This is a genomic window from Rhizobium ruizarguesonis, from assembly GCF_017357285.1.
GTDB lineage: Bacteria > Pseudomonadota > Alphaproteobacteria > Rhizobiales > Rhizobiaceae > Rhizobium > Rhizobium ruizarguesonis.
This window is the reverse complement of record NZ_CP071678.1, coordinates 4,931,946-4,987,839: the sequence shown is the minus strand read 5'-3', so window position 1 is coordinate 4,987,839 and position 55,894 is coordinate 4,931,946. Positions and strand designations below refer to the sequence as shown.

At 59.8% G+C, this 55,894-nt stretch carries 60 protein-coding genes and 1 tRNA gene (2 of these 61 only partly in view); 27 read left to right on the top strand and 34 right to left on the bottom strand.

Annotation, left to right across the window (positions count from 1 at the left end):
• From J3P73_RS24320 to bfr, 3 genes are all read left to right on the top strand, one after another.
• A protein-coding gene (locus J3P73_RS24320) for an error-prone DNA polymerase (RefSeq protein ID WP_130693012.1) crosses the window boundary here: on the top strand, positions 1-2,839 show its 3' portion. It extends 626 nt beyond the left edge of the window; only the last 2,839 of its 3,465 coding nucleotides appear in the window; the start codon falls outside the window, past its left edge; the stop codon is at positions 2,837-2,839.
• Between the two features lie 138 nt (positions 2,840-2,977).
• Positions 2,978-3,376, top strand: coding sequence for a (2Fe-2S)-binding protein (locus J3P73_RS24315; protein WP_018071925.1), 399 nt, complete (start codon positions 2,978-2,980; stop codon positions 3,374-3,376).
• Entirely contained in the window at positions 3,342-3,827 is a 486-nt protein-coding gene (bfr, locus tag J3P73_RS24310) for a bacterioferritin (RefSeq protein ID WP_018071926.1), read from the top strand. Before J3P73_RS24315 ends, bfr begins: the two co-directional genes overlap by 35 nt.
• Before the next feature lie 86 nt (positions 3,828-3,913).
• On the opposite strand, the gene J3P73_RS24305 is transcribed toward bfr, so the two are convergent.
• From J3P73_RS24305 to rsfS, 6 genes are all read right to left on the bottom strand, one after another.
• Positions 3,914-4,447 (bottom strand): RNA pyrophosphohydrolase, encoded by a 534-nt coding sequence (locus tag J3P73_RS24305; protein WP_018071927.1) that lies wholly within the window; start codon positions 4,445-4,447, stop codon positions 3,914-3,916.
• A 38-nt stretch (positions 4,448-4,485) separates the two neighbouring features.
• Positions 4,486-5,682: a divergent polysaccharide deacetylase family protein gene (locus tag J3P73_RS24300; RefSeq protein ID WP_018071928.1), complete on the bottom strand. Its 1,197-nt coding sequence runs from the start codon at positions 5,680-5,682 to the stop codon at positions 4,486-4,488.
• Between the two features lie 77 nt (positions 5,683-5,759).
• Positions 5,760-7,082 carry a S41 family peptidase gene (locus tag J3P73_RS24295; protein WP_017995549.1) on the bottom strand — a complete coding sequence of 441 codons (1,323 nt, stop codon included), beginning with the start codon at positions 7,080-7,082 and terminating at the stop codon, positions 5,760-5,762.
• A complete protein-coding gene (locus tag J3P73_RS24290) occupies positions 7,072-8,472 on the bottom strand; it encodes a murein hydrolase activator EnvC family protein (RefSeq protein ID WP_130693011.1) in 1,401 nt (466 codons plus the stop codon). The genes J3P73_RS24295 and J3P73_RS24290 overlap by 11 nt, the downstream gene beginning before the upstream one ends.
• Before the next feature lie 163 nt (positions 8,473-8,635).
• Positions 8,636-9,118: a 23S rRNA (pseudouridine(1915)-N(3))-methyltransferase RlmH gene (rlmH, locus tag J3P73_RS24285; RefSeq protein WP_011654027.1), complete on the bottom strand. Its 483-nt coding sequence runs from the start codon at positions 9,116-9,118 to the stop codon at positions 8,636-8,638.
• Between the two features lie 118 nt (positions 9,119-9,236).
• A complete protein-coding gene (rsfS, locus tag J3P73_RS24280) occupies positions 9,237-9,680 on the bottom strand; it encodes a ribosome silencing factor (RefSeq protein WP_130676226.1) in 444 nt (147 codons plus the stop codon).
• 210 nt (positions 9,681-9,890) lie between these two features.
• Here rsfS and J3P73_RS24275 point away from each other — a divergent pair, with 210 nt between their 5' ends.
• Entirely contained in the window at positions 9,891-10,268 is a 378-nt protein-coding gene (locus J3P73_RS24275; RefSeq protein ID WP_024320529.1) for a winged helix-turn-helix domain-containing protein, read from the top strand.
• On the opposite strand, the gene modC is transcribed toward J3P73_RS24275, so the two are convergent.
• The 8 genes from modC to obgE form a co-directional block, all read right to left on the bottom strand.
• Positions 10,269-11,336 carry a molybdenum ABC transporter ATP-binding protein gene (gene modC / locus J3P73_RS24270; RefSeq protein ID WP_130693010.1) on the bottom strand — a complete coding sequence of 356 codons (1,068 nt, stop codon included), beginning with the start codon at positions 11,334-11,336 and terminating at the stop codon, positions 10,269-10,271. It lies immediately after the preceding gene.
• Entirely contained in the window at positions 11,333-12,034 is a 702-nt protein-coding gene (modB, locus tag J3P73_RS24265) for a molybdate ABC transporter permease subunit (RefSeq protein ID WP_018494196.1), read from the bottom strand. The genes modC and modB overlap by 4 nt, the downstream gene beginning before the upstream one ends.
• A 443-nt stretch (positions 12,035-12,477) precedes the next feature.
• Positions 12,478-13,269, bottom strand: coding sequence for a molybdate ABC transporter substrate-binding protein (gene modA / locus J3P73_RS24260; protein ID WP_130693009.1), 792 nt, complete (start codon positions 13,267-13,269; stop codon positions 12,478-12,480).
• 161 nt (positions 13,270-13,430) lie between these two features.
• On the bottom strand, positions 13,431-13,625 hold the full coding sequence (locus J3P73_RS24255) for a hypothetical protein (protein WP_130693008.1): 195 nt from the start codon (positions 13,623-13,625) through the stop codon (positions 13,431-13,433).
• Positions 13,626-13,798: 173 nt separating this feature from the next.
• Positions 13,799-14,398, bottom strand: a complete 600-nt coding sequence (locus J3P73_RS24250; protein WP_245002741.1) for a nicotinate-nucleotide adenylyltransferase — start codon at positions 14,396-14,398, stop codon at positions 13,799-13,801.
• 37 nt (positions 14,399-14,435) lie between these two features.
• A complete protein-coding gene (locus J3P73_RS24245; RefSeq protein WP_130693006.1) occupies positions 14,436-15,719 on the bottom strand; it encodes a glutamate-5-semialdehyde dehydrogenase in 1,284 nt (427 codons plus the stop codon).
• Positions 15,712-16,881: a glutamate 5-kinase gene (gene proB / locus J3P73_RS24240; protein ID WP_130693005.1), complete on the bottom strand. Its 1,170-nt coding sequence runs from the start codon at positions 16,879-16,881 to the stop codon at positions 15,712-15,714. The genes J3P73_RS24245 and proB overlap by 8 nt, the downstream gene beginning before the upstream one ends.
• Positions 16,868-17,944, bottom strand: a complete 1,077-nt coding sequence (gene obgE / locus J3P73_RS24235) for a GTPase ObgE (RefSeq protein WP_075225363.1) — start codon at positions 17,942-17,944, stop codon at positions 16,868-16,870. Before obgE ends, proB begins: the two co-directional genes overlap by 14 nt.
• An 84-nt stretch (positions 17,945-18,028) precedes the next feature.
• Here obgE and J3P73_RS24230 point away from each other — a divergent pair, with 84 nt between their 5' ends.
• Positions 18,029-18,895, top strand: a complete 867-nt coding sequence (locus tag J3P73_RS24230; RefSeq protein WP_130693004.1) for an endonuclease/exonuclease/phosphatase family protein — start codon at positions 18,029-18,031, stop codon at positions 18,893-18,895.
• Between the two features lie 92 nt (positions 18,896-18,987).
• Here J3P73_RS24230 and J3P73_RS24225 read toward each other — a convergent pair whose 3' ends face one another.
• The 4 genes from J3P73_RS24225 to rplU form a co-directional block, all read right to left on the bottom strand.
• The gene (locus tag J3P73_RS24225; protein ID WP_130693003.1) at positions 18,988-19,575 is read right to left on the bottom strand and encodes a GNAT family N-acetyltransferase; all 588 of its coding nucleotides are present in this window, start codon (positions 19,573-19,575) and stop codon (positions 18,988-18,990) included.
• Complete coding sequence (locus tag J3P73_RS24220) at positions 19,572-20,228, bottom strand: GNAT family N-acetyltransferase (RefSeq protein WP_130693002.1); 657 nt, start codon at positions 20,226-20,228, stop codon at positions 19,572-19,574. The genes J3P73_RS24225 and J3P73_RS24220 overlap by 4 nt, the downstream gene beginning before the upstream one ends.
• Before the next feature lie 126 nt (positions 20,229-20,354).
• Entirely contained in the window at positions 20,355-20,624 is a 270-nt protein-coding gene (rpmA, locus tag J3P73_RS24215) for a 50S ribosomal protein L27 (protein ID WP_003543909.1), read from the bottom strand.
• A 34-nt stretch (positions 20,625-20,658) separates the two neighbouring features.
• Positions 20,659-20,976, bottom strand: a complete 318-nt coding sequence (gene rplU, locus J3P73_RS24210) for a 50S ribosomal protein L21 (protein ID WP_003543907.1) — start codon at positions 20,974-20,976, stop codon at positions 20,659-20,661.
• A gap of 303 nt (positions 20,977-21,279) precedes the next feature.
• On the opposite strand from rplU, the gene J3P73_RS24205 reads away from it, so the two are divergent.
• The 3 genes from J3P73_RS24205 (at position 21,280) to J3P73_RS24195 (ending at position 25,041) form a co-directional block, all read left to right on the top strand.
• A tRNA-Ser gene (locus tag J3P73_RS24205) sits at positions 21,280-21,369 on the top strand.
• A gap of 86 nt (positions 21,370-21,455) precedes the next feature.
• A complete protein-coding gene (locus J3P73_RS24200) occupies positions 21,456-23,024 on the top strand; it encodes a DUF6538 domain-containing protein (RefSeq protein WP_207579730.1) in 1,569 nt (522 codons plus the stop codon).
• Between the two features lie 766 nt (positions 23,025-23,790).
• Complete coding sequence (locus tag J3P73_RS24195; protein ID WP_207579729.1) at positions 23,791-25,041, top strand: hypothetical protein; 1,251 nt, start codon at positions 23,791-23,793, stop codon at positions 25,039-25,041.
• A 62-nt stretch (positions 25,042-25,103) separates the two neighbouring features.
• Here J3P73_RS24195 and J3P73_RS24190 read toward each other — a convergent pair whose 3' ends face one another.
• Positions 25,104-25,253, bottom strand: a complete 150-nt coding sequence (locus J3P73_RS24190) for a hypothetical protein (protein ID WP_207579728.1) — start codon at positions 25,251-25,253, stop codon at positions 25,104-25,106.
• Positions 25,254-25,934: 681 nt separating this feature from the next.
• On the opposite strand from J3P73_RS24190, the gene J3P73_RS24185 reads away from it, so the two are divergent.
• From J3P73_RS24185 to J3P73_RS24150, 8 genes are all read left to right on the top strand, one after another.
• Complete coding sequence (locus tag J3P73_RS24185; RefSeq protein ID WP_207579727.1) at positions 25,935-26,180, top strand: hypothetical protein; 246 nt, start codon at positions 25,935-25,937, stop codon at positions 26,178-26,180.
• A 17-nt stretch (positions 26,181-26,197) separates the two neighbouring features.
• The gene (locus J3P73_RS24180) at positions 26,198-26,365 is read left to right on the top strand and encodes a hypothetical protein (protein ID WP_207579726.1); all 168 of its coding nucleotides are present in this window, start codon (positions 26,198-26,200) and stop codon (positions 26,363-26,365) included.
• A gap of 249 nt (positions 26,366-26,614) precedes the next feature.
• The gene (locus tag J3P73_RS24175) at positions 26,615-26,860 is read left to right on the top strand and encodes a hypothetical protein (RefSeq protein WP_207579725.1); all 246 of its coding nucleotides are present in this window, start codon (positions 26,615-26,617) and stop codon (positions 26,858-26,860) included.
• Positions 26,861-26,863: 3 nt separating this feature from the next.
• Positions 26,864-27,160 carry a hypothetical protein gene (locus J3P73_RS24170; RefSeq protein WP_207579724.1) on the top strand — a complete coding sequence of 99 codons (297 nt, stop codon included), beginning with the start codon at positions 26,864-26,866 and terminating at the stop codon, positions 27,158-27,160.
• A 34-nt stretch (positions 27,161-27,194) separates the two neighbouring features.
• Complete coding sequence (locus tag J3P73_RS24165; RefSeq protein ID WP_207579723.1) at positions 27,195-27,440, top strand: hypothetical protein; 246 nt, start codon at positions 27,195-27,197, stop codon at positions 27,438-27,440.
• Positions 27,441-27,527: 87 nt separating this feature from the next.
• Complete coding sequence (locus tag J3P73_RS24160; RefSeq protein ID WP_207579722.1) at positions 27,528-27,857, top strand: hypothetical protein; 330 nt, start codon at positions 27,528-27,530, stop codon at positions 27,855-27,857.
• A gap of 11 nt (positions 27,858-27,868) precedes the next feature.
• Entirely contained in the window at positions 27,869-28,114 is a 246-nt protein-coding gene (locus J3P73_RS24155; RefSeq protein ID WP_207579721.1) for a hypothetical protein, read from the top strand.
• Between the two features lie 23 nt (positions 28,115-28,137).
• A complete protein-coding gene (locus J3P73_RS24150) occupies positions 28,138-28,440 on the top strand; it encodes a hypothetical protein (RefSeq protein WP_207579720.1) in 303 nt (100 codons plus the stop codon).
• A gap of 272 nt (positions 28,441-28,712) precedes the next feature.
• On the opposite strand, the gene J3P73_RS24145 is transcribed toward J3P73_RS24150, so the two are convergent.
• From J3P73_RS24145 to J3P73_RS24110, 8 genes are read right to left on the bottom strand one after another with little or no spacing between them, the layout of a single operon-like run.
• Positions 28,713-29,078, bottom strand: a complete 366-nt coding sequence (locus tag J3P73_RS24145; RefSeq protein WP_207579719.1) for a hypothetical protein — start codon at positions 29,076-29,078, stop codon at positions 28,713-28,715.
• Positions 29,079-29,085: 7 nt separating this feature from the next.
• On the bottom strand, positions 29,086-29,682 hold the full coding sequence (locus J3P73_RS24140) for a hypothetical protein (protein ID WP_207579718.1): 597 nt from the start codon (positions 29,680-29,682) through the stop codon (positions 29,086-29,088).
• A complete protein-coding gene (locus J3P73_RS24135; RefSeq protein ID WP_207579717.1) occupies positions 29,679-29,852 on the bottom strand; it encodes a hypothetical protein in 174 nt (57 codons plus the stop codon). Before J3P73_RS24135 ends, J3P73_RS24140 begins: the two co-directional genes overlap by 4 nt.
• Positions 29,849-30,337 carry a hypothetical protein gene (locus J3P73_RS24130; RefSeq protein ID WP_207579716.1) on the bottom strand — a complete coding sequence of 163 codons (489 nt, stop codon included), beginning with the start codon at positions 30,335-30,337 and terminating at the stop codon, positions 29,849-29,851. Before J3P73_RS24130 ends, J3P73_RS24135 begins: the two co-directional genes overlap by 4 nt.
• On the bottom strand, positions 30,337-31,815 hold the full coding sequence (locus J3P73_RS24125; RefSeq protein WP_207579715.1) for a DotA/TraY family protein: 1,479 nt from the start codon (positions 31,813-31,815) through the stop codon (positions 30,337-30,339). The genes J3P73_RS24130 and J3P73_RS24125 overlap by 1 nt, the downstream gene beginning before the upstream one ends.
• A complete protein-coding gene (locus J3P73_RS24120; RefSeq protein ID WP_207579714.1) occupies positions 31,812-32,486 on the bottom strand; it encodes a hypothetical protein in 675 nt (224 codons plus the stop codon). The genes J3P73_RS24125 and J3P73_RS24120 overlap by 4 nt, the downstream gene beginning before the upstream one ends.
• Positions 32,483-33,646, bottom strand: coding sequence for a plasmid recombination protein (locus tag J3P73_RS24115; RefSeq protein ID WP_207579713.1), 1,164 nt, complete (start codon positions 33,644-33,646; stop codon positions 32,483-32,485). Before J3P73_RS24115 ends, J3P73_RS24120 begins: the two co-directional genes overlap by 4 nt.
• Before the next feature lie 6 nt (positions 33,647-33,652).
• On the bottom strand, positions 33,653-33,937 hold the full coding sequence (locus tag J3P73_RS24110) for a hypothetical protein (RefSeq protein ID WP_130762517.1): 285 nt from the start codon (positions 33,935-33,937) through the stop codon (positions 33,653-33,655).
• 424 nt (positions 33,938-34,361) lie between these two features.
• Between J3P73_RS24110 and J3P73_RS24105 the strand changes: the two genes are divergently transcribed.
• On the top strand, positions 34,362-35,666 hold the full coding sequence (locus J3P73_RS24105; RefSeq protein ID WP_207579712.1) for a DNA cytosine methyltransferase: 1,305 nt from the start codon (positions 34,362-34,364) through the stop codon (positions 35,664-35,666).
• Positions 35,667-36,480: 814 nt separating this feature from the next.
• Here the strand turns inward: J3P73_RS24105 and J3P73_RS24100 are convergent.
• Entirely contained in the window at positions 36,481-38,817 is a 2,337-nt protein-coding gene (locus J3P73_RS24100; protein WP_207579711.1) for a sensor histidine kinase, read from the bottom strand.
• Positions 38,818-39,054: 237 nt separating this feature from the next.
• Between J3P73_RS24100 and J3P73_RS24095 the strand changes: the two genes are divergently transcribed.
• A complete protein-coding gene (locus J3P73_RS24095) occupies positions 39,055-39,477 on the top strand; it encodes a very short patch repair endonuclease (protein ID WP_342357674.1) in 423 nt (140 codons plus the stop codon).
• A 233-nt stretch (positions 39,478-39,710) separates the two neighbouring features.
• Here J3P73_RS24095 and J3P73_RS24090 read toward each other — a convergent pair whose 3' ends face one another.
• The 3 genes from J3P73_RS24090 to J3P73_RS24080 form a co-directional block, all read right to left on the bottom strand.
• On the bottom strand, positions 39,711-41,159 hold the full coding sequence (locus J3P73_RS24090) for an adenylate/guanylate cyclase domain-containing protein (protein WP_130693001.1): 1,449 nt from the start codon (positions 41,157-41,159) through the stop codon (positions 39,711-39,713).
• Positions 41,160-41,596: 437 nt separating this feature from the next.
• Entirely contained in the window at positions 41,597-42,157 is a 561-nt protein-coding gene (locus J3P73_RS24085; protein WP_130693000.1) for a DsbA family protein, read from the bottom strand.
• Positions 42,158-42,191: 34 nt separating this feature from the next.
• Positions 42,192-43,628 carry a DUF6880 family protein gene (locus tag J3P73_RS24080; protein ID WP_130692999.1) on the bottom strand — a complete coding sequence of 479 codons (1,437 nt, stop codon included), beginning with the start codon at positions 43,626-43,628 and terminating at the stop codon, positions 42,192-42,194.
• A 198-nt stretch (positions 43,629-43,826) separates the two neighbouring features.
• Here J3P73_RS24080 and J3P73_RS24075 point away from each other — a divergent pair, with 198 nt between their 5' ends.
• The gene (locus tag J3P73_RS24075) at positions 43,827-44,081 is read left to right on the top strand and encodes a DUF2934 domain-containing protein (RefSeq protein WP_018448355.1); all 255 of its coding nucleotides are present in this window, start codon (positions 43,827-43,829) and stop codon (positions 44,079-44,081) included.
• Positions 44,082-44,115: 34 nt separating this feature from the next.
• On the opposite strand, the gene J3P73_RS24070 is transcribed toward J3P73_RS24075, so the two are convergent.
• Complete coding sequence (locus tag J3P73_RS24070) at positions 44,116-44,685, bottom strand: GNAT family N-acetyltransferase (protein WP_130692998.1); 570 nt, start codon at positions 44,683-44,685, stop codon at positions 44,116-44,118.
• Between the two features lie 156 nt (positions 44,686-44,841).
• Positions 44,842-45,486, bottom strand: coding sequence for a ThuA domain-containing protein (locus J3P73_RS24065; RefSeq protein ID WP_130692997.1), 645 nt, complete (start codon positions 45,484-45,486; stop codon positions 44,842-44,844).
• Between the two features lie 268 nt (positions 45,487-45,754).
• Between J3P73_RS24065 and galE the strand changes: the two genes are divergently transcribed.
• Entirely contained in the window at positions 45,755-46,738 is a 984-nt protein-coding gene (gene galE / locus J3P73_RS24060; protein WP_018071947.1) for a UDP-glucose 4-epimerase GalE, read from the top strand.
• Complete coding sequence (locus J3P73_RS24055; RefSeq protein WP_130692996.1) at positions 46,716-48,275, top strand: alkaline phosphatase family protein; 1,560 nt, start codon at positions 46,716-46,718, stop codon at positions 48,273-48,275. Before galE ends, J3P73_RS24055 begins: the two co-directional genes overlap by 23 nt.
• 130 nt (positions 48,276-48,405) lie before the next feature.
• Here the strand turns inward: J3P73_RS24055 and J3P73_RS24050 are convergent, their stop codons facing one another.
• Complete coding sequence (locus tag J3P73_RS24050) at positions 48,406-48,903, bottom strand: DUF1993 domain-containing protein (RefSeq protein WP_130692995.1); 498 nt, start codon at positions 48,901-48,903, stop codon at positions 48,406-48,408.
• A 373-nt stretch (positions 48,904-49,276) separates the two neighbouring features.
• On the opposite strand from J3P73_RS24050, the gene J3P73_RS24045 reads away from it, so the two are divergent.
• The 6 genes from J3P73_RS24045 to J3P73_RS24020 form a co-directional block, all read left to right on the top strand.
• Complete coding sequence (locus J3P73_RS24045) at positions 49,277-50,206, top strand: sugar ABC transporter substrate-binding protein (protein ID WP_018071949.1); 930 nt, start codon at positions 49,277-49,279, stop codon at positions 50,204-50,206.
• 69 nt (positions 50,207-50,275) lie between these two features.
• A complete protein-coding gene (locus J3P73_RS24040; protein WP_018071950.1) occupies positions 50,276-51,817 on the top strand; it encodes a sugar ABC transporter ATP-binding protein in 1,542 nt (513 codons plus the stop codon).
• A gap of 34 nt (positions 51,818-51,851) precedes the next feature.
• On the top strand, positions 51,852-52,877 hold the full coding sequence (locus tag J3P73_RS24035; RefSeq protein WP_012759467.1) for an ABC transporter permease: 1,026 nt from the start codon (positions 51,852-51,854) through the stop codon (positions 52,875-52,877).
• Between the two features lie 249 nt (positions 52,878-53,126).
• A complete protein-coding gene (locus tag J3P73_RS24030; RefSeq protein ID WP_018071952.1) occupies positions 53,127-54,185 on the top strand; it encodes a dipeptidase in 1,059 nt (352 codons plus the stop codon).
• Positions 54,186-54,222: 37 nt separating this feature from the next.
• On the top strand, positions 54,223-55,866 hold the full coding sequence (locus J3P73_RS24025) for an ABC transporter substrate-binding protein (protein WP_018448346.1): 1,644 nt from the start codon (positions 54,223-54,225) through the stop codon (positions 55,864-55,866).
• 19 nt (positions 55,867-55,885) lie between these two features.
• Positions 55,886-55,894 carry the 5' end (the start) of an ABC transporter permease gene (locus tag J3P73_RS24020; protein ID WP_018071954.1) on the top strand. The gene runs 1,059 nt beyond the window's last position, so 9 of the gene's 1,068 nt are visible here — the first part of the coding sequence; its start codon is at positions 55,886-55,888; its stop codon lies beyond the right edge, outside the window.

Sequence of the window (55,894 nt, the reverse complement as noted above, 5' to 3'; positions counted from 1 at the left end):
CCGAAATCGCGTGCCGTTGATTGCGACCAACCAACCACTTTACCATCATCCCGAACGCCGGCCGCTTTCGGATGTCGTGATCGCGATCCGGGAGCATGTGCAGATAGCGCAAGCCGGATTCCTGCTGGCGCCGAATGCCGAACGTTATCTCAAGGATTCACGTGAAATGGTCCGGATCTTCCGGGACTATCCTGGTGCGATCGAAAATGCGCAGGTATTTTTCGACAGCTTGACCTTTTCGCTGAAGGAACTGGAGCACAATTATCCGCCAGAAAACGATCCCGGCGAAACGCCGCAGGAGACACTCGAAAGGCTGACGAAAGCGGGAGCCGCAAGACGCTATCCCGAGGGTATCCCGCCCAAGGTGGCGCAACAGATCGATTATGAGTTGAAACTCATCGGAGATAAGAAATATGCCTCTTATTTCCTGACGGTGCACAGGATCATCCAGCACGCCCGCTATGAACTCAAGGTCTTGTGCCAGGGGCGCGGATCGGCGGCAAATTCGGTCATCTGCTATTGTCTCGAGATAACGGAAGTCGATCCTCAAAAGAGCACGCTTCTCTTCGACCGCTTTATTTCGATGGATCGCGACGAACCGCCGGATATCGATGTCGATTTCGAACATGACCGGCGCGAAGAGGTCATCCAGTTCATCTATAAAAGATACGGCATAGAACATGCTGGGCTGACGGCGGGGGTGACGACCTATCGTACGCGCTCGGCGGGCCGCGAGGTTTCCAAGGCCTTTGGGCTGTCGGAGGATGTCCAGTCGGCGATCAGCAGCCTCGTCTGGGGCTGGTCGGAGGATAATCTCTCGGAGCGGGACGCGAAGGCGGCGGGTCTCGACATCAAGGATCCGGTGACGCAGAACGTGCTGAAATATGCGTCCGAGCTCCTCGGCTTCCCACGCCATCTCACCCAGCATGTCGGCGGTTTCGTCATCACGCGGGACAGGCTCGACGAGGTGGTGCCGATCATGAAGACGGCGATGCCGGATCGCTACATGATCGAGTGGGACAAGGACGACCTCGACAACGTCAAGATCCTCAAAGTGGATGTGCTGGCGCTCGGCATGCTGACCTGCCTGCGGAAGGCCTTCTCGCTGCTTGAATTGCATTACGACGTGAAGAAGACGCTCGCAGACCTCGGCCACAAGGAGCATGGGGGTGAGGGCGAGCCGGTGTACGAGATGATGGGCCGGGCCGATACGCTCGGTGTCTTCCAGATCGAAAGCCGGGCGCAGATGAGCATGCTGCCACGTCTTAAGCCGAAGGTGTTCTACGATCTCGTCATCGAGGTGGCGATCGTGCGGCCAGGTCCGATCCAGGGCGACATGGTGCATCCCTATCTGAAACGCCGGGAGCAACGGGCCAAGAACATTCCGATCAAATATCCGAGCAAGGAGCTGGAAACGGTTCTGGAAAGAACCCTCGGCGTGCCCTTGTTCCAGGAACAGGCCATGCAGATCGCCATTACCGCCGCAGGCTTCAAACCGGCGGAAGCCGACAAGCTTCGCAGAGCGATGGCGACATTCAAGAGAACGGGTACGATCGGTAACTTCGAAAAGCGGTTCATCGAGGGAATGGTCTCAAAAGACTATGATCCGGAGTTCGCGAAGCAATGCTTCAACCAGATCAAAGGCTTCGGTGAATATGGTTTTCCGGAAAGCCATGCCGCCTCCTTTGCGCTGCTCGTCTATGCCTCCTCATGGCTTAAGGCCTATTATCCCGACGTCTTCTGCGCGGCGATGCTGAATTCCCAACCGATGGGCTTTTATGCGCCGGCGCAGCTGGTGCGGGATGCACGCGAGCACGGGGTAAAGATCCTGCCGGTCGATATCAATGAATCGAACTGGGATTGCGGTCTGGAGGAGGATGCCTTCGATCGGAATGCCATCGATTTTCGGCATCATGAGATGCGCGAGATCATCAAGACCCGCCATGCGGCGCGGCTCGGCTTCCGGCAGATTAAGGGCCTTTCGACGGACGATATGGAACGGCTCGTCGACAATCGAGGTGAAGGCTATAGTTCGGTGCGCGATCTCTGGCTGCGGTCCGGTCTGCAGAAATCCGTCATCGAGCGACTGGCGGATGCCGATGCGTTCCAGTCCCTCAAACTGTCACGACGCGACGCGCTCTGGGCGGTGCGGGCACTGGATGTGAAGAGCGCGGCCGAGGAACTGCCTCTTTTCGAGCAGGTCCGTCATGTCGACCTCCAGATCGAGCCTGTAGCGAAGCTGCCGGAAATGCTGCCGGGAGAGCAGGTTATCGAGGACTATCGTTATCTCTCACTGTCGCTGAAGGCGCACCCCGTCTCCTTCCTGCGCGAGGAATTGCGCAAGGCTGGCGTGACGCGCAATGTCGATCTGTTGAAGGTCGCGAACGGGCAGAGGGTGACGATCGCGGGCCTCGTGCTGGTGCGCCAGCGACCGGGTTCGGCCAAAGGTGTGATTTTCATGACGCTGGAAGACGAGACCGGCGTGGCCAATGCGATTGTCTGGTCGAAAATGTTCGACAAATACCGCTCGGTTGTGATGGGCGCCCGGCTGGTGAAAATCCGCGGCAGGCTGCAAAGCCAGAGCGGAGTGATCCATACCGTCGTCGAGCATATCGAGGACATGACGCCGGCGCTCGGTATCCTGCAACGCGAGGCCCGGCGTTTCGGCGTCTGCGAGCGATCGGACGAGGTGCTGAGGCCGGGTGTCGATCAGCGGCAGAGAAAGCTCGCGCAGGCACGAGAGAGGGCGGAGCTGGAAAAGCGGATGGTTGCCGCAAGCGGCCATGCGGTTGTGGCGGAAACAGCCCAAGTCATGCCGCGGGGGCGGAATTTCCATTAGAGAGTGATGCTAAAAAACGCCACGCGTCTTTCGGACGACGTTGTGCTGTACGCCTTTGATTTAGATAGAAATTCGGATTTCAGGCCAATTCTTCAAAAACTATCCGCCTCCGGAACGCCATTCGGCTGCCGCGACTGAATGACATGGGACTCGAATTTTTTCTTGACAGCCACCATCTTCTTTAGCAGAAAACACGATAGTCAGTGTCATGTTTGGAATGAAGACGTGCTCGTCTGCAGCTGCAATTATATAACCGATAAGGAAATCCGGGAGGTTATCACCAACCTTCTCGATGAAGACTGTTGGCAGCTTATCGTGCCTGCGAAGGTCTACCACGCTATGGAAAAACGCGGCCGCTGCTGCGGCTGTTTTCCCAACGTCGTCGACATCATTATCCAGACGACCGAGGAATATCACGCCCGTCGCCACTCGACGGACACCGAAATATTTGATTTCATGTCCCGCCTGAAACAATTCCATGAGGAAAACAGGAGAGCGGACATTGAAAGGCGACAAAAAGGTCATCGAGCGGCTTAACGAGGCGTTGTTCCTCGAACTCGGTGCGGTCAACCAATATTGGGTACACTATCGTCTTCTCGAGGACTGGGGCTACACCAAGCTCGCCAAGAAGGAACGCGCCGAATCCATCGAAGAGATGCACCATGCCGACCGGCTTGTTGCACGCATCATCTTCCTCGAAGGCCATCCCAATCTGCAGACCCTTGCACCTTTACGCATCGGCCAGAACGTCAAGGAAGTTCTGGAAGCCGATCTTGCCGGCGAGTACGACGCCCGCGCCGCCTACAAAAAGTCGCGTGATATCTGTCATGACGCCGGCGACTATGTTTCCATGAAGCTCTTCGAAGAGCTGCTGGCGGATGAGGAAGGTCATATCGACTTCCTCGAAACACAGCTTGAGCTGCTCGGGAAAATCGGCGAGAGCAAATACGGCCAGCTCAACGCCGATTCCGCCAACGAAGCCGAATAGAATTCGAACGACATGCCGGCCGCTCATGGCGGCCGGTGATCCTATTCCAGCCGCCGAGGCAAACGGAGGCGGTCATCCCGCCGTGATCAGTCTTCCGATTGAAGTGTTACCAAGTGCTGGAACTCGGCCACCACCTGGTCGTAGACGGCGCGCTTGAAGGGCACGATCAGCCCCGGCAGTTGCTGCATCGGCTTCCATTCCCAAGCATCGAATTCCGGTTCATGGCCGCCAGGCGGTGGGTTGATGGCGATCTCGCTGTCGTCGCCGTCGAAGCGGAAAGCGAACCAGCGCTGCGTCTGGCCGCGGAATTTTCCTTTTAGCCCGATGCCAATCAGTGCCGGCGGCAGATCATAGTTGATCCAGTCTCTCGCTTCGGCAAGCAGGGTCACCGTCTTCATGCCGGTCTCTTCGTAAAGCTCGCGGTAGGCGGCGTCCAATGGATCCTCGCCCTTGTCGATGCCCCCCTGCGGCATCTGCCAGAGCTGCGGCGAGCCGTCATATTCGGAATTGCCGTCAGAGATGCGCCGCCCGGCCCAGACGAGGCCATCGCGGTTCAGGATCATCACGCCGACGCAGGGGCGGTAGGGCAGATCCTCGGCTTTCACGGTCGCCTGGCTCATCTTCTTCTCCGTTCAGAAACTATTCTCAGGAATTCCTCTCAAGGATTCCTGGGGTCGTTGGAAAGGGCGGCAACGCCGACAATCTCGATGCCGCGCATCGCAGCCTCCTCGCTCCATTTGGCGATGGCGTCAACGCTCTCATCAAAAGCCGAGGCGACGCCGATCGCCTGCCCGTTCTTGCGGGCAATGCGCTCGAGTTCGTCGAGCTTCTTCAGGACGGCATTGATATCAAGCTGGCCGTCGAGCTGCAGGTCGGCGAAGGCATAGGGCAGTTCGGTTCCCTTGGCGATCGCCGCCGTCTTCGACTGCGCCGAGGTGCCATCGTCGAGAAACAGCAACCCGCGCTTGCCGATGTCGCGCATGACAGGCTCCATGGCGGCGGGATCAGACAGGAACCGGCCGCCGAGATAATTCATGACGCCGGTATAGTTGGTAATCTCACCCATCGCCTTGTGCAGGTTCTCGATGTTGCGGGCGGCCGACTTCGTGGTCAGCAGCGTTTCGGGGCCTGGATCGTTTGCCGGGTAATCAAAGGGTTCGAGCGGCACCTGGAGAAGGATCTCGTGACCGCCGCGGCGAGCTTCCTGCATCCAGCGCTGCAGGCTGTTGCCGCTTGCGGCGAAAGCGAAGGTAATTTCCTCCGGCAGTTGCGCGATAGCGCGCTGCGTTCCGGTCTGGCTGAGCCCGAGGCCACTGACGACGATGGCGATACGGACGCCACGCGCGCCGGACGAGGGACGCGCATATTGATCCATCGGCCGCCGGCCATCGGGGCCGACGATCGGCAGCCTGCCAAAAGGTGTCACTTCGAGCAGCGCGTCATTGGGCTGTGCTGCCATGCGCCGATCCTGGCCGATCTGCATGGCGTCGACCAGCACCGGCCCGCCGCCGTCGCGCGGGCGGGGGCTGTATTTGGTGACGACCGAGCCGTCGCCCGTGACCATCTGCTCGACATTGGCGCCCGAGCGCGGGTCGGCACGGGGCATACCGTCCGCCGCTTGGTCCGCGGTCGCTGTCGGCGGCTGAGGAGTATTGGAAGGGGGCGTTGCGGCTTGTTCGGCCGCTGGTGGTTTGGTGCGTTCGAGCTCGTCGCCGCGAAACGCCGTATAGAGGGAAAAGCCGCCTATCGCAAAAAGGCAAAGACTGGCGGCGATGCGGCCCAGGCGCAAGACACCCGGGCGCCGGCTGCCGGTTTTGCGGTTGCGGCCCAAAGGCGCATGCAGGTCCGTTCCCAATTTTTCGCCCGCTCCAAAACCGGGAAACAGCAGAAAAGGTCAAGGCCGGGCGCGATGCCCGGCCTTGAGCTGATCGATTACTTGGCGACGACGGCCTTGTCTGGGTTCGGCGGGAAGGCCGGATCGGTCTTCTTGCCGCGCAGAAGGTCGAGTGCGTAGTTCAGCTGAACGTCATCCTTGGGGTCCGGCGGGACATAGGCAACGGAGCCCGAACCTTCGTCGGTTTCGCTCTGGCCCTTGATGTGGCCGCGCAGGCTGGATTCGCCTTCGGTCACCATCTTGCCCTGCAGTTCCTGCGGCAGCGGCTCCTCGACCTTGATGTCGGGGGTGATGCCGGTACCCTGGATCGAGCGGCCCGACGGCGTGTAGTAGAGCGCCGTGGTCAGGCGCAGCGCGCCGTTTTCGCCGAGCGGGATGATCGTCTGGACGGAACCCTTGCCGAAGGAGCGCGTGCCGAGAACGGTGGCACGGCGCAGATCCTGAAGAGCGCCGGCGACGATTTCCGATGCGGAAGCCGAACCGCCGTTGATCAGCACGATCACCGGCTTGCCATCCGTCAGGTCGCCCGGGCCGGCATTGAAGCGGCGGGTTTCATCCGGATTGCGGCCGCGGGTCGAAACGACTTCGCCACGCTGCAGCAGGGCATCGGAGACGTTGATCGCCTGGTCGAGCAGACCGCCCGGATTGAGGCGCAGATCGAGAACATAACCCTTCAGCTTGTCGGCCGGAACGGTGTCCTTGATCTTCTTGATCGCCTTTTCCATGTCAGGATAGGTCTTCTCGGTGAAGGAGATGATGCGGAGATAACCGACATCGTCCTCGACACGCGACTTGACTGCCTGGACGGCGACGACGTCACGGACGATCGTCAGTTCGATCGGCTTGTCCGCACCCTTGCGGATCAGCGTCAGCTTGATCGGCGTGTTGACGGCGCCGCGCATCTTCTCGACGGCGTCTTCCAGCTTCAGGCCGCGCACGGACTGGCCGTCGATCTCGGAGATGTAATCGCCGGCGAGAACGCCGGCCTTGGCGGCGGGCGTATCGTCGATCGGGGTGATGACCTTGACCAGTTCGTCTTCCATCGTGACTTCGATGCCGAGGCCGCCGAACTCACCCTTGGTCTGGGTGCGCATGTCCTCGGCGTCCTTCGCATTCATGTAGCTCGAATGCGGATCGAGCGAGGAGAGCATGCCGTTGATGGCGTTCTCGATCAGCTTGTCTTCCGCAGGCGGCGTCACATATTGCGCACGCACACGCTCGAAGACATCTCCGAAAACCGAAAGTTCCTTGTAGGTCGAGGATCCGGCTGCTTCTGCCGGCACACCCGCCGAGTAAATGACGCTCATTGCGGTCGCACCCATCAATGCGCCGACCAGAACAAGAGAAGCCCTACGAATCATTGCGTGCCTTTCCAGTGTCTTTGGCGGTCCACCACGGCCGGGAATCGACCGGTTTACCGTCCTTTCGAAATTCAATGTAAAGCGTTGGCCGGTTCGTTTCCAGCGCCAATGCAGTTGCGCTTGCCACTCTTTTCGCGCCCATCACGGCAAGTGGCTCGCCGGAGAAAACGAATTTTCCCTGACGGGTATTGATCGTATCCATTCCCGAGAGAACCAGGTGGTATCCATCGCCCGCGTCGAGGATGATCATCTGGCCGTAACTGCGGAATGCGCCGGCGAAAACCACCAGACCATCCGCAGGCGCCGTCACCACCGTCTCTGGATTGGTGGCGACCGTCATTCCCATGGCTTCGTGCCCGGTGCCGTCGGCATCGCCGAACTGGCGCAGGATATCGCCCGTAACGGGCACCTCCAATTTCGCCTTCAATTCTCCGAAGGGATATGCGGGCGCAATGCGGTTTTTATCGGGCACGCCGCTGTCGGCGAGTGCCTTGGCCTGGGCGCGCTGCTCGTCCGTCAGCAGCTTGCGGTTCTCCTCCGCCAGGCGGGCGGCAGCGGCGGCATCCCGCACCGAAGCGATCTCGGATTCCATCGAGGCGACGAGGCCTTCGAGGCTGGTCGCCTTGCCTGCCAGTTCTTCGGAACGTTTCCTTTCGGCCCCGAGTTCGGCGGTGTTGCTGCGGCTGAGCTTGTCGTTTTCGGCAAGCAGCAGGTCCATGCGCCGCTCTTCCTCGATGCCGTTCGTCATCGTCCCGGTCAGGGAGGCCTTCTCGGCAGCGCTTGCGGTCTGCAATGCGGCAAGGCTTGCGAGGTCTGCGGCAAGCTTGTCGGTCTCCTTGCGGATGCCGGGTACGACGGCGCCGAGCAAAATGGCGCTGCGTACGGAGGCGAGCGCATCATCGGGGGTGACGAGCAAAGCGGGCGGCGGGTTGCGGCCCATGCGCTGGAGCGCCGCCAGCACCTCGGCCAACAGGCCGCGGCGCTCGTGCAGGGAACGGCGGATGCCATCCTCCTTGACACCGAGATCGGCAAGCTTCTTCTCGCTTTCGAGGATCTGCTTTTCGAGCGCCTTGCGGCGGCTGGCGGAATCGATCAGCGCCTGGCGGATGCTTTCGGTACTCTTTTCGAGATCGGCGATGCTCTGCTGAAGCGCGCTCACCTTGTCGGTGGAGAGGCTGATCGTCTTCGACAGGGTTTCGAGTTCGGCACGGGTCTGGTCACGCTTGGCGGCAAGTTCTGCGGCCGGATCGGGCGGCGGCGGCTCGGCTGCCGGCTGCGGGGCAGATTGTGCTGTCTCGGGCGCGGCATCCTGCGCCCGGACGATGAACGGATTTGCCGACACGACAATCACCGCCACACCGACGCCGGCGGCGATAGCCGGCAGGATCATGCGGTGTCGCCTGGTGGATGCTCTCGTCATGCGTGTTGGGGCACTTTCTCAAATCGCGCGGAGACTAAGCTGATTTGGTGCGCTTTGCCAGAAAGTTCGAAGGAGAACGGAGCGGCAGTCAAACACGGCTGCGTGACATTGCGACGCATTGGCCGACGCGGCATCAGACGCGGTGATAGGGGTGGCCGGACAGGATGGTGACGGCACGATAGAGCTGCTCGGCGATCAGGGTGCGCACGAGTTGGTGCGGCCAGGTCATCTTGCCCAGGCACAGCGTGGCGTCGGCACGATCATACAGGGAGGGATCGAGTCCGTCAGCGCCGCCGATCGCGATGGTCAGCTCGCGTTTGCCCTGGTCGCGGTAGGAGCCCAGCAGGTTTGCGAAGGCTTCGCTGTCGAGCGCCTTGCCGCGTTCATCGAGAAGAATGAGGATGCTGCCATCGGCAAGCGATTTCAAAAGCATCGCCGCCTCTTCGCGCTTGCGGGTCTCCGCATTTGAGGCACGGCTTTCGGCAACTTCGGCAACACGGGTAAGCTCGAGGCCGACGGCAGGGCCGGCCTTGGCGAAACGGTCGAAATAACGGGCGGCAAGATCCTTTTCGGGGCCGGACTTCAGCCGTCCCACCGCAAAAAGACCTATACGCATTCATCCGCTCCCGCTCATGCGGCACTTCGGGCGCACACTACGCCACCGGCCGGCTTGTGATGTTTTCCGGCCAGCCAATGCCACGTCTCAGGCGCCGGACAAGATGCCGGCACGCCTGTCAGTGCCGTGTTTCTTCTTCCATATCCGGAGCCGCCCACATCTTTTCGATGTTGTAGAACTCGCGGATTTCGGGACGGAACACGTGAACGATAATGTCACCGGTGTCGATCAGGACCCAATCGCCGCCTTCCTGACCTTCGACGCGGGCCGTACCGAGGCCGTCGTCCTTAAGATCGGTGAGCAGATGATCCGAGATCGCCATGACATGCCTGTTCGAACGGCCGGAGACGACGATCATGTAGTCTCCCAGCGCCGATTTTCCGGCAATGTCGATAGTGACGATATCTTCAGCTTTGGAGTCCTCGAGGCTGGCGAGGACGGTTTCTAGGGCACGGGCGGCGGCATCGGCGCCACGTTCCGCACTCTTCGGGATAACGGCGAACGTTTTTCCCTTGGCGTGTACTGTTGTCAGTGCTTTCCCTTTCCTGGAATGACAAACTATGCACAACACAGATCCGATCGAGACCGGATCATGGTTAAGATAGGCATCAAACCATTAATGTTTCAAGACATGCTAAGGTACGGAACGGCCGAAAATCCGATCTGCCGTTCGAATTGAAGTATTTGGCTGCCCGGGGCGGCCTCGTGCGGGCGGTGTACAGTTTCCATGCCGCAGCGTAAAGTGCGGCAAATTCCACGATCTCCAGATTCAATGACCGACTCAGCCGCAAAAACACTCGTGCCCGTCCTGCGAATCAGCTTCCCGGATGAAGATCGTCTCGGCCATGGCAAGATGGAACTGCTGGAGCATATCCGCCAAACCGGATCGATCTCGGCGGCGGGGCGGGCGATGGACATGTCCTATCGGCGGGCATGGCTGCTGGTCAGCGAGATGAACCGGATGTTTAACGAACAGGTGGTGGAATCGCAGCGCGGCGGACAGAAGGGCGGCGGCGCGGCGCTGACGCCGTTCGGCGAAGAATTGCTCGCGCGTTTCCGCCGGATGGAAAGGACGATGCGCACGAGCCTTGCCGACGATCTCGCCTGGCTCGAGGGCAAGCGCAACCTGCAGCAGGGCGAGCGCGGCTGATCAGGCCTCCAGGGCAACTGTCTTGATGACGGCGAAGACCGCCCTTCCCGGTCGAAGATCCAGACGCTCGCAGGACAATGTCGTGATCCGGGAAAGAATGATATCGCCGCCGCAATCGAGCCGGATTTCCACCGTTCCGTCCTCGGTCGACGACATCCCGTCTATCCTTGCTTCCAGGATATTCAGCGCGCTGAGCCCCTCGGGCCTTACGGTCGCCAGCATGACATCGCGGGAGGGGATGCGGATGCGGACCGTTTTGCCGGGCGCAAGGGCGGCTCCCGGGATGTGGAGCTGACAAGATTTCAGCGCGACCGTCGACAGGCGGTGCCGCACATCGAAGCTTTCCACCGTGCCTTCCAGCAGTGCGCCCGCCTCGCGCCGGTCGGAGGTGGTGGAGGGGCGGCTCAATATGTCGATGGCAGGGCCTGTCGCTTCCACCTTGCCGTCACGCATGACGACGACCTGGTTTGCCAGCTGCGCCACCTCGGCGATCGAATGGCTGACATAGACGATCGGTATGTCGGTTTCGTCGCGCAATCGCTGGAGATAAGGCAGAATCTCGGCCTTACGCGCCTCATCGAGGGCGGCGAGCGGCTCGTCCATCAACAGCAGGCGCGGCGAGGAGAGAAGTGCGCGGCCGATGGCAACGCGCTGCTTCTCGCCGCCGGAAAGTTTTGAGGGGCTGCGCTCCAGCAGCGTCTCGATGCCGAGCAGGTCGACGATGTGATCGAAGCTCTCGCTGTGTGCCGCTCTCGCCGCGAACCAGCGGCCATAGGAGAGATTGGCGCGAATGCTGAGATGCGGGAAAAGCCGCGCCTCCTGGAAGACATAACCGAAGCGGCGGCGATGTTTCGCGACGAAGATGCCGGTTGCGGTTTCGGTCAAGACCTCGCCGTCGAGGACGACGCGGCCTTCGTCCGGGTGGGCGAGGCCGGCGATGATGCGGATCATCGAGGTCTTGCCGGAGCCGGAGCGGCCGAACAGCGCGGTAACGCCGCGCTCGGAGGTGAAGGCGGCATCGAGCGAAAAGGCGCCGAGCCTCTGTTTTGCCTCGACGATCAGCGTCATTCCAGGTCGATCCTCCGGCCAGCGAGACGGGCGAGGAATTCGGAGGCGAGCAGGGCGGCCATGGAAATGACGACGGCGACGAGCGTCAGGCGGAGCGCACCGGCATCGCCGCCCGGCACCTGGGTGAAGGTGTAGATCGCCGACGACAGCGTCTGGGTTTCGCCGGGAATGTTGGAAACGAAGGTGATCGTCGCGCCGAATTCGCCCATCGCCTTGGCGAAGGAAAGGATCATGCCGGCGATGATGCCGGGCAGGGTCAGCGGCAGGGTGACCGTCAGGAAGACCCAGACAGGGCCGGCGCCGAGCGTTCCGGCCGCCTCTTCCAGCTTGCGGTCGACTGCCTCGATCGACAGGCGGATGCTACGCACCATCAGCGGAAAGGCCATGACGGCGCAGGCCAGCGCAGCACCCGTCCAGCGGAAGGAGAGAACAATGCCGAAATACTGGTCGAGCAGGTTGCCGATCGGACCACGGCGGCCGAACAGGATGAGGAGAAGAAAACCGGTGACGACGGGAGGCAGGATCAGCGGCAGATGAACGACGCCATTCAGCACCGATTTGCCCCAGAAGCGGCCGCGGGCAAGCACGAGGGCGACGAGGATGCCGAAGGGCAGGCTCGCCAGCATGGCGACGATCGAGACGCGCAGGCTGAGCAGGATCGCCGTCCATTCCTCATTGCTCAAGCCCAACATATCCAAATGCAGCGGTCTCCCTAGAAATCGAAGGCTTGCGAGCCGAGCCCAGTTTGATGACAAAGCTCGTTCTTTACCCGGCGTCATCCTCGACATCCGCCCACGTTATCGCCGACGGCCGCCCCTCATCCGCCTGCCGGCACCTTCTCCCCGCCTGCGGGGCGAAGGGGACATGCCGCGCCCTCTCCATTCCCCATCCGCTTTCGCATGGCACGTCCCCTCGCCCCGTGTACGGGGAGAGGGTTAGGGTGAGGGGCAGCCATCGGCGCTAACCGGGCAGCTGTGGCCTTGTGACTGACATCTGCTAATTATCGATCGATGCAGATGCTTAGGGCACAAGCCCGAGCCTGACGAAGGAGTAATTGGCCGACTTTGTCAGCTGAAGCTCACCTAAGTGAGCCCTCACGCTAAGCTGTCGCTGTTGATTCCGCAATCATTTCAGGCCTCGATCATTTCAGGATGGTGAAACCCTGCGCCGTGAAGAAGGCGGCTGCCTTGTCGGATTTCAGAAAATCGAGATAGGCTGATGCATCCGGGTTCTTGCTCTCGGCAAGGATTGCGATCGGATAGATGATCGGTGGATGCGAATCGGCGGGGAACGTGCCGACGATGGCGACACCCTTATCGGCTGCGGCATCCGTCTGGTAGACGATGCCATAAGGCGCTTCGCCGCGGGAGACGAGGGCAAGGGCGGCGCGCACGCTTTCAGCGCCGGCGACCTTGGTTTCGACCGATTTCCAGACGCCGAGCTTTTCGAGCGCGGCCATGCCGTATTTGCCGGCCGGAACCGATTTCGGTTCCCCCATGGCAAGCTTGCCGTCACCCAAAAGGCCGGCGAGATCGAAGCCTTGCTTGATCTCAACCGGTTTTGCCTTGTCCTTTTCCGCAACGAGCACAATCTTGTTGCCAAGCAGGTTGGAGCGGGTGTCGGCCTTGATCAGGCTCTTCTTGGCGACATAATCCATCCAGTCGAGATCGGCCGAGATGAAGACATCGGCAGGGGCCGCGTTTTCGATCTGCTTGGCCAGCGCCCCGCTCGCCGCATAGGAGGCAACAGCTTCCTTGCCGCTTTCTTTCGTCCAGGCGGCATTGGCGGCGTCGAGCGCATTCTTGAGGCTCGCCGCCGCAAAGACGGTAAGCTTTTCGGCTGCGGCGGCAGGCGCCGGAAGCGCTGTCGCGCCAAGCCAGAGGGCCGAGATCGCGGCGGTTGCCAGTTTCATCCATTGGCGGCGGTTTTGCATAATTCATTCCCCGGAGTTCGAAATATTGCGACGAATATAACGGGCCGCGCGCCTTGGCTAGGGATATATCCAAGAAAATATAACCGTATCGGAGCGCTCGCGTTCGCAGCGGCGCCATGTTCACGCATTCGTGAGGTGCATGGCTTCCGCCGAAAGTGAGATCAGCAGGGCGAAAATACCCGAAGTGAGTTTGCAAATCGCAAGGACTCCCCGGCGACCGAGGCCGGTTCCTTAATTTTTGCTAATAAAAACGGCAATGGTGAAGCCAAATCCACCTCGAGATTTGCATCTGATGCATTGCTGCAATGCACCAATCGATATTCACCTTCTTGTCGAATATGATAAAACATACTCATCGAAACGGCTTCTCCTCCTCCCATAGCCGTTCGATAGGGTCGACAACACTCCTCCTCCCAGTTGTCGATCGAGTTTATAAGCCCGACGGATCTCCTCCCCCGTCGGGCTTTCTCGTTTTCGGGGATCTTCTGAAATCAGGCTGGCGCATGCGTCTTGCTGGGCGCGCGGCGCTCTATTCGGCGTCGCTGTGCGACGAGCCGTTGCGGATTGCCGTCGAGCTCAGGCCGGAGCGCGGCCCGTGGATGAAGGTCCAGGCCGGCGCACGCTTCTTCCAGAGAACACGGGCGTCATCCTCATCGACACGGGCGAAATCGAAGGTCCTGGCCATTTTGGACGAGAGGAAGGACAGCGTCGCGCCCGGCCGATCGATCACCGCGATCGGAAAAGTGCGGGCAATCTCCTGCCATTTCTGCCATTTGTGAAAGGTCTGCAGGCTGTCTGCGCCCATGATCCAGATGAAATGCACATGGGGATTGCGCGCTTTGACGCGGGCAAGCGTGTTGGCGGTGTAGCTGACGCCGAACGTCAGTTCGAAGGCGGTGACCTTGATGCGGGGATCGCGGGCAACACGCTCGCTTTCGGCAATGCGCTCGGCGAGTGGGGCAAGCTGGTTGCGGCTCTTCAGCGGATTGCCGGGTGTGACCATCCACCAGAGCTGGTCGAGGCCGAGCCGCTTGATGGCGATCTCGGCGACGAGCGCGTGGCCCTGATGCGGTGGATTGAACGAACCGCCGAACAGACCGACGACCATGCCGCGCTCGCTGTGCGGCATGCGGAGATAGTGCCGGTCCACATTCTCGGTCGTCACGTCAGGGCCGCGTTTGTCCGGCGCCGTGCACCCGATATTTGAAAGAGGTGAGCTGTTCGACGCCGACAGGGCCACGGGCATGCATCTTGCCGGTGGCGATGCCAATTTCCGCACCCATGCCGAACTCGCCGCCATCGGCAAACTGCGTCGATGCATTGTGCAGCAGGATCGCCGAATCGACTTCGGTGAAGAAACGCGCGACGACGTCAGGGTCCTCGGCGATGACCGCCTCGGTATGGTTGGAGGAATATGTCTGGATATGGGCGATGGCGCCCGAAATGCCGTCGACGACAGCAACCGAAATGATCGCGTCGAGATATTCGGTCGACCAGTCCTCCTCGGTCGCGGGCTTCATGCCGGGGGCGACCTTCAGCACCGTTGGCGAAGCGCGGACCTCGCAGCCGGCCTCCGTCAGAACCTCGAGCAGCGGTGTCAGATGCGTGCCGATCGCGGCGCCATCGACGAGCAGGGTTTCGGCCGCGCCGCAGATACCCGTGCGGCGCATCTTGGCGTTGACGACGATCCTCTTCGCCATCTCGATATCGGCCGAGGCATCGACATAGATGTGACAAAGGCCTTCGAGATGGGCAAAAACCGGTACGCGCGCCTCGCTCTGCACGCGGGCAACCAGGCTCTTGCCGCCGCGCGGCACGATGACGTCGATCGCCCCGTCCAAGCCGCGCAGCATGGCGCCGACGGCGGCGCGGTCGGTAACCGGAACGAGCTGGATAGCATGCTCTGGAAGTCCCGCCGCCTTCAGACCTTCAACAAGGCAGGTATGGATAGCCTGCGATGAACGGCGCGAATCCGAGCCGCAGCGCAGGATGACGGCATTGCCTGCCTTGAGGCAGAGGGCGCCGGCATCCGCGGTGACATTCGGCCGGCTTTCGAAGATCACGCCGATGACGCCGAGCGGTGTGCGGACGCGCTCGATTTTCAGCCCGTTCGGCCGGTCCCAGGCAGCGATGACTTCGCCGACCGGATCGGTAAGGGCCGCGATGGCGCGTATTCCCTCGGCCATTTCCGCGACGCGCTTGTCGTTCAGCGTCAGCCGGTCGACGAAGGAAGCGAGCATCTCGGTTCCTTCGATGTCCTTCAGGTCCTTGGCGTTCTCGGCAAGAATATGCGCCTTGTTCGCCAGGATCGCATCGGCCATGGCATTCAATGCCCTGTTCTTGGCCTCGGTGGACGCAAAGCTCAGCGGTCGTGCGGCAGCCTTTGCCTTGCGGCCGATGTCGTTCATCAGCACGTCAATGTCAGGGCTTGGCGCAACGGTATCAAGCATAGCTCGCGTCCTTCTTCTGCCTTTCCGATTTCGAACCGACCTGCGCGGTCATCACCATGTCGTCGCGATGGACCATGGCGGCGCGCCCGGCATAACCGAGGATGGCCTCGATCTCCGCCGACTTGCGACCGGCAATCCGACGGGCGTCGTCGGCATCGTAGCTTACCAGGCCGCGGGCGATCTCGCGGCCGGCCGGGCCGATGATCGCCACCGTATCGCCGCGGCTGAAGAGGCCGGAAACGCTGCGCACGCCGGCGGGAAGCAGGCTCTTGCCGGCGCCGAGGGCAACGACGGCGCCGTCATCGACATGCAGTTCGCCTGCCGGCTGCAACTGCCCGGCAATCCAGGTCTTGCGGGCGGTAACGGGTGTGCCCGATGGGGCGAACCAGGAGGAACGCGCGCCGTTTTCGATCGCCGACAGCGGATTATCGGTCTTGCCGGAGGCGATGATCATCGCGCAGCCTGATGCCGTTGCAATCTTGCCGGCATCGATCTTGGTGCGCATGCCGCCGCGCGAAAGCTCCGAAGCGGCTCCGCCGGCCATCGCCTCGATCTCGGGAGTGATTTCCGCAATCGTTTCCAGGAACGTCGCGTTTGCATCGAGATGCGGCGGCGCGGTGTAGAGGCCGTCGATATCGGAGAGAAGGATGAGCAGATCGGCGCCGGTCATCGTCGCGACGCGGGCGGCCAGGCGGTCGTTGTCGCCATAGCGGATCTCGCTGGTGGCGACGGTGTCGTTTTCATTGATGATCGGCACGGCGCCGATCTTCAAAAGCTGATTGATGGTGGCGCGCGCATTGAGATAGCGGCGACGTTCCTCGGTATCGCCGAGCGTCAGCAGGATCTGGCCGGCGACGATCTCGTCGCGCGACAGGCTTTCCGACCAGGCGCGTGCCAGCGCGATCTGGCCGACGGCCGCTGCCGCCTGGCTTTCCTCCAGCTTCAGCGCGCCCGAGGGCAGGTCGAGCACCGAGCGGCCGAGCGCGATCGCGCCCGAGGAGACGACGAGCACGTCGATGCCCTTGGCCTTCAGGCCGGAGATATCGGCGCACATGGCGTCGAGCCAGGCCTTCTTCAGCCCGGCCTTGCGGTCGACCAGAAGCGCGGAGCCGATCTTGATGACGATGCGGCGGTAGCGGCCAAGCGGCTTACGGCTGGTCATCGTCCTCGCCCTCATCGGTGACGACCATGTCGCGATGGCGCAGCTTCGGCACCTTGGCCGGCTTCTCCTCGGTATTGGCTTCGACGATGATGTCGCGGAGCGCACGCAGCACCTCGGTCATGCCCTTGCCGGTGACGGCCGAAATCTGGAATGGCGTCTTGCCGCAGGCCTTGGCCAATTCCTTGGTCTTCTTCTTCAGTTCGGCATCGTCGAGCACGTCGATCTGTGACAGTGCCACGATCTCAGCCTTGTCGGTCAGCTCGTTTCCGTAGGCTTCCAGTTCGTGTTTGACCGTCTTATAGGCCTTGCCAACCTTTTCTTCCTGGGCGGAGATGAGGTGGAGCAGCACGCGGGTGCGCTCGACGTGGCCGAGGAAACGGTCGCCGATGCCGACACCTTCATGGGCGCCTTCGATCAGGCCCGGAATGTCGGCCAGGATGAATTCGCGCTCGTCGATGGTGGCGACGCCGAGATTGGGATGCAGCGTGGTGAAGGGATAGTTGGCGATTTTCGGCCGGGCGCGGGTGACGGCAGCCAGGAAAGTCGACTTGCCGGCATTGGGCAGGCCGACGAGGCCGGCATCGGCAATCAGCTTCAGGTGCAGCCAGATGGTTTTTTCCTCGCCGGGCAGGCCGGGATTGGCCCAATCCGGCGCCTGATTGGTCGAGGTCTTGAAGTGGGCGTTACCGAAGCCGCCATTGCCGCCATGGGCGAGACAGTAACGCTGGCCTTCGACGGTCAGGTCGCAGATCAGCGTTTCCTGATCTTCCTCGAAGATCTGGGTGCCCACGGGAACCTTGAGCGTCACATCGCTGCCGTTGGCGCCGGTGCGGTTCCGGCCCATGCCATGGGTGCCGATCGTCGCCTTGAAATGCTGCTGATAGCGGAAATCGATCAACGTGTTGAGGCCGTTGACGGCCTCGACCCAGACGTCGCCGCCGCGTCCGCCATCACCGCCATCCGGGCCGCCGAACTCAATGAATTTCTCGCGTCGGAAGGAAACGCTGCCGCCGCCGCCGTCCCCGGACTTGATATAGACCTTTGCTTCGTCGAGAAATTTCATTTTACTTCCAATATTCAGTGGCAGTTGGACGGCCCGTCTTGGCCCATTCGATATAGGCGGTTCCGACGGAGGTCAAAGATTATCGTGAATTTTGCGAGCTATAACATACAGTACGGCTTCGGTCTCGATGGCAGATACGATCTGGCGCGCATTGCCCGGAGCCTCGAGGGAGCCGACGTCATCGCGCTGCAGGAGGTGACCCGCGGCTTCTCCCGCAACGGTTTTGCCGACATGGTGGCCGATGTTGCAGGCTTCTTTCCCGACTATTTCTGGGTGTATGGGCCAGCCTGCGACATGCATGTCGAAGCTGATGAAGACGGGCTCCAGCCGGTACGCGGCACGCGTTTTCAGTTTGGCAACATGGTGCTGTCGCGCTGGCCGATCGTCTCGACCCGAACGCTGCTTCTGCCGCGCAGCCGGACGATCGGCAAGATCAACCTGCAGCGCGGCGCAACCGAGGCGGTAATCGCAGCACCCGGCGGTGCGATCCGCGTCTACTCCGTGCATCTCGACCATGTCTCCGCCGACGAGCGCATCCGCCAATTGGAATTCTTGAACGCGCATATCAATGCCTTCGTCCAGGAGGGTGGGTCGCTGACGGGAGGCGATGAATTCGATCTGCCGGAGCCGCCGCTGCCGGAGGATTATATCATCATGGGCGATTTCAACATGGAGCCGGAATCGCCGGAATATTGCGCGCTTGCCGGGGCTGGCGGCGGATATTACGGCCGCGTGGCGAGGATCGGCACGCCGGTCGACGCCTTTGCGGCGCTGGAGGCCTATCGCCCCGGGAGCTATAGCTGGATGGATCCCGAAGATCACGGCAAACGCATGCATCTCGATTACTGCTTCGTCAGTTGCGGCTTGGAAAGCCGATTGAAATCCGCCCGGATCGATACGCAATCCGAGGGCTCCGATCATTTCCCCCTATGGGTCGAGATCGGCGATTGACGGAGACGCCGCCAGTGCGGCGACGTCTCCTTTCTAGTCCTGGAGCATGATGTTGTCCGAAAACCGCATACACTTTTCGGCATCATGCTCTATCAGGCGACCTTCCGCGGCTGCAGCATGCCGGGCTGCAGCACGGTTTCGATGTGCGACACCATGGTGTTGCGGGCGAAACAATAGATTTCGCCGCAACCCGTCATGTGGAAACCGAGCTTCTCCTGCAGTCGCAGCGAAGCCGGGTTGTCGGCGAAGACGCCGGAATGGATCGGCGTCTCCGGCATGCGGCGCGAGAAGCGCTCGATGATGGCCGCCACCGCCTCGCTCATATAGCCGCGCCGCCAGTAATAGCGGTTCAGCCAGTAGCCGAGGTGCCAGCGACCGTGGCGCAGCTCGATCGACACGTTGCCGATATGGACATCGTCCTTATCGGTGATCGCCAGCGGCCAGTCGGGCAGGGTGCCCGAGGTGACCGGGATCAGCCAGTCCAGCGCATCCTGCCGGTCGAACGGCGCGGGTACGCGGGACAGCATGCGCGTGACCGCGAAATCAGAGAGCGATTCCGCGATCGCAGGCGCATCGCTCAGCCTGTGGGGGCGGAGCGACAGCCGGGCGGTCGAGATAACAGGCGCGGGGCCGGGTATCATCGGCTTGACCTCAGGCCTTTGCAGCGCAGTCGTGCTCATGCGATGTTCCCCCAGCTTCGGAGGGACATCCAGGTCTTACGGTCGAGCCTGTACCATTCGACCGGCACGTTACTGCCGAGCGCCAGCGAGGCGGCGAGCCCCGTTCCCTGGAACTGGAAGCCGCACTTCTGGATGACGCGGCGCGAGGCGACGTTCATGACCCGGCAACGGGCGTCGATCTGATCGACATCCTGGCGGGTTCTGAACACCATATCGACCAGGGCATGGCAGGCCTCGGTCGTATAACCCTTGTTCCAATAGGGCTCGCCCAACCAATAGCCGATCTCGACGGTCTTGCCGTCCGCATGCGGCTCGACGCCGCAGCAGCCGATAAAGGCGCCGTTTTCGGCCTTGGTGATCGCATAGACGCACTTGCCAATATCGCCATTTTTCGTGCGACGCACGAAGTCAGCAGCATCATCGGCGGTATAAGGGTGCGGCATACGCGATACCATGGTGGCGACTTTGGCGTTGTTGGCGAGATGGGCAAGGGCGTCGATGTCTTCTTCGTGGGGCGCGCGCATGACGAGCCTTTCCGATAACAAGACAGGGCAATCGGTCCTTAACCGTTCCGGCCTCAGCCGTTCTTCGGAAGACCGCTGGTCTTCCCGGGGAGACCGTGATTGGTCTGCCCTTAACAATTCGCCTTGCATGGTTCAGTCCTCCTTGAGGGGTAAAGAAAAAGGGGAGATGGCGCCCCATCTCCCCTGTTTTCTAGACTGAACCTGATACGGCCAGCCGGGTCGATGAGACGCCGGCTGTTTTTGAGCGCTACCGGCTTATTCCGCTGCTTCCGCTTTCGGCATGACAGACACGTAGACGCGACCGTTGGCCTTCGTTCGGTAGTTCACATTGCCGGCGGTAAGCGCAAAAATCGTGTGATCCTTGCCGAGGCCGACGTTGGAACCCGGATGCCACTCAGTACCGCGCTGACGCACGATGATGTTGCCTGCGATGACGGCTTCGCCGCCGAACTTCTTCACGCCAAGGCGCTTGGACTGAGAATCGCGACCGTTGCGCGATGAACCGCCAGCTTTTTTGTGTGCCATTGGAGTTCTCCTTTAAAACCTTGTCCCGTTGATCTTACTTGGCAGCCACGATGTCCGTGATACGGACGACCGTGTGATGCTGACGATGGCCGCGCGAACGCTTCGAATTCTGACGACGGCGCTTCTTGAAGGCGATGACCTTCTTGCCGCGGTTCTGTTCGACGACTTCTGCCTTGACAGAGGCGCCGGTTACGAAGGGCGCACCGATCGCAGCGTCGGCGCCTTCGCCGATCACGAGCACTTCGGTGAATTCAATGGAGTCGCCAGCGGTGGCTTCCAGCTTTTCGATGGTCAGCACGTCGTTGGCCGCCACACGGTACTGCTTACCGCCGGTCTTGATGACTGCGAACATTTTTTATCCTTTCATGTTCGTTCCAGCGCTCCCCGCTAACCAGCAGGTGGCTGTCTTTTTATCAGTCGAAGTTAAGCAGGGATTTCAGAGGTCTAATCCTCGAACTCTTCCTGCCGGTGAAGCCCCGCGCAAGCGCGGGACAGCTAAGGCGCGGATTTCTCCAAACCTATTGCGCAGCCGAGATACGCGAGTGACAAAAAGGTGTCAAGGCAAAAGGATGGAATGCTTCGACTTTTCGGCTTGCCAGCCTGTCATTTGCCCGTTATGAGAACGCCCGCGCCGAACAAGCGCCGACCAGACCGCGGAGAGGTGGCAGAGTGGTCGAATGCACCGCACTCGAAATGCGGCATACCTGCAAGGGTATCGTGGGTTCAAATCCCACCCTCTCCGCCATAATTTCCCGGAAGCACTGAAAACGCTCAAGAGCTTGGGCTGTAAGGGTTTTGTAACCGTCGCTTTGGTACACAAAGGCGGTCCACATGGTTCTGAAAATGTCACGCCCGACTCGACACCCCGTAACCGGCATCTATCAGTTTCGAAAACGCGTTCCCGAACATCTGATTCCCCTTATTGGAAAGAGGGAGGAAAAGGTGAGCCTCGGTACACGCGACCCTCAGGAGGCCAAGATCGCTCATGGCCGGATTCTCGCTGCCACAGAGGCTAGGTGGCGGCAATTGGCTGCTGGGGTAATTTCCCTTTCGCAGAAGCAGGCCGTTGCTATGTCCGGGGAAATTTACAGAGCGATGATAACGGAAAACGAGGACGATCCGGGATCGCCACGTCTACGAGAGGCAGAGCTCATTGCCGATCATCTTCATTTAAGGCCCGAGAAGGTCAAGATTTTCCAACTGACCAAGGACGATGCCCTTTTTGAAAAGGTCCTCGAAACCTATCGAACGCGTCGCAATGACCGCGCGATCAACGATTATCTGAAACGGCATGGTTATCGGCTCGACGAACCCAGTTTCGAGCTCCTCCGCACTGCGGTTGCACACGCGGTGCTTCAGGCTAAAGAGCACTTGCTGAAACTGGCGAACGGCGACTATCGTCCCGATCCGGATGCTGATCGCTTTCCGACGCTTGACCTCGCCGCACGGAAAAAAGGCGCTTCCGATCCCGGCAAGTATAGCCTAACTCAGGTTTTCGAGGACTATGTTGCCGAGAAGAAGATCGCTCCGTCCACATACAAGAAGTGGAAAGGTCTCATAGCCAAGGTCGCGGCGGAAGTGCCTGATATTCGCGATCTCACTGGTGACTGGATCGTTGATTGGAAAGATCGCCTTTTGAAAGCCGGGTTAAGCGCCGGTTACGTTCGAGACAGTCATCTGGCTTGCCTGAGGACAACCTGTTCTTGGGCTAAGAGTAATCGGAGGATCATCGCCAACCCGCTCGATGGCATCAGAGTTGCTGCGCCTCAGACAACTACTACACGACAGAAATGGTTCACTCCGGAAGAGGCCTCGATCATTTTAAGGGGCTCGTTGGCACCGCCACCGCCACGAGCTACTAGGGAGATGGCGAGCGCCCGTCGGTGGATTCCGTGGCTGTGCGCCTATACCGGCGCTCGGGTCGGGGAGATTGCCCAGTTACGCAGACATGATGTCCAAGAGGACGACGGTCACCTCCTCATCTGGATTACACCCGAGGCTGGGTCGACAAAGAACCGGCATCCTCGATTTGTCGCGATTCATCCGCATCTCATCGAACAAGGCTTTATCGATTTCGTGAAAGGTCAGCCAAAGGGACCTCTTTTCTATGATCCTGCAAAGCACCGCGGCGGAAAAGCTGGGAATGCGCAGTACAACAAGGTGAGTGAGCGTCTCGCAGCGTGGGTCCGCGGACTCGGAGTCAAGGATAAACGGATCAGGCCGAATCACGCTTGGCGTCATTTGTTCAAGACTGAAGCCAGAGCAGCCTTCATGGATGTTGGTGCTCGCGACTACATGCAAGGCCACGTGCCCGCAACTGAGGGCGAAGCGTATGGAGGCTATAAACCCCATGTCCTTGCCCACGAGATCGCGAAGCTTCCAAGGTTCGAATTCATTTGACCGGCATCGCCCGAGCGCCTGCGCGAAGGCGATGAAACCAAGTCGCCCCGCGAGGGGCGTGAGGCCCTCCCCCGGGGGAGGGCCGCAGCACCGTCCTTTGGACGGGGTGGGGGCATTGAGAGCATTGTGCCTGAGGACAGCGCCACGTCGTTTCGGATACAGAGCTGATTTTCGGCGCTTGACCCATGCTCGGTATCGGCTGACCATGAAAAAACCGCCATCAACGGCCTCGCAACCCTCCGGCGGTTTCTCTCAAGGAATGTTCGATAATGATGAACGATCTTGAAATTGTTGTAAAGCCGCCGTTGACGGCTGAGTGACCGCCAGGCTGGGACATATCCCAGCCAAGCCGACGTCACCCCCAACCTTCAGACTCAAATTTGTTGACAAGCTCTTCGCTGAGAAGGGCTCCGCATTCGACCCCTACGAAGACACACAGACGCATACACGTGCCGCCGTCCAGCAGCCCTCCCAGCTTGTTCAGGACATGATTGCGGCCTCGGTGGCGCGCGCCCGCGCCCGTATCGCCGAAGGCGATGAGCAAGCCGAAGGCGCGCAGGCAAGGCCCAAAAAGGGCCGCCTTGGGAGTGGAGGAGCTACGGTTCCGCACCGCGGAAACGGAGTTTCTTCGCTCCCCCGTCAGGTCGACCAAACCTCTCTCCCTGGATCATCCACGGTAAAGCGCTGGAGTCTCTTATCCCGAATCCAACGGCTCTGCCGACCCGCCGAGGAAGGCGCTCGCGGCCCCGCCGTCGTCGGTTGCGGCATGCCTGGACACGACGCCACCAGCGTCAATATCCACCTCCGCACCGCGGCCGAGACCGGCGAAATCCGCGCCGGCGTATCTGGCATATACAGGTGCGGCTCGCCGTGGCTCTGCCCTGTCTGTGCTACGAAGAAAGCTCATGACCGAGCGGAGCGAGTTCAGGCCGCCGCCAATGCCACGTTCCAGCGTGGCGGACGAGCCGCGCTCGTTGTTCTCACCGCCTCGCATTCACTCGATATGTCGCTCGCCGAGATCAAGGGCCTCGTTGGGGGCGCATCGAGCGCCGCGAGGAAGGGCCGCGCCTGGACGAAGGCGGTCAGAGACTACGGCATTCTCGGCGTCGTCGTCGGCCAAGAAGTGACGTTTAGCGTGACGAACGGCTGGCACTATCACCAGCATCTCTCCGTCATGGTGGACGGCCCGGACGGCGAGGATGCCGAATTCTACGAGTTTCCCGATGCCTACGAGCGCGCCGAAGCGGCAGGCGCATGGATCGCCAGGGCCTACGCCGAGCAAGTCCGCGCCAAAGGCGGCAAGGTTTCGGACCGACACGGCTGGCATGTCCGGGTGGCGCGCGATGCCGCCGACGCCAGCGATTACACGGCCAAGGGCAGCATGGCGTGGGAGGTCGCCGGTGGCCATAAGGACGTGACCAAGGCCGAGACGTCGCTGACGCCGTGGGATATCGCCATCGCCGCGGCTGACGGCGATAGCGCCATGTTTGGCCGGTGGCGGGAGTATATGGAAAACATGCCCGGAACACGCTCTTGCGTCGTATCCGCCGCGCTTGCCAAAAAGCTCGATATTCTGCCGCTGGCTGACGACGGTGAAGGCGGCGAGCAGGTCTTGCACGACGCCGACGAAGTCGTGGGCCGCGTGGAAGCGCCGATGTGGCGCGTCTGGATGCGCCATAGTCTCGCGGCCACCTTCCTGTCGCGCGTCGAGTTCGAGGGCGAGGAAGGCTTTGATGCCGCCGTGAACGCCACCGAGCGGGACGCCGCGCCGCTCGAAGCCGAATATCAACGGCTCCGGGCAGAACGTTCCTTCGCCCGTCAGGTCGAGCGGCGCGAAGCGGATCGCGCTGACAGGGATACCGCCTTTGCCAAGACTTATGCGCTCGACCGTCTCCGACGTCTCGCGGATCGTCACGGTTCTCGGGATCGCATCACCCGCGTGATCGCCGAAGCCGCCGCCGTGTTCCCCGCGGCCCGCCCGCTCGAAGCGGCTGACCTTGTTAAGGCCGCCGCCTAGCCTTTCGATTGGGATAGCTAGACTTTTATGGTTTTTCTCAACGACATCTTTTTCGCAATCGATCAAAGAGAGTCCGTTTCAAAAGGAGAAGTAATAATGAAATGGGCTGCCCTAATCTCTTCAGTTCTTTGTTTCCTTTCTGGTCTCGGGGCGAGCGGCAGCGTCGCATCCACGATGTTCGCAGCCAGCGGGATACTGTTGGCGATAGCCATCTATTTTTTCTACAGCGACAGCCGTCCTCCATCTCCTTGAAGAATCGAATGCCGATCCGGGGACAGTCGGCCCCGGTTCCCGCCGTAACCGGCGGCGCTATGCTGAACCTCTTTCGGCTGCCCCGAGAGCCTGTCTCGGCATGCGCGAATTCCCGCGCCCTCCTCGATATCGAGGACCACTATGTTGGGCGCTCCGATGCGCTCTTCTTCGCCACAGACGCGGTTCCCGCGCCAGAATGGCCCACGGGTCCATTTTGAAGCTAAACGTGCTGTACGGGCGCGCATGGAGCGTCTTACAGCACTAATATACGTTCAGATGGATCAGACTACCCTGAATCCATCCTCCCACCCTCACCATCAAGCCTGCCAGCGTTCTCGCTCTGTCAACGCGATCGCGTCCTACACTCCGTTGCGGCCCCTACGGGGTGACTGCCGCTCCGAGCGCCGGCAATCTCGAAGGCATCGGGACGGGGAACATCAAGAAGACCGCGCTGCGCGCGGCTCCGATCCCTCCGGGGGGATCGAACAGGGAACAGGCCCTTCATCTCAGAATACCTAAAGTCGTACCGATCCCGTTTACCGCCTCTCCGGCACATTGCAACCTTGCCGCGTTCTGTCCTGGGCTCGATTCTCATACCGTGATATAAGTAATGCATAAAAATCAGCGAGAAAGGCGCTCCGATGGAAATCAAGACAACAACCATTCCGGGTTTGACCTTCGCCGTGGAGGTCGAGGAGGTTAATCACAGGGACGCCCTCGGTGGACTGATCTGCTACGTCGCCTTGCTCTACAAGGTGGACCCCAAGACGAAGGCCCGACTCCTTATCCGGCGTTCCCGCATTCCGGGCGCTGCCGACGACATGAAGCGCGAGTTTCGACAGGGCGGCATCCAGGCATTTCGCCGCCTCGAACAAGCCACTGCCTGAAAACAAGAGGGACACACATGCTCGTACTCCGCATCCTCACCCTTCCCATCGCCATGCTGACCTTCATCGCTCTGTACTCGGCAGCCATCAAGGTCCCGCATACGGTCGAGTTCGTCAGCGTGATCCTCTGGCTGGCGCTGCCGGTCATCCTGATCGCAAAGGCCGCGAGACGCATTTGGAAGTGAAATATTTTTCCAAGACTTCACCAGCTCCGAACCGCTTTCACGTCTACGTCGACGTAATTGAAGACCTCAGAGAGCGGTGGCGTCTTCAATTACGTCGAAATTAAAGAACTCGATCTACGTTCGGCTGAACGAGTTCTTTAATAAATTATTTCAATGGGTTAGCCTTCCCCGGTCTTGGATATCTTCAATCGTTCTGTATGCTGAGCCTCGTCATTACGACTGACATTGGTCATTAAATGGAGAGAGACTATGAGCAACACGAACATCACTGTAATCGACGAAGAGACGCGCAGGCAGCGGATCGCCCAGGCCTGGCACTACATGGTGCCGATTGACTTGATGCCACTGGAGGAGATGAACGCGGCGCTGGGCATGGTCGCGTATTCTATCATCAATGCGATTTCGGTCGAAGAACTCGGGCTCCTTGGAAGGTCGATGCTCGTCTACGGCGACTCGCGTGCCCGCGAGGCAATGTCCCTGTTCGATGAAGAGTAGGCCATGACCAGCGAAGTTTTCGTGAGCGCCGGCGTAATCGGCGCATCAGACGACATCGGTTTTCTTGAGCGGTTGCCGAGCGCGCATGCGCAACAACGCGACAGTGATCGTCGAGGTCGACAGATGACGGATCGGCGGATGGGAGCATTCGTTTCGGAACACAAGATAGGTAACGCGGAAATCCATGTCAGGGAAGAATACGGCCTCGGAGACTCTCACCGCATCTACGTGATGACGGGATCGGAACGAGTGCGCGATACGGCGGATTTCACCGAGTTCGCTGGACTGGCATTCGCCTAAGTGAAAACTCAAGATCAGGAAAAGGAACAAAGATATGGACTTGTATGTAATGCCCTGGAAACCCGACGCCGACGTTTGCGGGGAAGCCGCTGGAATGTCGTGCGACGGTCGAGTGCTCGACCTTGTCGTGACGTTTTGTGAGGATGGAACATTCTTCTGGGAGGTCGTGGACGACCACCTTGTCGAAGAGCGAGTTGCATCCGGCATCACCGCGAGCGCCGCCGAGGCCCGTCGCGCTGCCGAGACTGCCGCCCGCCGCGCGTTCATCCGCGCTGCTTGAGAAAGCATCTCACGGCGGGATTTTTTATTTGCCGCCGATCTCACGCCGTGAGACCATAGGCATAGATCGAAAACACGAGGTATCAGAATGGATTTCAACACTTGGAAAACCCTCGATCCCGTCGAGGACGTCGCCCGCAAACTCGGGTTCGATATCGACAGTTGCCGAAGCTGGGACGACTACAGCAGCCGCTTCCAAGCTGCCAACGACAGGGACGTGGGCCATCTGGTCAAGCGAGCTAAGGAGATCGCCGGCGTCCTTTCCACAGGCCAACTCCCTGTCCTTCAAGCCATGCTCCACGCTGCCGATTTTTCCCGGCAGGCCGACGAGATTTCCGCGGAGCGCACCTGGAGGCGTCTGGATAACACGTACGGCGACAACGCGACCGCAGTCGCCCTCGCCATCATGCGGCAGTGACGGAGTCAGACATGAAGACCATTGAGGAAATCACCGGCGACGTAGTCGAGGGGCTTGGACCCCGAGCGCAAGGCATGTTCGTGACCGACCTCAACGAACGCATTGCAGACCGAGTGCCTTATGTGACATCAGCTTGGTTGATCGGCGAGGCTTTGAAAACGGTCTACGGAGCACGTCGCCGGCGTTGGGAACACGGCCGAGTACTGGTCTATGATTTTCCACACCTTGGAGAGCTTGGCGGGTTGGAGACTGTTTAATAATGGCGAAGGCCACCACAGGCTTGGACCACAAGTCACGTCAGGCAGCCTATGCGGCCAAGAACCGGCGGAAGGCGAAAGCCATCCGCCGCCCCGACGCCCGTGCGATCGCCGACGCCTATCTGGCAGCCGTCGAAGGCGGAGGGCTGGAACGGATGATGCGCGTCTACATCGGGAAGCTCGCGCCACACTGCGACGTGGACGCCCGTACTCGGGACGCTGTGGAACTGGTGCGATCCGTCGCCACACTCGTTCTCCTAGACAAGGGCTATGATCTCGAACAGGTCAGGGACAAGCTGGCGTCCCTGACCTCCAATGGGGAGTGAGGTATCTCGCGGAGGTCATCAGCACAGGTTACGGTTTCAGGATGAGGCTTGATCATCGAAGCCGGGAAACGCGCTCTACGGCCTCGCCTGCGGCCCCATAGCATGGCTTCAGCGCCGGCGGCGTAATTCCTCTTCCAATCGTTCCAAAGCAGCCTGATCTCCGCCCAGGTCCTCCAAGCCGCCGCCCGAAACCTCTCCGCCTCGTCCGTCCACTCGCGGCTCATGCTGAGAAGACCGGCGGGGACGACGATGTCGTCGAGTGCCTTCATGTGTCACCTCGTCTCGACATTGAGGGTCAAGACGCCGTTGGCCCGTTGACCGGTCCCAGCGTCGGTGACGGACACGGCAAGCTCATGCTGCCCCGCAACGGACATCCCCGAAAATTGACGGGTTTGCGGATCGTAAGTCATCCAGTCCGGTTTCGCGGTTGGCTCCACCCGGACGATTCCCGTTGACCTGGTAACGACGACGCCCACCGTCAGGGGCTTGCCTGCTGCAAGCCGATTGGTCGGCGTGGTGTCCGGAGTGACAAACTCGACCTTGAGTGCGTGGGCGGGCACAGCGGCATCAAGGATCGAACCGGCGTTGGCCGGTAGGACGGCGATGGAAAGGAAAACGGTGGTCAGAATAGTTTTCATGGGAGCCTCAATCACGCGGAATGAATCGCAGGGGGTTTTCGAGGGTCGGTACACGCTCCCCATGTTTCCAGACTGTAATTTTGTAGTCGCCGGGTTGCGGTATACCACGCACCCTCGGCCCCTTCGGAGTGTACACAATCCGCAAAAAGCTCGGCACATCGCGATACTCATACCCGTTTGCCGGGATCATCGCCTCCGGGTAGCCGTCAACGATTTGATCGCCATCCGCCTCCCGATAATAGACTTCTTTCCGGGAATCGAAGAACCAGCAGGGCTCTTTTTGATAGCTCCCGTCGGGATAAACCCCACAATATTGTCCTGCAAGCTGATGCCCTGGCAAACGGACGTAGCGGGAACTGGGCTCGGCTGCTGCTGGCCTAATTGTGACCACGGACAGCGCGGCTGTGGCGAAGGTAAGAGCGGTCATCAGAGCCTTCATTCTTTGCTCTCCCGTTCTTCGGGAAGTCGCCACCACCCGACGCGCGATCCCAAGATTAGGGTCCACGAGATCAGGCCGGCGATGGGAAAGAGCAGGAAAAAAATCACCGATGCTCACCCAACCGATCGGGCCGTGTGCTTCCGCTAAGTTGAGTTCGCTTCTCATGCGTCGGTCCCCGCGCAAGACAGGGCATCGAGCCCCGCGACGACGAGAGCCGGCGCGGCACAGAACACCGTCAACGTGACGAGCGTGGCCGACAGGTGCGGCAACCCCGCCAATCCGCAGGCCAGCGCCAGAACAAACCCGCTCGTAGTCCAGATCATGAGTTTCTTCATTTCGATTTCCCTCCCTTTTTCGAAAGCCCTGGAAGACCAGTCTTGGGCAATGTGCCGCGTCCGGCAAGCGCCAACATTCCGCCGAACGCGCCGGAGACGAACCCGGCCTCGCCGTAAGAAGTACTTTGACCGAACCAAGCCAGCACACGGTCAGGGAGAGCCCATATTTGCCCGTAAGTCCTCATAACGACGTACCAGATCATGTAAGTCTGTCCGAAGGTCAGCAGGATGTAACCAGGAAGCCCGACGACATGCCCACCCGACTGCGCAAGGAATGCCGTTGCCCATAGCCGGTCCAGCATTCCGAGGACAGGGTTGAAGACTCCATATGCGGCAAAGATCGCGAGCATGGCCAATGCGGGCCGCAAGAAAATATTGACGGTGAAAAGCAGGCCGAGCTTGACGCTGTCTCCCGCGAAATCATCGTTGCCGTCCATCTTCAGCCAGCGAAGGCACCAGATCGGCAGGGCGATCATCGCTTCCATCAGCGAGGCAAGCAGGGCGACGCCGGATACGAGCATGAAGACGGCGGCATGAAGGGGATCACGTACGCCCTGAGCGCGCCGATGATCCAGATGGGGATGATCACGAACTTCGACCAGTCTAGGAAATAATTGACGGCGGACGCCCCGAAGAAATCCGCTATATCATTGCCCGCGATGCCCGCAATTGCGCCGCCCAAGGCGATCGCGGCGGTTACGCCCGCCATCATCGCGTGGCCCGAGGAAATGAGCGCCCCCATCTCGTCGCGATCCTGCCCGTTGTCAGCAGGGGTTGCCGCCCATTCAACTATCGAACGGGATATCGGCGCGAGGATTTTCGTCGCGAGGTCAGCGGTTTCGTCGCCTGCCGAGGAAAAATCGTTGGCGCTCAAAGCCTGGCGCTCGGCTTCGCCCGACACCTGCAACCGAAGAGCGGCGAATGCCTTCTGTATCGCTTCGCCAAAATCCCCATCGACGCGCGGCGGGGTATCTTCGGGCCTCTCGTTGGTCATGGACGTTGTAACGTCCGAGATTTGCGCCAAGGTTCTCCAATACATTCCCGTCGTCAGGAAACCCAGTTTGCGGGCGTCCTCGACAAGCGCGTCACGGGAGCCGGCCGCGATGGTATTGGCCTCTTCCTTCGCCGCCGCCGCTATTGCACGATCATAGGCGGCACCCATGGAGCGGATGCGCTGGACGAGATCAGGTGACAGCACATTGAACGTCACCGCCTTTGCCGCTGCGTCCGCCGAGGACAAGCCCGAAGTTTCGGCGGCAAGGCGCGCGTATCGGCCAGCCTCCGTCCGGAAGGCAACCACGAACGCCTTTATTGCCTCACGCCGCACCTTCGAAAAAGACGGGCGATCGTCGAGGGCGCTGAGCGAGAACTGGCCGCAGGTCGGACCATAGCCCCAGGTATGGCGGAACTCTGACCCGAAAATGCCCGTCCCCGTCTCAGCCCCCTCTGGATCGGGCAAACGCGCATTCCAGCCCCAAACGCTTCCGGCTTGATTGTAAACCGCCGCGCAAACTTCGTGCCGCAATATCGTCATCGCGACGCTCGACCCGTTCGAGGATGCGGGCGTTATGGTGACGCCCTCCTTGACGACGGTGGTGATGCCCGTATTCGACAGGGCATTGCCGAGATTGACACCAGGCCGGGCAACGAAGTCGCGGAGGAGGTAATGGACGCTAGAGAACCCTGTCTGCGGCATGGGGGCCAGCAGGCCGAGGCCGAGGACCACACGTAGCGGCGTCCATATGGTATGCCACCGCTCGCCAAGCGCCTGCCCGGTGCGGGCCGAGGCAACGATGCCTTGCACAGACTGGTAGGCGAAGAAGAGCCCACCAAGGAAGAAGAGGGCCGACGTGAGGACCTGGAAAACGCGGCCGTACATCGTCGTCGCTTCACTAGGAAGCACGGCATTGACCATCTGCCATGCGATATCGGTTGATGGCGGTTCGGCGAGGAGATCAATCATTTTGGGCCTCCTGGCATTTTCGGACCTTTCGGAGCGCTCGTTCCATCTGGACCGTCAGGCGTGGTGTCGTTCTTCGCATCGGCGTCGGCGTCGCCACTGAGATCGAGCGCCTTCATTTCGGCTTCAGTCAGCACGACAGCGACGACAGGCAAGGCCAGCCGCGGAGAGGGTTTCGGCTTCGCCGCTGATCCGGCCTTGCCCGCACTGCCCTTGTCGTCGCCGCCATCGCCGGCCTTCGCGTCGGCATCGGTCGGCTCGGCCACAGCTTCGAAATCGGCCACGCTCTTGAGTTCGGCCGCGCCGTCGAGGATCGTCTGGCCGATCCCCGCCAGTTCGGGCAGGCAATGCCAGATCGCCGCAAGCCACGGCTTCGCACACGGTTGCATTTCTTCTTCGCGGAGGATTTCCGCTCGTAGCCGGATACGCTCTTCCAGCGTCCGCCAGTCCGCCGCGTCTCCCGACGTCCCCAGCGTTTCGAGGTAGGCAAGAAGTGCTGGAGACTCCGCCTCTAAAAAGGTCTGCCGATGGTGTGTCGGTCGCCCGCGGACCAGCAGGCACCACCGCACGACGTCCACCGCCGCCCCGTGTGCCGGATCGAGGTGGGAAATTCCGATATCGCGCAACACCGCGCGCGCGTTCTTCCAGAAAATCTCTTCGCCTGCGTTCATCATAGCGTCATCCCTTCTGGCGTTGGTATTGCAGCCGGTTCGTCCAGCGCGGCGGCAAGCGCCCGTGACAGAACCCGTATTTCCTGCTGCGCAGCGAGGAGGCGTTGCCGCTGTTGGCGGAACGCATAGCTGGCATCGGCAGCCTTTTTCTCGAATTCACGCCGTGAGTTTCGCTCTCGACCGGCGGTGGCTCTGGCCTTCTCTGCGGCAGCCTTCGCAGCGGCGATCTCCGCGGCGTATTCCTGCCGGACACTCTCACGTAGAGAGGATTCCCGCGCTCCATCGAGGACAGCACGGACGGACCCGCCGAAGCCTTTCAAGCGATCCGCCGAAGCCTTCGTCTTCGCGGCATCCGCCCTGATGGCTGCCGCGTTGCGTTTGGTTCGATCGATGTAGGCGCGGCCCTTCGCTTCCACGACGGCAGCTCGCTCCACGGCCTGCTTGAGTGCCGCCGCCTGGGCCTTCTCCGCATGCCATTGCGCCCGTGTCAGGCGGCGCTTCCCCGCGCCAAGGCGTGTCAGGCCGGCGGGGATCGCTACTTTCTCGTGGTAATCGTCGAGCCAGCGCCGCATGCCGGCGACATAGGCGCGGTCGGCCCGCTTCCCCATGGCCTTCTTGTCTTCTCCGGGAAGCGGGCCAGCGGCGAGGACAGCGTTCTTGGCGGGGTAGCCGGGATGCAGCAGACCCGCCCGCATTTCCATGTCGTCGGGAAGCAGGTACGCATGGAGATGTGGGTGGCTTTCGTCAGTGTGGCGAATGACAGACACCAGCCTGTCCCCATGCCGCTCCCGAAGCCAGGCAATCGACCGTCGCTCCCAGTCGGCGACGTCGCGGCGGACATCGGCACTGGTGCGGTACTCGTCCATGGTCACCGGATGGCTGAAAATTAAGCCAGCCAAGGTGTTCTGGTCCTTGCGGATCGCCTTCAGCGTCGTCTTGCCGTTCTTGTCCGTCCGCGGGGTCTTGGCCGCCGCCGCCTGTTCGTCGTGCAGTGCACGCACCGCGTCGGCATCGATACCATAAACGACCTCTGGCGGCTTCGGCGACGTCACATGCACTGACGCCGACGGCACCCGCGAGACCTCATCAAAGATGTAGTCCGTCGTCCGCCCCGCTTTGCCGGAACGGCTGTAAAGCCCGATACGCGCGAACTGATAGGCCATTGCAGGCTACTCGGTCGGCAGTCCCGGCAAAACCCATTCGACCATGCGGCGGAGTTCTTCAAGACGCCGTCTTTCTCGCTCCGCACCCAGCAGGTTTAGAACCTCGCGGGCATTATTGATCGCGGCATTTCTGTCCGCCGCCAACGTATCGTAGTTTTCCTCAAATTCTTCGGGCAACGCCCGGCTGTGAAAGCCGAAGTCGTAGCGGCTCTGGTCGATCGCGCTGATGGTGGCCCCGATCGCCGCGATAGCCCGATCGATTTCGATGTCCGTAAAGATTACTGCCGACATTGTTTCCTCCTAGTATGTATTACTAGGGAATCGTGCTTGCCGGCGGTCAGGAAAACAAAGGAAAAGTGAACTGTATAGACCGAATACAGCTTATCACTGCGTTCTAAGCATCGGCTCTTCGAGGGGGCGATGTCGCCGCACTGGCGTCGAGGAAACCGGGTGTTCCCTTGGCGTTGCCTCCGTTGGATGCTCGGGCAGTTTCTCTGCCGCGGGGCTGAACATGCTGGTCCAGACTGCTGTGGCAAGGGCGAGCGAACGTACGATCTGCTACTTAACCACTTGTAAACCTCAACTATCTAGGCTCAAAACTATAATCCGCATGCGTCATCCCATAGAGATTTGACAATGAATGAAGGACATCGTGGATGGCTTGTCTGATGCTATCGCCCTGGACAATCCATGAACGCCATGCGATGCCAATCACATGAAACCAACAACTATCGACCTTTTCGCCGGATGCGGCGGCCTTTCGCTTGGGTTGGGTAAGGCCGGTTTCAAGACCCTGCTTGGCGTCGAGGCCCATCCTGATGCATTTGCAACCTACAAGCATAATCTATTGGACAGGCGCTCCGCAGCCCACAGCTGGCCCAGATGGCTGGAAAAACGGGCCTGGTATGCACAGGACCTTTTGGTACAACATCAAGCAGAACTCTTTGCCCTTCGCGGAAAGGTTGACCTGATCGCTGGCGGCCCCCCATGCCAGGGTTTCAGCATGAACGGCCTGCGTCGTCCGGATGATCCCCGAAGTCGCATGGTTGACGTTTACCTGGAGTATGTCGAAATTCTACGGCCACGTCTCGTCTTGCTGGAGAACGTCGTCGGCTTCCAGTCGATGAACCATCGAACTGGCGGGACCTACCGCGACTATGTGGCTCGGGTGCTGGATGATCTCGGGTATGACACATGGTGCGATGTCTTGCGCGCCGCGGATTGGGGTGTACCACAGCGACGACCGCGGTTCGTGCTCGTTGCGGCCATCAAAGGTGCGTTGTGCGGGATTGATCCAATTCAGAGAATGCGCGTGAGCCGAAAGGCTTTCCTCAAGGCAAGGGGGCTTGGTCCGGGGGAAACGGGTGCGAAGGCTGCGATCTCCGACCTTGAAGCAATTGATGGATTGGACCTCGATGCCGAATGGGGCCATCGCGGATTCAAGACCTTGCGGCGCGGGGCTACGTCATCTAGCCCTTTTCAGCAACTGATGAGAATTCGAAGTCCTGCCCAGCCGACCGACATGCGCCTGCCGCGCCATACTGAGGCGGCCGCTCAGCGCATGAAAAACATTCTCGATAACTGTGAGCGTGGTGTGTGTTTGCGACCAGAGGACAGGATGCGCCTCGGTATCAAGAAGCGGTCAACCACGCCGCTCGATCCGAACGTACCGTCTCCGACGATTGGGACGCTGCCTGACGACTTCATCCACTACTCTGAGCCAAGGGCAATGACTGTCCGCGAACATGCGCGCCTGCAGTCATTCCCGGATTGGTTCTCGTTTCAAGGCCCCTACACAACGGGCGGACCACGACGAAAGGACGCCTGTCCCCGTTTCACTCAGGTCGGGAACGCTGTTCCTCCGCTTTTGGCCGAAGCGCTTGGCGAAATGCTGCTAGGCTTGTTGCGGCAACGTGAAATGAATGAGATCGCTCATTTCGCGGAGGGCGTCGATGTGCGCCGCAAAGACCCGTCGGATTTCCGGGAAATCCCCGACACCGATCTCATCGCTTCCCTGTAGCACCCAGCCTGCTTCGCCCCTGATTTCAATGACGTGGCCAAGGATATTTCGCTTCTTGAGGACTTTTTTGTCGTATTGGGCGCTAAGCCGCCTCAATTCACGTAACCGTTCAACTTGCTCGGCACTGAGGCCGAATGGCCTGGGGTCGGCTGCAACCACCTGGGTGAGCCGTCGAAAATGCTTGAAGAGCTTCGTGCTGTCTACTGCCAATGTACCGAAGCGCGCATCCAGATCGACCTCAAGGGCTGCTTCGTACTTTTCCTTCATCGACGCTACAAATGTTAGGACGTCCTCGTCGAGTTCTGACACTTTCGCGGCGCAGTTTGTATCGCGCGCGGCCATGCACTGTATGGCCTTCTTCATGACATCATCGCATTCCGCGACAACCCGCATCGCCAGTCCCCGCATTCCCGAGAGCCTGTCCAGCGATCTTGCCGTTTGGTCAATGAGTCCGCCCGTCCGGTCAATGAAGCGTTCCCGAGCGCTGCAATAAACTCCTTCGACCTTTTTTTCGGCGATCATCTGGCGAAGGCTGTCTTCTGGGACGCTACCTGAATAAAATAGCATAGTAGTAGATGGGAACAATCTACGGATCGCAGGTGCGATATCGTCGCCGTTTTCATCCTTCAGGCGATAGTCAAGAAGTATAATGTCAAATCGGTGGTAAAGACCATGTTCTCTGGACAGTTCTTCTATTCCGGAGCTGTTCGGAATTACTTCTATTCTTGCAATAAAACCCGCCTCAAGGACGCGCCTCCGCAAATTTTCTTCTTCTTCACGGCTAAAGGAATCTTCAATCCAAAGAATTCCAAAGTCAAGATTCATGTTTATCCCCAAAAATAGCAATATCGAAATCGGCGCGGCTGCCATCACCAACAAGTTCGATCGTACCACCCATCTTCTGGATGATCTGACGGATGCTATATAAACCCAGTCCAGTCCCTGTGGCCGACCCAGTGTAGCCGCGTTCAAATATTTTGGCTGGATCGACTTTTCGTTGATCAATGCCTAAGCCATCGTCCGAAACTCTGATGACGACGCCATTCTGTCCCTTTTTTGCAGCCTTGAATTCGAGCTTGCTGGCCTTCGCCTTCCGGGCATTGTCTTGAAGGTTATCGACAATGACCGCGACATCGACCGGTGAGAACTCGCGGTGAAGTGACAAGCCCGACGCGTCGAAGGTGGCATGCGGCATCCCCGGAACCTCTGCCAGGCGTACCTCGAAGTACTCCTTGAGGAATTTCATTAGATCGCCACGCACTTCGTCAGTCTCCAAATCCACTCGGATGTTTGGAGCGAAGGAAAGCACGGTTCGCAGCCTATCGCCTGAAAGACTCGCTTCTGCTAGGGATACCGAAACTCGACGAGCCGATTGTCGGATCGAGGCGAAAATGTCCTCCACATCTCCCACATCTTCCAACTCAAACTCCTCGGGGAGTGTGGCACCGGAAAGTACATTCCTGATTTCATGCGCAGCGTTTGAGACCGCTGCGCGAATATGACCAGAATGAATGATGGCTTGGTGCATCAGTAGTTGGACACGCTCGACATCTACATCCTGGCTCCGTCCAAGAAACGCGGCTTGTTGTTCCAGTCGCTCGATTATGGCGTCGGCTCGCTGCCGTTCCTCAATGGCGCGCTGCGCAATCTCTCTCGCCTCTTCTCTCGAAGCACGAAGTTCCTCGATCCGCCTACGCGCGTCTTCCACCTGACGCAGGAGCGAGTTATCTCCCCTGCTCTCTGCGACCTCGGACATCGCCTTGAGCGCCGCGTCGGTCACCTGATCGGGATCGTCGGACACCCTGACCAATTCTTTGTCGTAGTATAGGATTTCAACGTCTTTGGTTCGAGCCAGTGTACCAATGACAGACAGAACCCGTTCCCGCGCCCTATCTGTCTCAAGACCCTCAGCTGTATCGCGTTCTTGATCGCGGGCGTCTGCCCAATTCACGCCGACGACATATCTTTCGAGCCGAAAGATCATGTACCTCCGGATTGCGTCGAACAGGGCGCGACTTCGGGCGTCCTCGACAAGTCCGGCGTCACGGCTCGACACTTCGCGGAACATCTTTGGAGGGGCCGTGACGTCAACCCGACCGATGATATCGCGGGTTCCAAGGTAACGAGATTGCCCTTGTTGCTTCCTTCGGTTTAGCCCGAAGGTATCGTCAAATTCTTCCCCTATCGGAAAAATTCGGAACCGATTGAGGAATAGAAATATGCTTCCAAACTCAATTGGTCGCACTCCCATGCGAACAGTAAACGTATGTTTCGCAGACCTGTTCAGGAAGTAGATGTGTCCTTCAACGCGGCAATCACTTAGGTCGCTTAATGGCGACGGCTCACGTATGGCGTAAATCTTCCGGCCACGGTCAAAAAGGGTGCTCGCGATCGTGCCGCCTTCTATCACGACCTCGATTCGACTTGTTTTTTCCTGCAGCAGTCCAGCGACGTCATTGCCAACCGGCCCGTCCACGCCTTCTATCTGCTCAGTGGAGCCATCTAGCAACCACGTTTGGACTTTCACATGGGTGGTGGTGCCAAACGGATCGATCAGCTTTGCTAGGTCTTTGCGCAGCCGCCGAATCCGATCAGCATTCCATTCCTGACGTGTGTTCCTGATTACCAGGACAGTACCATTCGCAGCAGGCGCGTTGGCATTTGCAACGGAAGGGAAAGCCCTAACGGTGCCAAGGTTCACCTGAACGTCTTGAAATTCATCGGTGCTGCTTGCTTCGAATTTCGTCCAATCAATTTCCAATCTTGATATGGACTTGCTGCCTTCCACTCGGCTGTATAGCTCTAATTGCTGCCCGAGGGTATCACAAGCGAATCTGCCGATGCCTTTGCTACCGGCAAACTGGCCAGCTGGCTTGATTTTGTCCCGGTAAGTATCGGGGTCAACAAGAGCCTTTTCCGAGTACGCAACGAACAGCCATTTATCGCGAATATCCTTTTGGGACATTCCGATACCGTCATCGACAATCGTAATTGTTCGTTCCCCAGGATCGAACTCAATGTCGACCTTCTTTGCTTTTGCGTCGAACGAATTCTTAACAAGTTCGAATATTGCGACAAACTCATTGGTCACGAGGTCGCGACCAATAATATCTTTTAGATACGAGCTGATTCGAAAAGTCTCTGTCCCCATGCCTTCTTTTACTCCAAATAAGCTGCTGCAATAGGGGCTAAGCCACCTCTACACGGAAAAATCGGCGGGACTGTATCGTCGACATTCAGTGGTTGCTGATGCTTTTGTGGCTGGTGTCTATATCAATGAATTTCCAAAGATGGAATCAAGCGTTCTGGTCCTCCCTTTGGGAAAGGCACGAAGCAGCGGGAGCAGTATTTGGTCGATTTTCTTACCCCGAGCGAACGCTCCACGCGCATGTCACGAATCCGCTCAAAGGATACCAAACCTGAAATCTCGCTTCGGAAGGCGGTACATCGGTTGGGTTTGAGATATCGGCTTGGTGGAGCGGGCCTCCCCGGAAAGCCTGATCTCGTTTTCTCCCGTCATAAGACGGTGGTCTTCGTGCACGGCTGCTTCTGGCATCGTCATCTGGAGTGCAAGGTGGCGTCAAACCCAAAATCCAATCCTGACTTCTGGAATGCCAAGTTTGAAAGAAATGCCGACCGCGATCGGAGGGTCACTTCAGACCTGGAAGCTCTGGGTTGGAGGGTCTTCGTCGTTTGGGAGTGCCAGGTATCCGCACGGTCACGCCTTGATCCCACAGCACTGCAGCTAGCGAGACAGATCACTGGCCACAGTTCCACGAGTCTTGACCTTCTGCCCGACCGCAGGATATGACGTGGGCCACAGCATTGGTACACACAGCATCAGGCCGACGTCTCGAAACCCCTTTGTTTCTGGGCTTTTCTGGCGGGTAGGCAGGAGTCCCACCCTCTCCGCCATCAAACATAATTATCATGCAATGAAGCACGTGCGAAAACGTGCGGTTTTGACGTGCGTCACATTTGACTGCGGGGCCATATCTGCGGCGCGGCTGAAGCAACCCGTCCCCAAGAGGCCGACGCAGGTGGTTATGGTCCGTTGATGATGCGATACACGGAAGCATTGCCCTCAACTCCGTGGAGTGAGGAACCAAACTCCACGACATGGTGGCCAGTCAGGAGATGAATGACACCTGGCGCCGTATAGAGCGCTTCCGAGATACAAATCTCGCCAGCATCTGCTAGAGATTGCACGCGGGCGGCAACATTTACGGTCTGACCAAAATAGTCGAGATTATCGTTTAATGTGACAGCTATCGATGGGCCGCAGTGTGCACCGATTTTGAGGATGATGCCCGGCTCACCATGTTCGAGATTGAAACGCTCGATTTCCTTTAAGATCTGCAATGCTGCTGAAACTGCATCTGTTGGACGAGAGAAGACGGCCATCACCGCGTCGCCGATCGTCTTTACGATGGCGCCGGAATGTTGCTGTGCCGTCAATTCGAGGAGAGCAAAATGCTCCCTCACCAAGGCGTAGGCGTTCAGGTCGCCCAGGCGTTCATACAGAGCCGTTGAACCTTTTAGGTCTGTGAAGAGGAAAGTCACTTGGCGAATGCCGAGCCCTTCCCGCTCGTCGATTCGCTCTGACCGGAACAAGCGTCTGAAGGTCTGCCTTGCTAGCAACATCCCGCCGGAGATATACGGTTCGAATTCGAGCTGCGGCTTGATTGTTAGGGCTGCCACCTCGGGCGGCCAGTTTATCAAAAGCAGCGAGCCACGAACGGGTCCTGTATTCTCCACCTCGATGATACAAGGGCCCGGCGATAAAACGGCCAGGGCCGGGGAAAAGCGTTGCCCATCATAGCTGACCCGCAGCAGCGTGGGCGCTGTGGCCGGCTCACCTGATATCGGCGTCATGAAGGCGGCTTGCGTTTGTACATTCACGCCGGAGAGAACACCAGGACCCAGCTCCGCCCGTAGCGTGACGCTCGAGCTCGGCGGCAGATAAGTGAGGCCGCGGACCAATCCGCGCAGGTAGTCTAGAAATCGAGCTTGCTGGCCGGGCAGCCTCCCGTCGTTGGCGAAGCGAAGCTTCCAGTGGAAGTCTTCGACCGAGAGCGAGTCGGGATCATGAAACGGTAGCCGCCGAAGATGCGGCGACACGGAGAACGTAACTTCGATGAAGTCATCGAGATCAGTTTCGCCCGATACGTCGCACAAGCCACAGACATAATGGGTCTTGAGCGTGCGCAAGGCGCCGAAACTGTCGAGCACCATTCCGGATTGGGGACAAAGCACATCCCAGGTCATCTCGAACAGGCCGCATCGGGTGGCATGGAGGAACAGGTCAATGGATTCCGTGTCAGTTATCGCGCGGTCACGTGCCAACGCCAGCGGATTGACACGATAAAGGGAGAGGTCGTCGCCGTCCCTAATTAGCGCTTCGAACTTAGAGATCACGCGCGGGCTCCAGGATCGAGCCTGCTCGATCTGGATCATCTTGCTTTCGAGTAGCCGATCGTCGACGCCAGTCATGGTCAAGTTGTCCGCAGGCGCTACGAGCGGAATTTCGGTGCGCCACCGGGATCGAGCTCCCAACGAGCGAAATACTCGAACCTTCACCTGCCGCTGTAGATTACCGGCCCCGATTCTACCGAATGAACCCTGCTGACACAAGGTCGTGGAAGGGAGCGGGGTTTTGCGAATACGCTTCCAAAGGCGTCCTACGCAGATCTTCACCACGTTGTTGGAAATCTGATGGCGGACGATCCGAAAACTCAGAGACCGCTGGCAAGCCTGGGTCCGGCGGCGTGGCACGCAGCTACATGTCTACATGGCTGTCTAGCTTGCGAAACCAGTCTTGAACCAGGGAATAAGCAGATGGGAAAATCGCGACACATGGATATTCATGGCGGTCGAGAACTGGCAGCAGACAGATAGGCGGGGAGATAGTCTCTGGCACACGGCCGGCGTCAATTGCCCAGCGCCTTCTTCACCCAGATTCCAACCTCATCGCCGCTGCTCATGTCGGACTGCACCAGCCCGTCGATCATGAAGGTCGGCGAGACATGGATGCCGTTCTGCCGGGCATATTTGCAGTGCCATTTGATCTCCCGGTCGAGATCCGGGATGGCGAAGGCTTCTTTCAGCTTGACGCCGCTGTAGGCTTCCAGGCGTTCGATGATCTGGTTCGGCGTCACATCCATATTCGGGCCGCCGGCATGGCGTTCAAACTCGAACTCCTCGCGATGGGCTGCAATGGCTGATATCACCTTCTTTGCTGTCTGCTTGCCGCCTTCCAGCGTTGAGGCTGCGATGATGCAGCGGACGAGGACGCCCGAATACATATGCCAAGGTTGCGACTGCAGGCGGATCTTCACGGTGATCTTGTCTTCGCCCGCCTGGCCGAGCAGTTGGTCGAGCTTGTTGAACGCTCTGACCGAGTAAGGGCAGGTCGGCTCCAGAAAGGCCTCGAAAATGCGCGGTCCATTGCCCCAAGTCAGCGGATCGGCGTGCCAGGCGGTGGTCGTCATGGAATTCCTCTGAAGGTGAGATATCTGAAGCGACTTAGGTCACCTGGCTCCAGAAGCCATGCCTCTTGCCGTGCCGACGTTTGAGTTCTGCGACATAGACGTCATGGGATCTTGCGTTGCCGAAGTCATTGATATGAGGCGCAAAGGACGCGCAGTCCGCAAGATGCCTCGCCGCATGCTTATAGCGGCTGGACCGGCCGCTATCGAGCGTGAAATCGATCATGGAGCGCAAGACGATGGTTGCCGCAAGCGGATGTTTCTCCGCCAGAGCTTCGGCCGCCGCCGGCATCAGCTCATAGAGATTGCCGTCCAGTTCCGCCTTCCGCCTCATCACGAGTTTTGCTGCCTCGGCAGGTGCCGGCCAATTCAGGAAAAATGCAAGTGCCTGGTGGACGTCCGGGAAAGCCTGTGCATAAGCGAATGCCTTCTCCTCGGCCTCGAGATCGTCGAAATCCGGCAGCCGCTTGAGGAAAGCCTTGAGGTGCTCGCCATGCAGCGACTGCTCGAAGCATGTCCACCTGTAGGACTGCGCCTCCTCTGCGCGCCCCAGGGCCTCGAGCGTCTCGACGCGCGCGAGCTGCCATTCGAATGGCCTATCAGCCTGGCTTGTCGTCTCGACCTCATTCAGCACCTCAAGTGCTTCCTTCGGCCGGCCGGCCGAGACCAGACGGTTGGCGATGTCGGCCGAAATCATCGGCATCTTGCGCGTTTTCTCGGATTGCTGAGCGATGTAGGCATCAACATCGCCCTGGGCGTCGGCAATTTCCTGCAAGGCTATGCGCACCGTCAGATCTCGCTGAGTGCCGTCGATCTCATCCTCGTAAAGGGGGCCCGCGCTGCCCCAGCCGATGATCTCGCGCTTGTCCTCCGCCGGCATGTCTTTCGGCTCCTTGGACCATTGGACGAAGAGGATTTTCAGGCAATCGAGACCATCCTTGCCGAGAGCTGGCGCCATCGCCGTAATCAGGTTATCGTACTGGCCGTAGCCATCGTCTTGCACGGCTTTGAACACCTTGTCGGCCAGGACATTGGAGCCGATCCTGGCGGACGCGGCGATTGCGGCAGCATCCTCGCAAGCCTGATGAAAACTTTCGATGAGAGAACTGCTGCTGTCGCTGGATCTCTCAAAGATCGAATTCGCCAGCGCGAGGAATTGCCATATCAGTTCGAAAGCCTCCTGGGGATCATCGGCGGCAACCGTCTCTGCGATCGTCTTGCGCTGCGTTTCCAGATCGCTCTTCAGCGCTTTCACTTTGCGCCAGTTGATGACAGTGCGAGCGCGGGCGATGCTGGCAAGCCGCTTTCGCACCTCACGCGCCACCTCGGCGCTGCCGTGATTGCCGGCAAGCTCCATTCGAAGCCGTCGCTTGTGGGCAGCACTGCCCATGCTGATCTCGACCAGCAGCTCGGCAAGGCGCTGCGCACCAAGGGATTCGAGATTCTTCGCATTGAGTGTTGTCTTGGCTGCCATCGGTCATCGCTGTCGTTTCTGCAATGACCCTACCCTGCAGGCGGTACGAGGCCAAGGTCCGGAATGTGTGCACGGGATAATCCTATGCGCCTCGCTATTAGCTAAAAACTAACGCTGCCTCGTAACGACTCCTAAAGCCGGTTTTGGCACCTTGTTGCCTGTCGAATATTGCTTCCAAATTTCTCGCTGGGGTTGATTATGAGTCATAATAAAGACGCCTGGGTCAGCCAGCGCGCTTATTCGCTATGGGAATCGGAAGGCAGGCCGGATGGGCGTGGGGAAAGCCACTGGGCGCAGGCGCTGAGGGAATTCGAGCAACTGGAGCTGACGAAGGCCTCGCCTGATGGAAACGATCTCATCGAGAAGCTGAAGGCAGCCGGGCGGCTGATGCGGATCTATGACGAGGCGGCGCCCGCCGTCGAGAACGACCGGCAGATCAAAGCGGCTCGCTAGGCCGTATTTATCAATCCCCTGAGTGCCGAAATATTCAGCGGCATTCCAGACGGACCACAGGTCTTGCCGGCAGGCGTCTTGCCACTTCGGCGAAACCGGCATCCAGAAACATCGATAGCGTTCCCGGATAGAGCTCGGCTCCGTTCGAAGCACGGGCTGCCTGATCGACAGGGTAGGCTTCGAGACATTCGGCGCCGTTCGCGCTTGCGAATTCAACAGCGTGTTTCAATAGCAGTCGCGACAGGCCCTGCCGCCGGAACGGCTTGCGGACGATGAAGCAATTGATCGACCAGACCGGCCTGTCATCGACCGGCGCAAAGGGTTTTGAACGGCGCAGCCGGTCGAACACCACGCGCGGCGCGGCGCCGCACCATCCAGCCGGCTCGTTCTCGTGATAGCCGAGAATGCCGGGCGGGCGCGGTTCGGCGACTAGGCTGCGGAACCAGTCGCGATTTCCCTCGCCCCATCCCGCCTTGTAGTCGGCATTCGGACGATACCAGTAGGCGCAGTGACAATTCCGGCCGTCGGCGCAATCGTCGAAGACCGCTTCTATATCGGCCAGGCGGTCGGCGGTGGCGGAGAAGAAAGAGAAGCGATCCTGCATCCGGGCAAATTATGGCGCGGGCGGACGATCGGCAAGCGGTCGCCCGTGCCGGCCGATCAGGCGAGGCTGGCCCTCCAGCTTGAATGCTCGTTCTTCAGCCGCCGACATCGTTTGGCTGTCGCCGCCGATCTTCGTCCGAGGGCGATCGTCCCGGCGCTACTGGCGTGCGGCCCAGCTCAGGCCCCGCCGCAGGATGAGGGGCATGTAGGGATGGTCGAATTCGGCTGCGACATGGCCGAGGGCGGAATAGAAGATGCGGCCAGCACCGAAATGGCGCTTGAAGACGACGGGCATCACGACATTGCGGGCTGCCGAATCGTAGGCGCCGGTGAAGGTGGTGGTTGCAAGGATTTCGACGGTGGGATCATAGTGGAGGTAATATTGCTCCGAACGGTAGTCGAAGTCCGGAATGCCCTCCATGACGGGATCGTCCTGGCGGGTGACGGCAACGCGGAAGTCGATGATATTGCCGGGATGGGCGACCCAGGTGACGCCGGAGACATAACGGAAAGGGGCGCTTTCCTTGAAGGACGTGGCGAGTGCGCCGTGATGGCCGGCAAGCCCGAGCCCGCCGCGCACCGCTTCGACCAGGGCAGCGGCATGAGGCTTTTCGAGCGTTTCGCCGGTAATGATGGGCACCAGCAGATCGGCCTTCGCCAGCGTCGGAGATCCGAACACGCCGAGATCGCCGGTTACCTCGACGGTAAAGTCGTCCTCGCGCAGGAGATCGGCGACGATATCGGCGCATTGCTCCGGCTCGTGGCCTTGCCAGCCGCCCCAAACGACCAATGCCTTCCTCATTCGCGCTCTCCCTACCTGATGGCTGCAGACCGTTGATCATCACATGGTGGTGCAAGCCCCTTAGATCGGGCGGCTATGCAAATCACGCGAATAATTTGTGTTTTCTGCTGATCCGGCACAAATTGCACGGGCGGCGGATCGCACCCGGTCGAGCGTGGCTTCGGCATTTGACGTATTGTCCGTTGACGCCGATCGCAGTTCCTTCTTTTTATTGACGTGTATCTCGTCTAGGTTTCTCCCATCTCTCAATGAATAGTAAGGGTGGTGCATGGCAGGTGAAACGGTTCTTGTCGTCGGCGGCGCCGGCTATATCGGCTCGCATACGTGCCTCGACCTGGCGAACAAGGGCTATGCGCCTGTCGTCTTTGATAATTTTTCGAACGGCCATCGCGAGTTCGTCAGATGGGGCCCGGCCGAAGAGGGCGATATTCGTGATCGCGCCCGGCTGGACGAGGTGCTGGCCAAGCACAAGCCGGCGGCGATCCTGCATTTCGCGGCGCTGATCGAGGTCGGCGAATCGGTCAAGGATCCGGTTTCCTTCTACGAGAACAATGTGATCGGCACTTTGACGCTGCTTTCGGCGGCACAGGCGGCCGGCATCAATGCCTTCGTCTTCTCCTCCACCTGCGCCACCTACGGCCTGCCGCAGAGCGTGCCGCTCGACGAGACGCACCGGCAGGTGCCGATCAATCCCTACGGGCGGACGAAATATATCGTCGAACAGGCGCTTGCCGATTACGACCAGTACAGGAGCCTGCGCTCGGTGGTGCTGCGCTATTTCAATGCGGCCGGCGCCGATTTCGAGGGCCGGATCGGCGAATGGCACCAGCCGGAAACGCATGCGATACCCCTGGCGATCGACGCGGCACTCGGCCGTCGCCAGGGTTTCAAGGTGTTCGGCAGCGATTACGAGACCCGCGACGGCACCTGTGTGCGCGACTATATCCATGTGCTGGATCTTGCCGATGCGCATGTGCGCGCCGTCGAATATCTGCTGAAGGGCGGCGATTCCGTCGCGCTCAACCTCGGCACCGGCACCGGCACGACGGTCAAGGAATTGCTCGGCGCCATCGAGGACGTGTCGAACCGGCCTTTCCCGGTCGAATATATCGGCCGTCGCGAAGGCGATTCGCACACGCTGGTCGCCAATAACGACAAGGCGCGCGATGTGCTCGGCTGGGTGCCGCAGTATGATCTGTCTGAGATCATCCGCTCCGCCTGGGACTGGCATGCAAAATCCAACCAGCATTGAGCCAACCAGCATCGAGAAAGCGCGCCGGCCGAACATCCTGCTGATCACGGCGGACCAGTGGCGCGGCGATTGCCTGTCGGCCGTCGGCCATGGCTGCGTAAAGACGCCGGGTGTCGATGCGCTGGCGCGCGAAGGCACCCTCTTCCGGCGGCACTATGCTGGGGCGGCGCCCTGCTCACCGGCGCGGGCCACGCTCTATACCGGTCTCTATCAGATGAGCCACCGCGTCTGCCGCAACGGTTCGCCGCTCGATGCTCGCTTCGACAATCTGGCGCTGGCGGCCCGGCGGGCGGGATACGACCCGACGCTGTTCGGCTACACGGATACGGCGCCCGATCCGCGCGGGATGGATACCGGCGATCCGCATCTGACGAGTTATGAAGGCGTGCTGCCGGGTTTTACGGCCCGCCAGCTTCTGCCCGAGCACGAAAGACAATGGCTCTCCTGGCTCAAGTCCCGTGGTCATGCGGATGCCGTCAGTCGCGATATCCATATTCCGGTCGGTGCTGGAGCCGGAGACATTTCCGATGCGTCACCGGCCTATTCGCGCGATGAGACCCAGACGGCTTTTCTGGCCGGCGAGTTCATCCGCTGGATGGGCGAACAGGACAGGCCGTGGTTTGCGCATGTCTCTTTCTTACGTCCGCATCCGCCATTCTCCGTGCCGGAGCCGTTCAACCGAATGTTCACGCCGGGCGAGGGACCGGCTTTTGCGCGCGCGGCAAACCGCGAAGCGGAACAGGATAGTCACCCCTATCTCGCATATGCCATGCCACGCTCTGACAAGGGCAACTTTATCCACGGTGCAACGGGGCCGCTCAGCGGCTGGAACACCGAGGATTTTGCCGCGATCCGGGCGATCTATTACGGCATGATATCAGAGGTTGATGCACAGCTCGGCCGCATCTGGCAGGCCCTCAAGGATGCGGGCGCCTGGGACGACACGCTTGTTGTCTTCACCTCGGACCACGCCGAGATGGCGGGCGATCATTGGATGCTCGGCAAGGGCGGTTTCTTCGATGGCAGCTATCATATTCCGCTTGTCATTCGCGATCCCGCAAGCAGTGCTGCGGGTGGGGTCGTCGACAAATTCACCAGCGCTGCGGATATTTTTCCGACACTTTGCCAAAGGCTCGGCATCGACGCGAAGAACGGGCTCGATGGCCGATCGCTCATGCCGTTTGTCAGGGATGGGAGCGGACAGGGCTGGCGGGACGCGGCATTCTGGGAATTCGATTTCCGCGACATTGCGCATGGCGAGGCCGAGCAGCATTTCCGGCTGCGGTCCAACGAATGCAATCTCGCGGTGATCCGCGACGCGCGGTTCAAATATGTGCATTTTGCCGCTTTGCCGCCGCTGCTCTTCAATCTTGCCGACGATCCGATGGAACTCGACAATGTCGCGGCGGATCCGGCCTATGCGGCGATACGGCTCGACTATGCCGAGAAGCTGCTGTCGCTCCGAGCACGCCATCTCGACCAGACGCTCGCCTATACCGAATTGACGGAAAGAGGGCCGGTGACGCACCGGCCCTGATATTACAGCGCCGCGCGTCTTTCAGACGCGCAAAGGACGCTGTAACACTTTGAATCACCGCATAATTTTATCCTTAAATCGATTTCGATTTAAAGAATGATGCAGTGTTCTAGCCGAGCCGAACCGGGGTTCAGCCGAGATAATCGCGCTTGCCGATCGGAGCACCCTGGTTACGCAGGATGGCGTGGGCCGTCGCGACGTGGAAGTAGAAGTTCGGCAGGGCGAAGGTGGCGATATACTCGTCACCCGGCAGCACGATACCACTCTTTCCCGGCAGGGTGATCTGGCGGGTTTCTGTGCCTTCCAGTGTCTGCGCCGAGAAGCCGCCGAGATAGGCGCTGGTCTTTGCCAGGCGCTCACGCAGGTCGTCGAACGTCGTTTCGTTATCCTCGAACTTCGGGGCGTCGGTCGCCGTCAGGCGGGCGAGCGCAAATTTGGCGGTGTCGCTGGCGCGCTGATACTGGCCGGAGAGCGGCAGCATATCGGGCGCGAGGCGAGCGGCCACCAATATGGCAGGATCGATACTCTTTTCCTTCGCATAGGCTTCGGCCTTGTCGAGGTAGGTTTTCAGGCTGGCGAGGCCGCGCTGGAACATCGGAACGGTGAGGCGATACATCGAAATGGACATTTGTCCTGTCTCCAAAATCTTCAAATGATTGGGTCGCGGCGAGAGGTCGAAGGCGCCTGCGGCCGTGAGCCTGCCTTCGACCCTGCATAGATGGATGCTCGTTTCGCCTTTCACAACACCGACAATGCGGGCGTCGGTCCTGACGCCCGCATGGCATTGCGCCCTCATCCATATCTCGACGCCGCTAAAGAGACTTGACGTCGTTCCCAGAAAATGGAATGAATATTCCGCAGAACAGATTTAACGGTTTGTTTGTTCCGTTTTGCGGAGCGCCGCGGGAGAGGTGGCGCAGGGGAATGCGGCTTCAGAGCAAATGCCTGGAGCTCCGGCGTGAGGAGGGTGCAGCCGGGCACCGCTTTGTGGAGGAAGTAAAATGAAAAAGTTTATCCTGGGCACTGCGATGGCGCTCGTCATGTCGACGGCGGCTCACGCAGAAACCGTCGGCGTCTCGATGGCGAAATTCGACGACAATTTCCTGACGGTTCTGCGCAACGGCATGACCGATTATGCAAAGACACTCAGCGGTGTGACGCTGCAGGTCGAAGACGCGCAGAACGACGTTTCCAAGCAGCAGAGCCAGATCCAGAATTTCATCGCCTCCAAGGTCGATGCAATCATCGTCAACCCTGTCGATACCGATGCGACCACGGCAATGTCGAAGCTCGCGGCTGATGCCGGCATTCCGCTGGTTTACGTCAACCGCCAGCCGGTCAACGTCGACACGCTGCCGGAGAAGCAGGCCTTCGTTGCATCCAACGAGCAGGAATCCGGCACGCTGGAAACCAAGGAAGTCTGCCGCATTCTCGGCGGCAAGGGCAAGGCCGTCGTCATCATGGGCGAGCTTTCCAACCAGGCTGCGCGCATGCGCACCCAGGACGTTCACGACGTCATCAAGACAGATGAATGCAAGGGTCTGGAGATCGTCGAAGAGCAGACGGCGAACTGGGACCGCACCCAGGGCGCCGACCTGATGACCAACTGGCTCTCCAGCGGCATCGAATTCGATGCCGTGATCGCCAACAACGACGAAATGGCAATCGGCGCCATCCAGGCGCTGAAGGCAGCCGGCAAGGATATGAGCAAGGTTGTCGTCGGCGGTGTCGACGCCACGCAGGACGCGCTTGCCGCCATGCAGGCGGGTGATCTCGACGTCACGGTGTTCCAGGATGCCGCCGGTCAGGGCAAGGGCTCGCTCGATGCGGCGCTCAAGCTCGCCAAGGGCGAAAAGATCGACAAGAAGGTCTACATTCCCTTCCAGCTCGTGACGCCTGCCAACGTCAAGGACTTCGTCACCAAGAACTGAGGCGAACGCCACACTGGATGCGGGCTTTGCCCGCATCCTTTTCGTTTACCCGTATCCGGAGGAGATGATATGGCCGTCAGCCCGACAACCATGGCCGCCGTGCGCGCGAGCGGCGCAGTCCCGAATGCGGAATATCTCTTGAGTGCCGAGGGTGTCCGCAAGGAATTTCCTGGAGTCGTCGCACTCGACGACGTGCAGTTCCGGCTGAAGCGCGCCTCCGTGCATGCGCTGATGGGCGAAAACGGCGCCGGCAAATCGACATTGATGAAGATCCTCGCCGGCATCTATACGCCCGACAAGGGTGATATTCGCCTGAAAGGGATCGAGATCCAGCTGAAATCTCCGCTCGACGCGCTGGAGAACGGGATTGCCATGATCCATCAGGAACTGAACCTGATGCCGTTCATGACGGTCGCCGAAAATATCTGGATTCGCCGGGAACCGAAGAACCGCTTCGGCTTCATCGATCACGGCGTGATGCACCGCATGACCGAGGAATTGTTTACTCGCCTCAATATCGCCATCGATCCCGATATCGAGGTCCGGTTCCTGTCGGTCGCCAACCGGCAGATGGTCGAGATCGCCAAGGCGGTTTCCTATAATTCCGATGTGCTGATCATGGACGAGCCGACTTCGGCGCTGACGGAGCGCGAGGTTGAGCATCTTTTCCGTATTATCCGCGACCTCAGGGCCCAGGGCATCGGCATCGTCTACATCACCCACAAGATGAACGAGCTTTTCGAGATCGCCGACGAGTTCTCCGTCTTCCGCGACGGCCGATATATCGGCACGCATGCCTCGACCGACGTCACCCGCGACGACATCATCCGCATGATGGTCGGGCGCGAGATCACCCAGATGTTTCCCAAGGAAGAGGTGCCGATCGGCGAGGTCGTGCTCTCCGTCAAGGATCTGTGTCTCAACGGCGTCTTCAAGAACGTCTCCTTCGAGGTCAGGGCCGGTGAAATCCTCGGCGTGGCCGGCCTCGTCGGCTCCGGCCGGTCGAATGTCGCCGAAACGCTGTTTGGGGTGACGCCGGCAAGCTCCGGCTCGATCGAGCTCTATGGCAAGCCGGTGGCCATTTCTTCGCCGACCGAGGCCATCCGCAATCGGATGGCGTTCCTGACCGAAGACCGGAAAGATACCGGCTGCCTGCTGATCCTCGATATTCTCGAGAACATGCAGATCGCCGTTCTGCAGGACAGATATGTCAAGGGCGGCTTCGTGCAGCAGGGCGCAGTCGAGGCAACCTGCGAAGACATGGCAAAAAAGCTGCGCGTGAAAACGCCCAATCTGTACGAGCGGGTGGAAAATCTTTCGGGCGGCAATCAGCAGAAGGTGCTGATCGGGCGCTGGCTGCTCACCGAGCCGCGCATCCTTATCCTCGACGAGCCGACGCGCGGTATCGATGTCGGCGCCAAGGCGGAAATCCACCGATTGGTCACGGAAATGGCGCGAGATGGTGTGGCGGTGGTCATGATCTCGTCCGAGATGCCCGAAGTTCTCGGGATGAGCGACCGCATCATGGTCATGCACGAGGGACGCGTGACCGGTTTCCTCAATCGCGACGAAGCAACGCAGATCAAGGTGATGGAGCTGGCAGCGCAGTGATGCGTTGACGGCGATTGCCCAAGGGAGGTTTGACATGACTACCAAGGCAGCAGAGGGCGCGGCTCCGCTCGCAACCCGGCAAAGGCGGCGGCGCATACCGACGGAACTCAGCATTTTCCTTGTGCTCGTCGGCATCGCGCTCATCTACGAAGTGCTCGGCTGGATGTTCATCGGCCAGAGCTTCCTCATGAATTCGCAGCGTCTGACGATCATGATCCTGCAGGTCTCCGTCATCGGCATCATCGCCGTCGGCGTTACGCAGGTCATCATCACCGGCGGCATCGACCTTTCGTCGGGTTCGGTCGTCGGCATGACGGCGATGATCGCAACAAGCTTCGCCCAGTCGTCGACCTGGGGACGGGCCGTCTTTCCCTCGCTGACCGACCTGCCGGCTTTCGTGCCTATCGTCGTTGGTCTGCTGATCGGGGCGGCCGCCGGCCTCGCGAACGGCGCACTCATCGCCTACACGAAAATCCCTCCGTTCATCGCCACGCTTGGCATGTTCGTTTCGGCCAGAGGCGTGGCGAAGTGGTATACGAAGGGACAGCCGGTTTCCGGGATCACCGAGCAGTTTCATTTCATCGGAACGAAAGCCTGGCCGGTTGTCGTCTTCCTGGTCGTCGCGCTGATCTTTCATATTGCGCTGCGCTATACCCGTTACGGAAAGTTCACCTATGCCATCGGCGCGAATCCGCAGGCTGCGCGTGTTTCCGGCATCAACATCGAGGCGCATCTCGTCAAGGTCTATGTGATTGCCGGATTGCTTGCCGGCCTTGCCGGTATCGTCACAGCGGCACGTGCGGAAACCGCACAGGCCAGCATGGGTGTCGGATATGAACTCGACGCGATCGCCGCGACCGTCATCGGCGGCACCTCGCTCACCGGCGGCGTCGGGCGCATCACCGGCACCGTCATCGGCACCATCATTCTCGGTGTCATGACCTCCGGCTTCACGTTCCTCAGGATCGACGCCTATTACCAGGAGATCGTCAAGGGTCTCATTATCATCGCGGCTGTTGTCATCGACGTCTACAGACAGAAGAAACGCCGCAAGCACTGATCTCCGCATGCGATGGTTTTCTTGCGGGGGCTTCGGCCCCCGTTTCGTTTTCAGCGCCGACGGATTTCTAAAAAAAGAAGTGGCGAATTCCGTCAGCTTTTCTATTCTGCCGCTTCATTCGCCCTCTACAGCGCCGCGCGCCTGAAAAGACGCGCAAAGGACGCTGTAGCACTTTGAATGCTGCATAATTTTATTCTTAAATCGATTCCGATTTAAGGAATTATGCAGTAGGGCAGCGCAGGAAGACAGATGCAATTCGTATTTGACGGTCACAACGACGTTCTCCTTCGACTCTGGACACATTCAAAAGACGGCAGCGACCCGATCGCGGAATTCGTAGACGGCACGACGGTCGGCCATATCGATGCGCATCGCGCCAGAGAGGGCGGTCTTTCGGGCGGTCTCTGCGCCATCTACATTCCCTCAGGCGATCTCGTCTTCGCCGATCCGGATGCCGCCGGTCGCTATATCACGCCGATGGCGGCCCCTCTGGATCCGCTGCCTTCTCTTGCCATCGCCAATGAAATGGCCGCGATCGCGCTGCGGCTCGACCAAGCGGGCGCCTGGCGGCTCTGCCGGACGGTGAAGGATATTCGCGGCGCCATGGCGGATAATATTTTTGCCGCCGTCATGCATATGGAAGGCTGCGAGGCGATCGGCGCCGATCTCTCGGCGCTCGAGGTGTTTTATGCGGCGGGGCTGCGCTCGCTCGGGCCGGTCTGGAGCCGGCATAATGTCTTCGGTCACGGCGTGCCCTTCGCCTTCCCGATGTCGCCGGACACGGCGCCCGGTCTCACCGATGCCGGCTTCGCGCTGGTGAGGGAATGCAATCGCCTCGGCGTCATGATCGACCTTGCTCATATCACCGAGAAGGGGTTCTGGGACGTCGCGAAGACGACGGACCAGCCGTTGGTCGCCACTCATTCCAATGCTCACGCGCTGACGCCGGTCGCGCGCAACCTGACGGACAGGCAGCTCGATGCGATCCGCGAAAGCCGCGGGCTCGTCGGCATCAATTATGCCACCGCCATGCTGCGTGCCGACGGCCGATCGGACAGCGATACGCCGCTTGCCGACATGATCCGCCATATCGACTATCTCGTGAACCGCATCGGCATCGACTGCGTGGCGCTCGGATCGGACTTCGACGGGGCCACCATTCCTGAGGAAATCGGTGATGCAGCCGGCAATCAGAAGCTGATTGCCGCTCTCAGAGAGGTTGGCTATGCTAACGCTGACCTGGCAAAACTTGCCCGCGAAAACTGGCTTCGCATTCTGGCCCAAGCTTGGCGGGAGGACCACGCCTAAGCCTTTCGTATCCAATCAAAAAACAGGGGAACAGACCATGATGATGACCAAACTCAGCCGCAATTTTCGCCTGCTTTCCGCGGGAGCCGCTCTTTCGCTCCTGATGATGGCGGCACCCTCCGCCTTCGCCGAGACGCCGAAGGACACGCTGGTCGAAGGATTCGCCATCGACGACATCATCACGATGGATCCGGGCGAGGCTTTTGAGCTTTCGACGGCTGAAATCACCACCAACAGCTACAGCCTGCTTGTTCGTCTCGACATGGACGATACGTCGAAGGTGAAGGGCGATCTTGCCGAGAGCTGGAGCGTTTCCGATGATGGCCTCACCTATACGTTCAAGCTGAAGTCAGGCCTGAAATTTGCCTCCGGCAACCCGGTCACCGCCGAAGACGTCGCCTGGTCGTTCGAGCGCGCCGTCAAGCTCGACAAGAGCCCGGCCTTCATCCTCACCCAGTTCGGCCTGACCGGCGACAACGTCACGGAAAAGGCTAAGGCGGCCGATGCCAATACCTTCGTCTTCACGGTCGACAAGGCCTACGCGCCGAGCTTCGTGCTCAACTGCCTGACGGCAACCGTCGCTTCCGTCGTCGACAAGAAGCTGGTGCTGGAGCATGTGAAGGCGGTGACGCCGGATGCCGAGCACAAATACGACAATGATTTCGGCAATGAGTGGCTGAAGACCGGCTATGCCGGCTCCGGCGCCTATAAGTTGCGCGAATGGCGCGCCAACGAAGTTGTCGTGCTGGAGCGCAACGACAATTATTATGGCGACAAGGCGAAGCTCAACCGCGTCATCTATCGCTACATGAAGGAAAGCTCGGCCCAGCGGCTGGCGCTCGAAGCCGGCGACATCGATATCGCCCGCAACCTCGAGCCAGGCGACATCGACGCTGTTTCGAAGAATGCCGATCTGGCGACAACGAGTGCGCCGAAGGGCACGATTTATTATGTCAGCCTGAACAACAAGAACGAGAACCTGAAAAAGCCGGAAGTCCAGGAAGCCTTCAAGTATCTAGTCGATTACGATGCGATCGGCGCAACCTTGATCAAGGGTATCGGCGAGATCCACCAGACCTTCCTGCCGAAGGGCCAGCTCGGCGCGCTCGATGAGAATCCCTACAAGCTTGATGTCGCCAAGGCCAAGGAACTACTCGCCAAGGCCGGCGTACCCGACGGTTTCTCGATCACCATGGATGTGCGCAACAATCAGCCGGTGACGGGTATTGCCGAATCCATGCAGCAGACGCTGGCGCAAGCCGGCGTCAAGATGGAAATCATCCCCGGCGACGGCAAGCAGACGCTGACCAAGTACCGCGCCCGCACCCACGACATGTATATCGGCCAGTGGGGTTCGGACTATTTCGATCCGAATTCCAATGCCGATACCTTTACCGGCAATCCCGACAATTCCGATGCCGGCACGGTGAAGACGCTCGCATGGCGCAACACCTGGGAAGCGCCGGAGCTCGACAAGCAAGCCAAGGCCGCACTTCTGGAACGCGACGCCGCCAAGCGCGCCGCCATATATCAGGACATCCAGAAGAAGTACCTGGCAAACAGCCCCTTTGTCTTCATCTTCCAGCAGACCGAGGTGGCCGGCTACCGCAAGAGCGTGAAGGACTTCAAGCTGGGTCCGAGCTTCGACACCAATTTCGTCGGTCCGATCGCCAAGGAATAATCCGGCAGGATTGAGTGACTTGAGCACC

Bases quoted from the DNA above. Each gene is read 5' to 3' on its own strand.
- J3P73_RS24105 (WP_207579712.1), top strand. From the start codon at position 34,362: ATGAAACCAACAACTATCGACCTTTTCGCCGGATGCGGCGGCCTTTCG.
- galE (WP_018071947.1), top strand. From the start codon at position 45,755: ATGGCAGGTGAAACGGTTCTTGTCGTCGGCGGCGCCGGCTATATCGGC.
- J3P73_RS24155 (WP_207579721.1), top strand. From the start codon at position 27,869: ATGAAGACCATTGAGGAAATCACCGGCGACGTAGTCGAGGGGCTTGGA.
- J3P73_RS24090 (WP_130693001.1), bottom strand. From the start codon at position 41,159: ATGACTGGCGTCGACGATCGGCTACTCGAAAGCAAGATGATCCAGATC.
- J3P73_RS24030 (WP_018071952.1), top strand. From the start codon at position 53,127: ATGCAATTCGTATTTGACGGTCACAACGACGTTCTCCTTCGACTCTGG.
- J3P73_RS24050 (WP_130692995.1), bottom strand. From the start codon at position 48,903: ATGTCCATTTCGATGTATCGCCTCACCGTTCCGATGTTCCAGCGCGGC.
- J3P73_RS24170 (WP_207579724.1), top strand. From the start codon at position 26,864: ATGACCAGCGAAGTTTTCGTGAGCGCCGGCGTAATCGGCGCATCAGAC.
- J3P73_RS24165 (WP_207579723.1), top strand. From the start codon at position 27,195: ATGGACTTGTATGTAATGCCCTGGAAACCCGACGCCGACGTTTGCGGG.
- J3P73_RS24140 (WP_207579718.1), bottom strand. From the start codon at position 29,682: ATGAGAAGCGAACTCAACTTAGCGGAAGCACACGGCCCGATCGGTTGG.
- J3P73_RS24130 (WP_207579716.1), bottom strand. From the start codon at position 30,337: ATGGAAGCGATGATCGCCCTGCCGATCTGGTGCCTTCGCTGGCTGAAG.
- J3P73_RS24085 (WP_130693000.1), bottom strand. From the start codon at position 42,157: ATGACGACCACCGCCTGGCACGCCGATCCGCTGACTTGGGGCAATGGA.
- modA (WP_130693009.1), bottom strand. From the start codon at position 13,269: ATGCAAAACCGCCGCCAATGGATGAAACTGGCAACCGCCGCGATCTCG.
- J3P73_RS24255 (WP_130693008.1), bottom strand. From the start codon at position 13,625: ATGAGTATGTTTTATCATATTCGACAAGAAGGTGAATATCGATTGGTG.
- J3P73_RS24045 (WP_018071949.1), top strand. From the start codon at position 49,277: ATGAAAAAGTTTATCCTGGGCACTGCGATGGCGCTCGTCATGTCGACG.
- J3P73_RS24175 (WP_207579725.1), top strand. From the start codon at position 26,615: ATGAGCAACACGAACATCACTGTAATCGACGAAGAGACGCGCAGGCAG.
- J3P73_RS24070 (WP_130692998.1), bottom strand. From the start codon at position 44,685: ATGCAGGATCGCTTCTCTTTCTTCTCCGCCACCGCCGACCGCCTGGCC.
- J3P73_RS24120 (WP_207579714.1), bottom strand. From the start codon at position 32,486: ATGATGAACGCAGGCGAAGAGATTTTCTGGAAGAACGCGCGCGCGGTG.
- J3P73_RS24290 (WP_130693011.1), bottom strand. From the start codon at position 8,472: ATGATCCTGCCGGCTATCGCCGCCGGCGTCGGTGTGGCGGTGATTGTC.
- J3P73_RS24100 (WP_207579711.1), bottom strand. From the start codon at position 38,817: ATGGGGACAGAGACTTTTCGAATCAGCTCGTATCTAAAAGATATTATT.
- J3P73_RS24180 (WP_207579726.1), top strand. From the start codon at position 26,198: ATGCTCGTACTCCGCATCCTCACCCTTCCCATCGCCATGCTGACCTTC.
- J3P73_RS24250 (WP_245002741.1), bottom strand. From the start codon at position 14,398: ATGCCGCACAGCGAGCGCGGCATGGTCGTCGGTCTGTTCGGCGGTTCG.
- rpmA (WP_003543909.1), bottom strand. From the start codon at position 20,624: ATGGCACACAAAAAAGCTGGCGGTTCATCGCGCAACGGTCGCGATTCT.
- J3P73_RS24110 (WP_130762517.1), bottom strand. From the start codon at position 33,937: ATGTCGGCAGTAATCTTTACGGACATCGAAATCGATCGGGCTATCGCG.
- J3P73_RS24080 (WP_130692999.1), bottom strand. From the start codon at position 43,628: ATGGCAGCCAAGACAACACTCAATGCGAAGAATCTCGAATCCCTTGGT.
- J3P73_RS24040 (WP_018071950.1), top strand. From the start codon at position 50,276: ATGGCCGTCAGCCCGACAACCATGGCCGCCGTGCGCGCGAGCGGCGCA.
- rplU (WP_003543907.1), bottom strand. From the start codon at position 20,976: ATGTTCGCAGTCATCAAGACCGGCGGTAAGCAGTACCGTGTGGCGGCC.
- J3P73_RS24065 (WP_130692997.1), bottom strand. From the start codon at position 45,486: ATGAGGAAGGCATTGGTCGTTTGGGGCGGCTGGCAAGGCCACGAGCCG.
- J3P73_RS24245 (WP_130693006.1), bottom strand. From the start codon at position 15,719: ATGCTTGATACCGTTGCGCCAAGCCCTGACATTGACGTGCTGATGAAC.
- J3P73_RS24185 (WP_207579727.1), top strand. From the start codon at position 25,935: ATGGAAATCAAGACAACAACCATTCCGGGTTTGACCTTCGCCGTGGAG.
- J3P73_RS24295 (WP_017995549.1), bottom strand. From the start codon at position 7,082: ATGATTCGTAGGGCTTCTCTTGTTCTGGTCGGCGCATTGATGGGTGCG.
- J3P73_RS24055 (WP_130692996.1), top strand. From the start codon at position 46,716: ATGCAAAATCCAACCAGCATTGAGCCAACCAGCATCGAGAAAGCGCGC.
- J3P73_RS24135 (WP_207579717.1), bottom strand. From the start codon at position 29,852: ATGAAGAAACTCATGATCTGGACTACGAGCGGGTTTGTTCTGGCGCTG.
- J3P73_RS24190 (WP_207579728.1), bottom strand. From the start codon at position 25,253: ATGGCTATCGCCAACAGTATCCCGCTGGCTGCGAACATCGTGGATGCG.
- J3P73_RS24275 (WP_024320529.1), top strand. From the start codon at position 9,891: ATGACCGACTCAGCCGCAAAAACACTCGTGCCCGTCCTGCGAATCAGC.
- rlmH (WP_011654027.1), bottom strand. From the start codon at position 9,118: ATGCGTATAGGTCTTTTTGCGGTGGGACGGCTGAAGTCCGGCCCCGAA.
- J3P73_RS24025 (WP_018448346.1), top strand. From the start codon at position 54,223: ATGATGATGACCAAACTCAGCCGCAATTTTCGCCTGCTTTCCGCGGGA.
- J3P73_RS24115 (WP_207579713.1), bottom strand. From the start codon at position 33,646: ATGGCCTATCAGTTCGCGCGTATCGGGCTTTACAGCCGTTCCGGCAAA.
- J3P73_RS24195 (WP_207579729.1), top strand. From the start codon at position 23,791: ATGCCTGGACACGACGCCACCAGCGTCAATATCCACCTCCGCACCGCG.
- J3P73_RS24225 (WP_130693003.1), bottom strand. From the start codon at position 19,575: ATGAGCACGACTGCGCTGCAAAGGCCTGAGGTCAAGCCGATGATACCC.
- J3P73_RS24200 (WP_207579730.1), top strand. From the start codon at position 21,456: ATGGTTCTGAAAATGTCACGCCCGACTCGACACCCCGTAACCGGCATC.
- J3P73_RS24145 (WP_207579719.1), bottom strand. From the start codon at position 29,078: ATGAAAACTATTCTGACCACCGTTTTCCTTTCCATCGCCGTCCTACCG.
- J3P73_RS24220 (WP_130693002.1), bottom strand. From the start codon at position 20,228: ATGCAAGGCGAATTGTTAAGGGCAGACCAATCACGGTCTCCCCGGGAA.
- J3P73_RS24035 (WP_012759467.1), top strand. From the start codon at position 51,852: ATGACTACCAAGGCAGCAGAGGGCGCGGCTCCGCTCGCAACCCGGCAA.
- proB (WP_130693005.1), bottom strand. From the start codon at position 16,881: ATGACCAGCCGTAAGCCGCTTGGCCGCTACCGCCGCATCGTCATCAAG.
- J3P73_RS24305 (WP_018071927.1), bottom strand. From the start codon at position 4,447: ATGAGCCAGGCGACCGTGAAAGCCGAGGATCTGCCCTACCGCCCCTGC.
- J3P73_RS24125 (WP_207579715.1), bottom strand. From the start codon at position 31,815: ATGATTGATCTCCTCGCCGAACCGCCATCAACCGATATCGCATGGCAG.
- J3P73_RS24315 (WP_018071925.1), top strand. From the start codon at position 2,978: ATGACATGGGACTCGAATTTTTTCTTGACAGCCACCATCTTCTTTAGC.
- modC (WP_130693010.1), bottom strand. From the start codon at position 11,336: ATGACGCTGATCGTCGAGGCAAAACAGAGGCTCGGCGCCTTTTCGCTC.
- J3P73_RS24095 (WP_342357674.1), top strand. From the start codon at position 39,055: ATGTCACGAATCCGCTCAAAGGATACCAAACCTGAAATCTCGCTTCGG.
- J3P73_RS24075 (WP_018448355.1), top strand. From the start codon at position 43,827: ATGAGTCATAATAAAGACGCCTGGGTCAGCCAGCGCGCTTATTCGCTA.
- obgE (WP_075225363.1), bottom strand. From the start codon at position 17,944: ATGAAATTTCTCGACGAAGCAAAGGTCTATATCAAGTCCGGGGACGGC.
- J3P73_RS24160 (WP_207579722.1), top strand. From the start codon at position 27,528: ATGGATTTCAACACTTGGAAAACCCTCGATCCCGTCGAGGACGTCGCC.